Raw genomic sequence first — 57,671 nt, 5'->3', positions numbered from 1 at the left:
TATTTTGAACGATTGATTAAAGTTTCTGGAAAAGAAAATGTTCAATCAATTTTCAAGAATTTACAGTTAATGGTAACTGGAGGTGTAAATTACGAGCCTTATCGCGAAAAAGTAAATCAATTAATTGGACGTAAAATAGATTGTATCCAAACTTATCCAGCTTCAGAGGGATTTATAGCTTATCAGAATACACAGAAAACAGAAGATTTATTGTTATTATTGAACAATGGAATTTTTTATGAATTTATTCCTGTGGATGAGTTTTTTAATGAAAATCCTACAAGAATTTCCTTAAAAGATGTTGAAATTGATAAAGATTATGTTCTAATTTTAAACACAAATGCCGGACTTTGGGGTTACAATATTGGCGATACAGTTCGTTTTACATCGATAAAACCTTATCGTATTGTAGTTTCGGGACGTATAAAACATTATACTTCTGCGTTTGGCGAACATGTTATTGGTCACGAAGTAGAACAAGCTTTGCAGAAAACAATCGAGATATTTCCTGCAAGTGTAAATGAATTTACAGTTGCTCCGCAAGTAAATCCTGTAAAAGGTCTGCCTTATCATGAATGGTTAATAGAATTTGATCAATTACCGCAAGATATTGATGCTTTTGTAAATGAGTTGGATTTACAAATGCGAAAACAAAATACATATTATGATGATTTAGTTACCGGAAATATTTTACAACCTTTGATTGTTACTGTTGTTGTAAAAAATGGATTTCAAGAATATATGAAATCAATTGGTAAACTTGGCGGTCAAAATAAAGTTCCGCGTTTATCAAATAATCGCGAAATTGCAGATGAATTTTATCAATTAAACCTAATCAAGCCTAAAATTGAAAACACACACAACAACTAATAAAATGATTTACAAAACGGTAAAAAGTTCACTTGTAACTTTTTCGCAATTAATGCTACCATCACATTCCAACTTTAGTGGAAAAATTCACGGAGGTTTTATTTTATCACTTTTAGATCAAATTGCATTTGCATGCGCCTCAAAATATTCGGGCAAATATTGTGTTACGGCTTCTGTGGATCGCGTTGATTTTTTAACACCTGTAGAAGTAGGAGAGCTTTTGACACTAAAAGCGTCTGTTAATTATGTCGGACGAACTTCTATTGTAGTTGGTATTCGAGTAGAAAGTCAGAATATACAATCTGGAGAAGTGAAACATTGTAATTCATCGTATTTTACCATGATTTGTAAAGACGAAAATGGTGAAAAATCTGAAGCTCCTAAATTGATTTTGAAAAATCTGAACGAAGTAAGACGTTTTTATAAAGCGCTTCATAGGATAGAAGAGCACAGAAAAGCGAAAGAACAAGTCAAAAATTCAATCGATTATAAATCACAAGAATTAATTGATCATCTGCTAAATAATCATGATGTAAAGATCGAAATTGATTAATTTTAATAAAATATATAGCTTAATTCGGAATTGAATTAAGCTTTTTTTCTTTATAATAAATATATAACTTACTGTTTTACTATTTATTATAAAATGTCCCTTTGTTTGTCTCTTCTAAATGTAGTTGTTTTTACAGAAAAAATTTCTAAATTTAAGATTAGTAGTAAAAGATTAAACATGAAGGTTCATTATAATAAATATATTATTTTGCTTAGTGTCTTTTTTTGTCTTTTAACAAAAGTTAGTGGAACAACTACAACTGAAGTTAAAGAACAACCAGCACAACAAAATAATCCGTCCTATATTAATGGATTTAGTGTAGGAATTTTTCTAGTTTTAGTCACATTTGCTTATAGATTTCGAAAGAAAATTATATAAAAGGTTGATTTTTTAGTTTCTCTAAAGCTAAAAAAGAAGAAAACTCTACCTTTGCATCATGAAATATGCATTTCTTTTAATTATAGTATTGGTAATCTTTGTGATTTGGAGAAAAATCAATTCAAAAAAATCAACAGATCAGTTAATTGATGAGGCAGAAGAACCAAAATTATCTTTTTTATCTATTGATAAAGATGAGTTTATGAATGAAGTTGTTGAAAATGATTCACTATTTGATTTTGAATTATCATCAATAACAAAAAAAGATGATACCTTAGATATTTTAATAACAATTTACAATCATTCCGAAAAAACGGTTAGAATAGATTTAAAAGAAGCAATTTATTCTTCATTTTCTACAAAAAAGCAATTAAAAGCAGATGTAACTTTTTATGGAGAATTAAACATGGGAACAAATGATATTTTACTTAAAAATACCATTTTGCCAGAGTTACAAGTAATCCGAAATATTTATTTTTTTAAGATTGATTTGAATGAGTTTCATCAAAATGATGCATTAACAATTGATTTATTGATTAACAATCAACCATATCAATTGACGAAGTATATTCATCAATCAAAACTTGAATCGATAAAAGTGATTGCTTAATCATTTGTTCGATTTCAATTGGAATCCGTAATTTTACACCTCAGAATTTTTATCATATGAAACATATACAATTGATGCTTGGAACAGCATTACTTTTAGGTTTAACAGCTTGTCAAACTCCAAAAGTAGCGACTGAGCAACAACAAAAACAAACGCAATATCAAAGTTTGCAAGTTGATGGAAAAATCTATGCGGCTTTTTATCAGCAACGTGCAGCAGAATATCAAGCTTTAAGTAGACAAGCTTATAATATTGCAAAAGAGCGTTTGGATGAAGCAATTGCTAAAAAAGGAAATAAACCTTTGGCGATTGTAACTGATATTGATGAAACGTTTTTGGATAATTCATATTACGCTGTAGAAATGGCGAAACAAGGGAAAACGTGGACACAAGATTCTTGGGCAAATTGGACATCAAAAGGTGTTGCAACTCCTTTAGCGGGATCGTTAGATTTTTTCAAATATGCAGCGAGCAAAGGAGTTCAGATTTTCTATATTACCAATCGTTATGAAGTTGAACGACCAGGGACTTTAGCTAATTTAGAGAAGTATAATTATCCAATTCAATCTCCTCAAAATTTAATTTTAAGAAGTAAAGAAAGTAGTAAAGAAACACGTCGTCAAAATGTGGCAAAAGATTACGAAATTGTTATGCTTTTAGGAGATAGTTTGACAGATTTTTCTTCATTATTTGATAATCATAAATCTGAAAAGGAGAGAGCGCAAGCAGTAGAAACATTGAAAGCTGAATTTGGTAAAAAGTTTATTGTATTGCCAAATGTTGGTTATGGAGATTGGGAATCTGCTGTGTTTGATTATAAATATGATTTGACACAAGAGCAAAAAGATTCGATTCTGTATAATGCAGCGAAAGAAATGCCAAATAAATAAAAGTTAAAAGCTCAGAGAAATCTGAGCTTTTCTTTTTTTGCATAGTTTTTGAAAAAGTACTGTTTATATGAATAGAAAAGACTTTATCAAGTTAGCAGCAATGAGTGTAGGAGGGTTTTATTTTGCAAATTCTACATTTTCTTTTGCACAACCACTTCGTAAATTAACATACAATAAAATCGATATTCAACATTATCCAATTATTATAGTTGGATCTGGATATGGTGGAGCAGTTGCAGCTTTGAGATTATGTGAAGCTGGTAAAAAAGTAGTTCTTCTGGAAATGGGATTGGATTGGGGTAAAGCGAAGATTCCATTTTCTTCTATGAAAAAACCTGGTAAGAGTGCAGCTTGGTTAAGAACAAAAACAATTGCACCATTTCTTAATATATTTCCTTTAAAACCACTTACAGGAGCCTTAGATCGATTAGATTATGAGAATATTAAAATTTGGGTAGGAAGAGGTGTTGGCGGTGGTTCTTTGGTTAATGGAGGAATGGCTGTTTTACCTAAAAAAGAATATTTTGAAGAAATGTTACCTAATCTAGATGCTGATTTGTTTTATGAAAAATATTTTCCATTAGTTCAGAAAGAGTTAAAAGTAAATGTAGCAGATGAAGATTTTTTGAACGAATGTGACTTTTATAAATTCAATAGAGTAGGTGAAGAAGAAGCTCATAAAGCAGGTTTTAAGACGATAAGAGTTCCAAATGTGTACGATTTTGACTATATGAAAAAAGAATATGCGAATGAAGTTCCTCGATCTGCTTTAGCTGGAGAAGTTATTTATGGAAACAATTATGGTAAAAACAGTTTAGATAAAACATATTTAAAGAAAGCTTTAGAAACTGGAAATTTAGAGATTCTAGATTTACATCAGGTTGTGGACATTTCAAAAAGAGAAGATGAAATGTATTCTTTAAATATTAATCAAATTAATACTTCTGGTGAGCTTGTAGAAACAAAGGTTTTTACATGTAAAAAACTGATTATGGCTGCTGGAACTATGGGAACTTTAGAAATTTTGTTACGTTCTCAATCCAAAAATAATTTACAATTAACAGATAATGTTGGTCAGAATTGGGGTAACAACGGAAACTTTATGACAGGTAGAAATTGGGTAAAAGCATTTTCTGGTGGTGTAGGTTTTCAGCATTCTACAATTCCCGTTGGTGGAGTTGATAATTGGGACGATCCTCAGCATACATTTTTTACTGAAATTGCACCACTTCCGATGGGACTTAATGTTGCGACAACATTGTATTTGATGATTAATAGAGTTGATAAAAAAGGATCAGTTTATTATGATTCAAATCTAAATGCAATTAAGCTTAATTGGAACGAGAATAATACAGCTAAAATGCGAGATAATGCAAAATATTTTGTTCGTAAAATGAATAAAGCGAATGGAGGGACCAGAAGTCACATGCTTTTTAACAATGGATTTGGAGCTGATGTTTGTTATCATCCCTTAGGTGGAATTGTTTTAGGACAAGCTACCAATCAATTTGGAAAGTTGAATAATCATCAAAATCTATTTGTAATTGATGGCTCTCTTATTCCAGGATCAATTGGAGTTAATCCTTTTTTGACAATTACTGCAATTGCAGAATATTGTATAGAGAATTTGATTAAAGAAAATGAGTTAGAGGTATAAATTAAAAGAGCTTGATAAATTCAAGCTCTTTTAATTATTTATTTTTTTCATATCGTTAGTGGTGTTATTAGCGTTAATATTGAGGTAAAGATTATGATTAACAATACTGTACCAATAAAAGCAAAGGTTTGTTGTATTGTTTTGAGATTAGTCACAGTCTTGAAGCCTATGTACAAATAATAAAACATTACGCAAATAAAAAAGATTGCTACAAAAGCGACTATTAATACAACAATCATTGTAGATGTTTCTTGTAAAACGGCCAGATTATTTGTCGTAACACCTTTCAGTACTTTTTCCATGTTGTTATTGACAATCGGAATAAAATCGGTGATAAACACTATATAATAAGCAATTCTAGAAATTAGTACAACATTTACAATGTCAATAATTCGTGTTCTTTTATTGATGATTTTTCCTAAAATGTAGAGTAAAACAACTGCAATAAGTAGATTACGTGTATTTTGATAAAGTAAATCAATATAAGTGTAATGTATCCCGTTTTTCTTAATACTCAAAAAATCTGGAAAAAATGAGTCGTTTAATTTGGCAATATAAGTAAATACAAAATGAGCTACTATTCCTATTACAAGTAAGATTTTATCGTTGTAGAAAGCGAATGGATTAAGAAGCTTTTTTATCATTTTTGATTGTATTTATTGTGTTAATGAACTCTTCAGGTTGATCACAGCTGATCAAATATTTTACATTTTTTAATTCGATAGCTATAAGCTTTGTTCTATCTTTAATATTACATTTATAGTTGTCCATAGATACTCCGATCAAACCATAAATTCCTCTTGCTCCAATTATCATTAAATTATTTTGTGATTTTCGAGAGATATTTTCGATTTGATTAATAGGAATTACAATTGTTTTAATTTTTGATTGTAAATAAATATTATTTAAATCAACTTTAATTTTATTTAAAGAAATTAAATAATAATATAAAAACAATGGATAAATGATAATTACATAAATAGCTGCAATATATATTTCTGTTTCTTTAAGTAATATTCCACCAATTAAGATTAATAATAAAACCAAAAAAATTGTAGTTACCTTAAAGAAAGGTGACATAGAAACTGTAAATTCTTTACTCATCGGACATAGTTTTAATCTTACTAATCAAGTCATCAACTTTATTTCTCATGGTTGGGTAACTCACTTCAAAATCTTTTGCCATATCTTTTAAGCTGCCAGAGTTTACAAAAAACTGCATAATAAAAGCTTGTTCTTCGTTTGTAAGTTTTAAGAATAAAGGAAGTTCATAATTTCCGACAACTTGTGTTTGACAATTATTACAAGTTAATTTCTCTACAGCTAATTCTCCTTCGCAACTAGGACATAAGACAGGTAATTTTTTAATCATTTTTAAATAAAATTAAAAGTGTTTTAAATAAAATTAAATATTATTTTAATAATATCAAAATTAGAAATCTGATTTTTTCAATTTTATTTTTATTGATACATTTGCAACCTAACAATTTAGAAGAATGAATTTAAAGAAATTAGCCCTTGCCGCGCTTGCGATTGGGACGACTGCATATATCGTAAATCATAATAAGAAGAATGTGAAATACAAACCAGCGCAAAATTTTGATTTGGGTGGATTTGTAGGACGTTGGTACGAAATTGCTCGTTTGGAGAATAAAGTACAAAAAAATCAAACTAACGTTACTCATCGTTTTACGTTGAACGAAGACGGATCCTTAGAAGTAATTGTACGTGGATATGATGCGAAGAAAAAAGCTTGGGACAAAACAGAAGGTATCGCAAATCAAGAGATTGAGAATGTAGGTTTGTTTAAAACTACTTTTTTACCAACTTTTGCACGTAAATTATATGTGATTGATTTTGATAAAGATTATAACAATGCATTAGTTGCAAGTGAAGATTATAAGTTTTTATGGATTTTATCTCGTAAAAAAGAAATTTCAGATAAAGTAAAAGATCGTTTTTTAGATTCGGCTATGAAAGTTGGGTTTGAACCTTCTAAACTAATTTGGCCATCACAAGTGACAATAGCTAAGTAATTATATAAGATAGAATACAAAAAAAACCACTCAATTTTGAGTGGTTTTTTTATTTAGAATTTATTCTAATTATTTCTTTTGTTTTTTCTCCCAATCGATAGGGAAGTTACAACTTTGGTATTCGTTACCGATTTTTACATAAGCATCACCAACCTGACGTTTTACCCAATCTAACAACATTGTACGTTCTTTGTCTTGAATTGCGAATTTCTGGATTCTGTAATAATCATCCTCGTAGTTAATTTTATGTTCAGGATAAAATTTATCTAACTTAATAATACGAACAGATTTTCTATTATCAAAATCATCTTCAAAAACAGAAGAAATATCTCCAGGATTTAAAGCTGTAATCGCTGTAAACATTGGTATAGGTAAAGCCATTTTTTCAAAACGATCATCACCAGAGTTTGGATTCATGATGTTTCCTGAGTTAAATTTCGTGAATTTATCGTCAGAAAATCTTAATGCTGCATCTTTAAAAGTCATTTTACCTTCGTTAATTAAAATTCGGATCGAATCTAATTTATTATTTGCTGCTTTAATTTCTTCTTCAGTAGGTTTTAATGTAACCAAAATATGACGTAAATCTAATTCTTGACCTTTACGTTTCTCTAATTTAATGATATGATATCCAAAATCAGTTTTGAATGGTTCAGAAATTTCACCTTCTTGTAAATTAAATGCAACAGCATCAAATTCTTTTACCATTTTTCCTCGTAATACTTTTTTGATTTCACCACCATTGCTAGCAGAACCTGGATCTTCTGAATATAAAATTGCTTTTGTAGCAAAAGACGCTCCTTCTTCCACTTCTTTTTTGATCTCTTTTAATTGATCAATAATCTTTTGTTGATTTTGAGCAGAAACTTCAGGATAAAGAACAATATGGCTTATAGAAACCTCGTCTTTCATATCTGGTAATTCTCCTTGATGTTTCTCAAAAAATAAACGAACTTCTTCTGGAGTAGCATCTGCACCTTTAGTAACCATTTCTTTTTTGTTACGAGCATAGATATTATCTTCAACAAGATATTTCATTTCATTCTTCATTTCAGCCATTGTGCGGAATCCAAAATAATCTAAAATTTGTTTTTCACCACCAGCTTGAGCAATCCACCCTTCAATTTGACCATTTAACTGACGTGTTACCTCATCTTGTGTAACTTTGATTAAAGTATCTTGTTTTGCACGATCTACTAACATTTTGTCTAACATAATGTCATTTAAGAAATCACATTTGTCCTCAACTTTCATTCCTTGTTGTTGAGTCATTAAATAATCACGATCAACATCAGATTCTAAAACAATTTGATCTCCAACTACAGCCGCAATACCATCTACTTTAGCAAGGCGTTTAGGTGTTGTTTTTGCAGTTTGTGCAAAAGTATTTACCGTAAATAATGTTGCGATTAACAACATCATAGTCGATTTAAATTTCATATACTTTAATTTCATTTTTATATTCTAAGCTGGATAATATAACTTATCGATCAGCAAATTTAACTTTTTTTGTTAAAGTCAAGCATATTTTAATTTCCTTTAACAAAAGAATTGATTTTTTAGTTTATTGTTAAGATTAAACTAAGCCAAATGTACGCAACGAAACATTCCAAGCAGATTCAAAATCAAAAAGATTTAAACCATGATTTTCTTTGTGTTCATTTGCAAAGCTTATCAACTTCTCTGTGGGCATATTTCCTACCATATCACTTTTTGACATAGGACAGCCTCCCAAACCTTTTATTGCACCATCAAAACGTCTACAACCATTGTCATAAGCGGCTTGTATTTTTGAATGCCAATCAGTGTAAATAGTATGAAAATGAGCACCAAATTCGATTTCTGGATAATGTGGAATTAAATTTTGGAATAAATCTACAATCGTTTTTTCATCAGCTACACCAATTGTATCTGACAAATTAATTGATGTAATTCCTAAATCTGCCATTTTTTGAGTCCATTCTTTTACGATTTCTTCATTCCAAATCTCTTCATAAGGATTCCCAAACGCCATCGAAAGGTAAATTAACATATGTTTTCCGTTATCCAAAGCAATTTCATTAATTTCTTTTACCATTTCAAAAGCTTCCTCTCTACTTTTGTTTGTATTAAATTGCTGAAAATTCTCCGAAATCGAAAAAGGAAATCCAATGATATCTACTTTCACATGTTCTGCAGCTTTTATAGCACCACTTTTATTGGCTACAACAACAGATAATTTTGACTTTGTAGTAGAAGTGTCAATATTGTCTAAAACTTCTTTCGTATCAGCCATTTGCGGAATCGCTTTTGGTGATACAAAGCTTCCACAGTCAATCGCTTCAAAACCGACTGTTAATAATCGATTTAAGTAATCTATCTTCGCGTCAGTTGGTATAAACTCTTTTCTACCTTGCATCGCATCGCGTGGGCATTCAATAATTTTAAAAGTTGAATCACTCATTTTTTTGTGTTATTTGCGCATTAAAGGTAGATAATTTACTAATTTTGACAAAAATTAAAACGCAATGCAAACAGAATGGAGAGAAAAGTTGGTAACACGCTTTTTGAAATATGTTAAAACTTATACTGAAAGTGAGGCTTTCTTAGATAAATTTCCTAGTACAGATCGTCAATGGGATTTAGCAAATTATTTGGTTGAAGAGTTAAAACAAATCGGTTTAGAGGATGTTTCAATTGATGAAAACGGATATGTTTTTGGATATGTTCCTTCTACAGTAGATCACGAAGTGCCTACAATTGGGTTTGTTTCTCATATGGATACTTCACCAGATTTTTCTGGAGAAAATGTACAACCTCAAATTTGGGAAAATTATGATGGAGGAGATATTAAATTGAACGAATCAATGATTTTATCGCCAAATGAGTTTCCTGAATTAACACAATATAAAGGACAAACTATCATTACAACTGATGGTACAACATTATTAGGTGCTGATGATAAAGCTGGTGTTGCAGAAATTGTAACAGCTGCAGAATATTTGATCGCTCATCCAGAAATTAAACACGGACGTATCGCGATTGGGTTTACTCCTGACGAAGAAGTTGGTCGTGGTGCAGATTTCTTTAATGTTGAGAAATTTGGAGCCGAATGGGGATACACAATGGATGGTTCTGAAATTGGAGAATTAGAATACGAAAACTTTAACGCTGCTTCTGGAATTGTAACAATCAAAGGTAAATCTGTTCACCCAGGTTATGCAAAAGATAAGATGATTAATGCATCTAATATTGCAATGGAATTTGCAGCTCAATTACCAAATGATGAAGTTCCTGAATTAACTGACGGTCGCGAAGGATTTTTCCATTTAGCTAAAATTACAGGAAATGTATCTGAAGCAAAAATGGTTTACATTATCCGTGATCATGATATGGAGCAATATGAAGCGCGTAAAGCTTTATTTTTACAGATTGCTGCTGATATTCAAGAGCGTTTTGATCATGAAGTAATTACAGCTGAAGTTTCAGATCAATATTTTAATATGATCGAGAAAGTAAAAGAGAAATTCCAATCAGTTGAAATCGCAGAACAAGCTTTAAAAGATTGTGGAGTTACGCCAAATATCAAACCAATTCGTGGTGGTACTGATGGTGCTCGTTTATCTTTTATGGGATTACCTTGTCCTAATATTTTTGCTGGAGGTCATAATTTCCACGGACCTTACGAATATGTACCTGTAGAATCTATGGAAAAAGCAACAGAAATTATTGTTCGTATTGCCGAATTAACAGCAGAAGGAGCAAAATAATAAAATTTTAAATTTTTTAAAATAACATAGGTTTTCTATTTTGGTTTGAATTTTGTGTAAATTCAACATCAAAATAGAAAACTTTTTTTATGAAAAATATCTTAATCACAGCGGTCACTTTATTTAGTGCAACTTTTTCTTTTGCACAAGTAGAACGAAATGTTGGTGAATTTAATAAACTAAAAGTTTATGATAAAATTCCTGTAGAGTTGATTTCATCTCTTAAAAATCTTGTTGTAATTGACGGTGTAAATGCTGAAGATGTACAAGTTGAGAATAATAATGGAGAATTGAAACTGAAAATGACAGGTGTAAAACTAATGCAAGGTGGTGAAGCAACTGTAAAAGTATATTACAAATCGTTGTACGATATACAAGCAAGTCAAGGATCTACTATTTATTCGGATGATGAAGTAAAAGTTCAATCATTAAACTTAACATCAAACGAGGGTTCGTCAATCAAATTACCTGTAGATGTTAATAGATTAGAAGTGAAAATAAACTCTGGAGCAGAAGTTATTTTGAGAGGTAAAGCTGAAACTCAAACCGTAATTTCTAATTCGGGAGGAAAATATTTTTCTAAAACATTAGAAGCTCAAAGTTCATCATTAACTACAAATGCTGGAGGTGTAATAGAAGCAACTTCTACAGATTCTGTTGATGCAAAAACAAGAGCAGGAGGTGTGATTGATATTTATGGAAATCCAGAAAGACGTAATCAGAAAAAGATTGCTGGAGGAAAAATTAATTTTAAATAGTTAATTATTTGAATTATAATAAAAAAACTCAACCAATTTGGTTGAGTTTTTTTATGTAAAGCAATTTCAAAATTTTTAAAAAGGATATCCAATTGCAATATTGAAAATTAGATTGTCTTTTCGCCAAGTTTTATCACTAAAATCTATTTCATCAAAAGCCCAACGATCACCTTTGTCATAATACGGGACGCGTAATGGAGTTGCAACATCTAATCGAAGTACCATAATAGAGAAATCGAAGCGTAATCCAATTCCGGCTCCAACTGCAATTTCGCTCATAAAATCTTTCGAAAATTTTCCTCCTGGGCGAGTTTCGTCTTCATTTACCAACCATATATTTCCCGCATCTGCAAATATTGCAAGATTTAGAAAACTAAAGAGATTTGCGCGATATTCTGCATTCAACTCTAACTTAATATCTCCCGATTGATCAAAGTAGAAACTTGCGTTTTGAGTACGAGGATCGTAGCTTCCGGGTCCTAAAGTACGTGCCCTAAATGCCCTGATACTATTACTTCCTCCTACAAAAAATTGTTTTGAAAACGGAATATATTCTGAGTTACCATAAGGGTAAGCAACACCAGCTATAAAACGAGTTGCGATAGATGATTTTTCACTTAATTTATGATAGAATCTAAAGTCATGTTCCATTTTTGCATATTGACTAAATGGAATTTTGAAAATCTCTTTTTGATCATCTTTTTTAGCGTTTCCGCCTGAAATTAAGCCAGCTATATTACCTGCTAAATCAATTGTTCCGCGATAATAAATTGTATTTGTTCGTGGTAACATTGTTGTGGTATAAGTATAAGCGTAAGTAGAACCGAAAATTAATTGTTTGTCTACAACTCGTTTAAGACTTGGGTTGATCACATTACCTATCGAATCATAAATTTTACTATTGTATTCATCTGTCACTTTCTGCGGAAAAACCAATGTAGCGTCCAAAAGCTTTAATTCATGCTCTTTTCTCGCGTTTTCTTTCCAAACATAACCAAATGAGGTATTAAAATTATGAAGCGTGTATAATTTTGTTCTGTCCTGAAATTCGTAACTAATCGCAATATTAGTTCGTGGTACAAATGCACTTGAAGAATTGAATTTGAAAGGAGCAACAATTCTTGGGATTGATAACTGCGAATTGAAACCTGCTCTAAATATATTGTTTGCATCTTTTGGTCCTCCTAATTGCATATCAAAAGCACCAAATAAAGCCATTTTTAACTGCTCTGCATCTCTGAAAATGTTGCGATGTGTCCAATTCAGATTTAATTCGCCACCACCATAATTTGCGGAATTTGTTCTTCCTAAAACTTCTAATCGTAATGATTGAAATTCTCTTGGAGTCAATAAATAATAAGCATCAAACTTGTTGTTTTCAGGATCTGATAAAATAAATTCATTTTTAACAAATTTAAAAACGCCTAAACTGATTAATCGATTAAGTGATAAATTATGATCTGCACGATTATATAAATCTCCTTTCTGAAAATATAATGCACGATCAAATACTTTAGATTTAAAATTATTCTTGGAGTCAATCATATAAAAATTGTCTTTCGAATATTTCTCTAAACTATCTGTAGGCATGGGAATAGAGTATTTACCATCTCTTACATCACGTAAATTATAATCAGGAAAAACAATCACTTTATCAATTGTATATTGATTTTTAGATTGCTGAGGTGTATTGTTTTTTAACTTGACAAATAACTCAACTTTGTGATTTTTACTAACAGTACTATCAGCTTGTACAATGATATTATCAGGATGAAAGTAATAAAAACCTTTCTCTTTCAGTCTTGTATCGATGCGTTCTCTTTCAGCTTTTATTATATCCAAATCAAAAGGTTGTTCGGCTTTTAATAAAGTTTTGTCTTGTGTTTGCGCTATTTCTCGATTCGCAACAGAGCTTGTGTCTTTCGGAAAATGAATTTGACTGATATAATATCTCGCATTTGGATTTAGCTCGTAATGAACTTCAGTTTTTTTGTTTTTGCTGATAGTATCACTTTTCGCTTTTGCATTGAAATAACCTTTATTCTCCGAATAATTAACGAGAATGTTTTTGTTAAACTCAATGTCAACATCACTCATTAACACCGGTTTTTCGCCAACTTTATATTTTAACCAATATTTTAGTCCCTTTTGTTTCTTAGGTTCGCTTGTAATGTTGTAAATATATAAACGAGGTCGTAAACCAAGAAAACTTGAATTAGGTTTTGGAATAATAGTCGACTGCAACTGATCTTTTAAAGCCGTTTTTTCTTTTTTTGATAATGAATCGCCTTCAACTTTTAGTGTAGAACCAGTATAAAGTTCTTGTCCTTCTTCTAAAAATCGAGTATTACTACAAGACGCTATAAAGGTAATTGCACCAATAGTAATCGTAAGTTTAACAGCTGTTTTATGTAGGTTTTTCATTATTTTGTTTCGGCTTTTTGTGATTGTCTATATGATCTGTTACGTTTTCTTTTTTCGAAAATTTCTTTGAATTTATCGTAATCTAATGTGATAATAAAACCAACTCCAGTTTCTATAATTTGTCCTTGTAATGCAACTTGATATTCGTTTTTGCGATAAGCTCTTAATATATAACGACCATCGCGAGACAAACTGTAATCTACAGTAATATCACCTGCAATATTGGTCATATTTTCGTTTTCTCGTGCATCACCTTCAAGTCCAAAATTACTTCCGATAGATACTTTTAATCTGTCATTTAATAATCGTTTACTAACAGCAACATTCAAATCTGTTCGTGTATTTTTAGATCCAGTAGAATAATCATCTTGTGTATCTAATCCAAAATCAATATCTACACCTTTGATTAAATCTGAGGCTAAATTATTTAGTTGTTGTGATAAAATATTACTAACACTTTGTTTTGCCATTGTTTCTGCCGACATTCCTGATTGACTTTGGAATGGATTTTCGCCAACAAAACGATTTAATAATAATAACGCAAAAACTTGTTTATTCATTTCAGCTTCGTCTGTTTTTAATTGATCTAACTTCGCTTTTGTGTTATCTAAAACGGTAGTTGGAATGGATGGATTATCTTCATTCAGCGAAATATCAAAGGTAATAACTGGTTTTAGTAATTCACCTTTCAACATCAAGTTTGTATTAAAAGGCATGCGTTGTTTGTACATATTCATTTCTGATGAAGAAAGACCAGAAATCTGCTGTTCAACCAAATCAATTGGTGCAGCCTGGGCAACATACACAGCCGTTATATCCAAATTAGCTGTTGTAGGTTCGCCTGTCCACGTAATCGTACTTCCTTTTTGAATTTCGAAACGACGTTTTAGTAAACTAACAGATAATTCGTAAGCACCTTTTTCTACCTGATAAACACCAACAAGAGTTGTTTTACCAGATGGATCCATTCCGCCAGTTAACTGAGCTTCACCTTGTATTTCGACAAAATCTCCATTTGCTTTATCAATAATAAGTGATGTTTTTGCTTCTTTATCAATGTCAATATTTACATTAACATCAAATCCTTTGATTTTTGTATCACTCGAAATTTCGTCAGTTTTGATTGTTTCTTGTAAAGAAACTTGATCTTGATCGATAAATTCTACAATTCCTTCACGCTCTTGTAAAGACGGAGAAGACTGTGGAAGAACAAATGTAAAGTTTGTTTTATCGGTTACTTTCAAACTTCCGTCAACAACAGGTAAATCCATATCACCTGTAATATTTAGGTTCGCGTTAATTGCTAAAACACCATACATTAATGCGTCACTTGATTTCTCTGAATTAACAACTTTGAAATTTCGTGCATTCGCTGTCAGGCCAAAAGCAAAATCTCGGTAAGTTTCTGTTAATACATAGCCATTTAGCGTTAAGGAATTTCCGTCAGCATCGTTAATTTTAAATTTATTTAATTCAATACCATTTGATGTAAAATTAATTGCATCATTTATTTTTCTGAAATTACTTCCTGTTTCAGCAACTGTTAAACCTACTTCATTAAATTGTACTTTACCTAAAATGCTTGGTTTTTCAATTGTTCCATTTAGGTTCAAATTACCTGAAATAAAACCTTCTGTATCTTTTATCGCATTCATAGAAAACCCTTGAATTGTTTTCATTTCAAGTCTATTAATGGCTAAAAGCATATCGAAAGCGCTTTCTTTGGTATTATAATCTCCTGTAATTTTAAGATCATTGTTATTTCCAGTTAGTGCAATATTTGCATTGATAACCGAAGGAGAAGTATTCTGAACTTTGGCAACAAGATTACCAACAGGATTTCCAAACGCTTGTAATTCTGTTACGTTAAGATCTGCATTAAACGTCATTTCTTTATTCAGATCTTTTATTGTTGCTGTTCCATTTATAATACCCGAAGCAGGTAAATCATCTTTTTTGATTAATTCGGTAATGGTTTCGATTTTAAAATCTTTAATCGCAATATTTAATGGACTTGAACCTTTATTTCCGTCAGATTGAACAGAAATTTCACTTCCATTATTCGAAATACTGAAATTATTAGCGACAATTCCATCTTTTTGAATTTGAATTAAATTACCATCTTTTACTTGCCATTGATCATAATTTAATACCAAACCATTCGGGTTTAAGCTAATGTTTGTAATCTCATCAATCAATTTTACATTACCTGCAACCAAAAATTGTGTAGCATCTTTATCATCTTTAGTCGAAACAGAATAGTTGACCGTGTTTTGCGCGATATCTCCATTAAGGTCAATTTTCTTTAACTGAAAACTTTCACTTTTTAAACCTCCAATATTCAACTTATAATTTAGCGCATCAGTAGTATTGTCAATATGTAGTTTACCTGCATCAATCACATTTTTTCTGTAAGTTAAATTCGGAATTTCAGCATCAACTAGTATTTTTTTATCATCTGCATTATAATTTGCATTTAAGGTAATCGTTTCGAAACTACTCAAATCCGGTAAAAACTTTCTGATTAAATCATCATCTTTTACTTTTGCATTTAGTGTAAAATATTGATGAGGATCTATTTTGGTAGCTGTTTTTTTATCCTGAAAATTATAATATTCGTTCACAGTTTCTGCTAATGCACCAAAAATTTGAGTTAGTTTGAATTTTCCATTTAACTCAGCATCCGCAATTTGAGAAGTTAATTTTATTTGATTAGAGTCTACAGTAGAAATAGCGATTAAGCTCATTTCTTGGACAGGGAAAATCTCTTTTGTATCCGAAATAGCAAAATCTTTTAGAAGTAAAGTTCCATTTAATTCATCTGGATTTAAATTAGCAAAATCTGCATTAATAGCTCCTTTAACAATCATTGGAGTTGCATAAAAACCTAATTTATTGATGTCTATTTTACTGATATCTCCATTAATTTTTACATCTGTTAGTTCTTTCTTATAAACTCCAGAAGCAATCAAGTTTAAGTTAGCATTTGGATCATCAGAATTTAAATGCGCAAAAAAAGCTCCATTGTTTATTTTTCCGTCTAAAGCGACGTTTTTATAGTTGTATTTATTGTATGTTGCAGAAGTTATATTGCCATCAAAGGTTGTATTCATCTTTTCTGGATTGAAACTTTCACCTTTCGCATTGATTTTAGCCGTAATTTTTCCTAAATCTTTGTTGCTAATTAATGTACCAACATCTAAGTTTCTTAAATCAGCTTTTATCGAATATTTTTCAGCATCTTTTTTGCGTATGTCTATATTCGCATCAAGATTTGCATCTCCAAGTGTAGAAATTAAATTAAGTTGAGTATTAACAACTGTTGTAGAACCCTTCGCTTTACCATTAACAGACAGTTTTGAAGGTATTCTAATAGTACTTGGAATTGTATTTTTAGGAACAAGGCTATAAATTGTTTTAGCTGAAGTAGAAAAGTTTTTGATTGCTAAATCGTAATACAATTTATCCGGATTCATCGCATTTTTAACACGTCCAGAAGCTGATAATTGTAAATCATCTAATCCAGAAACATTTAAATGATTAATAGCCAAATCATTTACTTTTCCACTAACACGCGTATCAATATTAAGTGTTCCGTTTGGATATTTATCAAACGGTGGTGTGTTTCGAAGTGTCGGAACCAGCATCAAAATATCAGCAAAACCAATTTTTGACTGGCGAATAGTTGCATTAACAATTACATTTTCGGGATGATTTGTTAATTGATTCATTGATTGGTAAGACAAATTAATTTGATCGCGAAGTAAAGTTCGTGGCGTTTGTAAATATAAGTTTTTTAGATAAGCTTGTTTTTCTCCATAGAAAAAATCGGTGTTCAAACGCTGAATATTCAAACCTCTTGCTTCATTAATTTCTCCTTTTTTGATAGAACCAGTAAACGAATTATTTACCATTCTGAAATTCTCTACATCAACGTTTAATTTAGAAAAACGAAGATAATTATAATCCATTCCTTGCTTTGTTGGAGCAACGGCAGTATTGTTATAATTGACTTTTACTTGATCTAAAAGCAATTTTTTCAACTCCAAATTCATTGGTGGAGAAGAGGTATTTGTTTTAGAGCTTGTATTAGTTGAAGCTAAATGCAGATTAGCATTTATATTTCCACCTTTCAAAATAACGTGGTCAATATCGTAAATCGCTTTGTCAAGATCAATTTTATTGATTTTTGATTTCAAATCTTTTAAATCAATTTTAGCAGAAGTTCTTGAAGATTGATCATTATAATCGACTTTTACATTGGTAAGATTTATTTTATTCAAATCTAACAACAAAGCAGGATTTGATGAGGTTGAAGTAGGATTTGTTGCTTTTTTCTGAATTGCTTTTTGATTGTAAACAACATCTAAACCATCCAGATTTATGTCACCAATTTGGTAATTATTCTGCTCAAGATCAAGTTTATGAATTATCGTATTAAAATCATTTAACTTAACTTTTGCATACATTTTTGCGTTATCATCACCATATTCTACATTAATATCGTTCAGATTTATTTTGTTTAAAGCTAATTGTAGGGGAGAAGTTGTCGTTTTTTTATCAACTTGGTCAGTTGATTGCTCTTTTATATTTTGAAGTAATTTTTGATTGAATTGTAAATTTAAACCATTCAGTTTTATATCACCAACATCGTACGAATTCTTCTCTAAATCAATTTTTTTGATTGTTGTTTTAAATTCTTTGAAGTTTAGTTTTGCAAAAAGTTGTGTATTATCGTCACCATAATCAATGTCAAAATTAGTTAATTGAATTCCTTTTAAATCAATCTTCATTGGTTGTTTTTGGTTTAAAGAATCCACTTTTTCTTCAACCTTTTTCGCAACTTCTTTTACTAAATCTTGTTTCAATTTTAACTTTAAACCATCAAGAACTAAATCACCAATTGCGTAATTATTTTTATCTAAATCAAATGTTTTGACACGAGTATCAAATTGATTTAAAGCTATTTTAATGTTATTTCCAGCTTGTTTGTCAGTAAAAGCAATATCAATATCTTTTAGTTTTATTTTGTCTAAAGAGATAATGAATGGTTTTGTATCTTTTTCCTCTTCTTTATCCGTAGTTGCAAAAGCATTTGTGATGTAATCAAAATTAAATGTTCCATCTTGATTTCGAACTACATTAGCTCGTACACCATCTAAATTAATGGAATTGATATCCGCTTTATTCTTAAGTAATTGCCAAATATCTAGCCCAACATCAAAGTTTTTTACATACAACAATGTATCAACATCTTGACCTTGTAGATATAAATTTTTGATTTCTAGATTACTCGGAAAATCGATATAAACTTTTTCTAAAGTAACTTTAGTCTGTATTTTATCTTCGAGATAAGTAATTAAATGACCTTTTACAAAATTTTGAACTGCTGGAATTCTTAAACTAAAAATCGTAATTACCAATAAAATGATGATTGATATTAATGTGTAGAAAAAGTATTTTAGTGTTTTTTTTAGGTTGATTTTCAAAGGATTAACTTTTAGATTAGGTTTTTTTAGTTTTGATTAATATTTAGCCATCAAGGAATATACCAATTCAAAAATATTCGTATGATAGATAAATTATTAACTTCTACTTTCATGAGCTAAAATAACTCAATTATAGGACAAAAAAAATCTCGAAATTGTAAAATTTCGAGATTTTTAATATTAAGAATTATTCTTTTAGATATGAATAGCATGACCATATGCATCTTCCACTGCTTCCATAATAGCTTCTGCCATAGTCGGATGTGCGTGAACAGACTTCATAATTTCATGTGCTGTTGTTTCTAATTTACGTGCAACAACTGCTTCTGCAATCATTTCAGTTACTCCATCACCAATCATGTGACATCCTAACCATTCACCATATTTTGCATCAAAAACAACTTTTACAAAACCATCAGCAGCTCCATTTGCAACAGCTTTTCCGTTTGCAGAGAAAGGGAATTTACCAACTTTAACTTCGTAACCAGCTTCTTTTGCTTTTGCTTCTGTAAGACCAACAGATGCAATTTCTGGTGAACAATATGTACAACCTGGGATATTTCCGTAGTCGATTGGCTCAACTTTTTCACCAGCAATATGCTCAACACATAAAATACCTTGTGCAGATGCTAAGTGTGCTAAATCAGCTCCTTTTACTACATCACCAATTGCGTAGTAACCTTTTACAGATGTTTCGCAGAAATCATTAATAACAATTTTACCTCTTTCTGTTGCAATACCAACTTCTTCAAGACCGATATTTTCTGTATTTGGAACAACCCCAACAGCAGATAAAACAACTTCAGCTTCAATTACTTCTTCACCTTTAGCCGTTTTAATTGTAGCTTTTACTAAATCACCAGTTGTATCAACACCTGTAACTTCAGCATTTGTTAAAATGTTAATTCCAGATTTTTTAAGCGATAATTGTAATTGTTTTGAAATATCTTCGTCCTCAACATTTACAATGCGTGGTAAAAACTCTACAATTGTAACTTCAGTTCCTAAAGTATTGTAGAAGTGAGCAAACTCAACTCCAATTGCACCAGAACCAACAACAATCATAGATTTTGGTTGTTTTTCCATTGCTAAAGCTCCGCGGTAACCAATTACTTTTTTACCATCTTGTGGTAAAGCTGGTAATTCGCGAGAACGTGCACCAGTTGCAATAATTATATTTTCTGAAGATAATTCGCTAACAGAACCATCTGCAGCTGTAACTTTTACTTTTTTACCTGGTAAAACTTTGGCTTCACCTTGAATTACTTCAATTTTGTTCTTTTTCATTAAGAATTGAACACCTTTACTCATACGATCTGCAACGCCTCTACTACGAGAAACTACGTTTCCGAATTCGAATGAAATATCTGAAGGTAAGTTAATTCCGAAATCTTCTGCATGATTTAAGTATTTAAAAACTTGAGCAGATTTTAATAATGCTTTAGTTGGTATACATCCCCAGTTAAGGCAGATTCCTCCTAATTCAGCTTTTTCTACAATTGCTACTTTTTTACCTAATTGTGCTGCTCTAATCGCTGCAACGTATCCACCAGGACCACTTCCAATAACTATAATGTCGTAACTCATTTTTTCCATAATTTGATTGCTAATTTAATAATTATAACCCGAAAAAAAAGGAATTCTTCAAAATACATTAAAATTTCTTACTTTTGCAATGTGAAAATATTCTTTGAAAATTACGCAGATGACCTTTGTGTCGAAACGGAATTACCTTTAGAAGGTAGTTTACAGCAAGCTATCGAGATTTTTCATAATTTACCAGATTATGACGGGAGTTATATTGGTTTTGTAAATCGCGATGGAAATACTGTTCAAATATCAAAGTACGATCGTTTTTTATTCTTAGTTGAGATTCCTATTTATGATGAACAAGGAGCATATTCAACGTTATTTAATTATTTTCAAGTAAAAAATTTGATCGAAAATTTATACAAAGGATTTGATCCATATAATATAAACGGATTAAAATTTGAACACTATTTAAAAGTAAAAGCAACGAAATAATCGTTGCTTTTACTTTTTTATCTTCAATGAAAATAAAATTTCTAATTACTTACATTATATAATTTGAGCGTTTATTGTTTTTATAAACGGTCAAAACTATAATTTTAGAAATCATCTGTTTTATTTCATCAAAAACAAATTCATTCAATTCATTTAAATTATTCTACTGTAATATTTTTCATTTCTTTTTTTACTTTATAACGTAACATTATAGATATAAGAGAGATAATAGTTAGAGAAAAACTAATGTTTAGGATGAAATCGGCGTTGTCCACTTTCAAAACTTTTAAAAATACTGAAGCAGATAGTAAAACACAGCATACGATGAAAAAGTTAATTGAGTTTTTGTAAATCAGTTTATTCATTATTTGTTAAATTTTGGTTAAATAAAAGTAAATAAAAAATCAAATAAACCAAACTTTTTTTCAGAAATCTAATGTTAAGTTTTTCGTGTGTTTTTGTTTTACAGATATTGTAAATGATGCTGTTGTTTTGATAGTTTTAATTAATTTAGTTGTAAGATTAGATGCAATGGATTTATTTAACGATTTATATAACGAAGAACAAAACTTATTACCAAGAGATGGAATTGTTAATTATTTTGGGCAAATAATGAGTGATGAAGAAGCCTTTGTTTATTATAAAAAATTGTTAGATGAAATAGAGTGGAAGAATGATCAGGCAATTATTTTTGGTAAATTAATAGAAACAAAACGTAAAATTGCTTGGTACGGCGATTTACCATTTGCTTATACCTATTCTAAAATTACCAAAACAGCTTTACCATGGACCGACACATTAATTGAACTAAAAAAATTGGCAGAAGCAAAAACAGGAGAAACCTATAATTCATGCCTACTCAATTTATATCACGATGGTTCTGAAGGAATGGCTTGGCATAGTGACGGAGAAAAACAATTGAAGCGTCATGGGGCAATTGCTTCTCTTAGTTTTGGAGCTGAACGAAAATTTGGATTCAAGCATAAAGAAAGCAAAGAAGCTGTTTCGCTTAATTTAGCAAGTGGTAGCTTATTAGTAATGAAAGGCGAAACGCAAGATAATTGGTTGCATCGTTTACCACCGACCAAAAAGGTATCACAACCTCGAGTTAATCTAACATTTAGAACAATAGATTTATCGAAATAGGATTATTTCGCTATTTCGGTTTTATAAAAAGTTAAACTTTGCTGTTCAAATTTCTTTAAATAAGTATCATTAAACTGATTTAGAGAAACATTTTCTAAATCAATTTTTGCTTTTAGAGTAGGTAATGCTATTACTTTATTTGTAGTTTGATCTAAACGATTCCATTTGCCAATAAATTCTTTAGAAACAGTATCAAAACTAGATTCTCCATTTTCTGCAGAATAATCATTTGAAATAATTTTACGTTTAAGAGCAACTAATTCGATGTTATTCTCTTTTTTATTGTATCTAAAAAAAGAAGTAAAAACAGTATTTCCAATATTGTTCTCAAACTTAAAACCATTCTTCGTTTCTTCTAATGCAGCATCTTTTGAAAGCTCATCAAATGGTAAACTTGTTTGTTTTTTATAATCTAATGAAGATAAAAGGTAGATAATTGTTTTAGTTTCTTGGTTGATTGATATTTTATCAAATTTACCATCTCCGTCCAAATCTTTCACAATTGTATCTTTAGCAAAAGCGAACAAACTCATGCTAAAAAACAATGCTATAAAAAATCGAGCGTACATAATATCTAAACTGTTTTCTGATATATAGCTACCACAAAAAAAGCTCCAAACTTGGAGCTTTAACTATTTAATTTCTGGATTTATGTCTAAAATATTTTCTTTTCGGTATTTTTCAATAAAATCGTCAGTGAAATTCTCACTTCCCATTAATTTATTTTCTTGCAAAACTTTTTTTACATCTAACTTTTTGTAAGCTTTTAGCATTGGTTGAGAAATAGCTTTGTACGAAAAATGCCAAGGTTCGTATTTGAAACCTTTTCTTGTTGCATTATCTGTGTACACTAAATAAAAACCATATTTTGAAGCATTTTGATCTAACCAAAGTTTAAAATTGTGCATTATTCCACCTTCATTAAAGTGTTTTTCGTTTAACGGATCTGAAGGAATTCCTTTAGTTGCATCAATAATATCTAAATCTGTACCCCAGTGATGACGAGAAGTTCCTGGAATCGTTGAATATTCTATAATCTTTTCAACGTTTTGTTTTGCTGCAATTTTTTTCGCTTGATTGGCTTTGTATTTACGCTCCCAAATTCCGTTTTGGTAAGTGTAATTTCTATAACTTGAAACGACATGGACTTTGAAGCCTGCTTTTTTAGCATCAGCTTTTAATAATTCGAATTGTTTTGCTACTTCTGGCAATAATTTATATTCCTTTCCAACCATTGTTGGTGTTCCTTTTCCAATCAATTCTGCAGTTGTAAAAGGTTGTATAGTATCATTTTCTACTGGAGTTTGTTCGCTGTTCCCGAAGGCGCAACCTGCATTAAGAACAAAAACAAGTAACATTAAATAAGAAAATTTCATAATATTAATTTGTGACATTATGATAGGTATATATTTTGGTTTATTTTTATCAAAATTATAAAATAAAAGTGGAGATTCTTATAATAATTATCTTGATTTTGTTGAACGGAATTTTTTCGATGTCAGAAATGGCATTGGTTTCGTCAAGAAAATTTAAACTAGAAAATGAAATGAAAAAAGGAAGTTCTGGAGCAAAAACTGCACTTGAACTTGCTGAAAATCCGAACAGATTTCTTTCTACTGTACAAATAGGTATTACCCTTATTGGTATCTTGTTGGGGGTGTTTTCGGGAGATAAATTGACAGCAGATTTAACACAATTTTTAACACAGTTTAGTTTTATAGCACCGTATGCTAAGACCTCAGCATCTATCATAATGGTGGTTATTATTACTTATTTTTCGATTGTTTTTGGCGAATTATTACCGAAACGTTTGGGTATGAAATTTCCGGAAGCTGTTTCTACGATTTTTTCTAAACCAATGAAATTATTGTCTGTAATAGCTTCGCCGTTTGTTTGGATGCTAACAGCGACAAATGATTTTTTTCTGCGATTATTTGGAATAAAAGACGAAGGAGGAGAAGTTGTAACAGAAGAAGAAATAAAAAATATCATCAAAGAAAGTACAGAAGGAGGTGAGATTCAGGAGAAAGAACACGAGATTTTGGAGCGTGTTTTTGAATTAGGTGATCGTCGCGTAAATACTTTGGCGACGCATCGATCGGAAATTACATATTTGGATATTTCTGACGATTATGAACAAGCGAGAGCAAAGGTAAAAAAGAACAAATTTTCTGCTTATCCAGTTACGAAGAACAATAATTTAGACGAAATCGTTGGTATTTTAAAATTGAAAGATATGTTTGGTGTAAGCAAAGATGATTTTAGCTTAAAAAAATATATTCACAAACCTGTTTTTGTTAACGAAAATTCGTTCAGTTATCCTTTGTTAGAAATGTTGCAAAATTCGCAAGCGCATTTTGCTGTTATTTTAGACGAATACGGGACTACAGCTGGAGTTGTGACGATAAACGATATTTTGGACGAATTGGTTGGAGATACGCCTGAGAACCAAAACGAAGATTATGAAATCGTAGAACGCGAAGACGGAACTTGGTTGATAGATGGACAATACTCGATTTATGAGTTTGAGAAATTCTTTGATATCGAGATTGAAGAAGATATCGAAAATAGATACGTTACAGTTGCCGGAATTTTCTTAGATAAATACGAAACAATCCCAAATGTTGGTGATAAAGTTGAAGTAGACGATTTAACCCTTGAAATTATTGATAAAGATGGAAATCGCATTGACAAAATTTTAGCTTCTAGGAAATAAAAAAAACTCAACCATTTGGTTGAGTTTTTTTTATTTTAAGCTTATTGAATTCTCATAGCTGTAATAACATTTTCACCATTGCCAGCAGATGAAAGATTAATAAATTGATATGTCGTTTCAGTTGTATTACTCTCAGAACTCCACCACATTAACCCATACATTTTATTTGCACCTGAAGTGTTATTGATTACAACCTGTCCTGATAACATTGAATATACATATGTTGGTCTCTGTCCATTAGAACTAGGAGTAGGTGGAGAGAAAAAAGAACCACTTATAAGAGTACTACCAACAAAATCTCCCGTTTGTGTTGTATTTGTCTGTATGTTAGCTAGGGTAGTACCATCATTAAAAGTTAATCTTGCCCAAATCCAAGGAGATGTTGTTGCATTTCTTAAAGCAGTATTAGCAAATAATAATATATTTACCGATAATAACCATTTTCCAGGTCCAAGAGTAATGTATGAATTCAACGGTGTAGCACTTGTTCCAATAGGATTTATATTTTTAGCACCTCCTGTGGTAGAACTTGCCATTGTTCCATAAATAATAGGAATAGCAATAGATTTAGGATCATATAACGATACCCAACGTCCATTTGGGGAAACCGTATCATCAAAATAGTAATATCCTTTTCCTAAAATATCAGTAACTTGAGATTCACTCGCAGTTCCTGTGAATGTACCTGAAATATCAGAAACATAAACCAATGCACTTTTTTGGGGAGCACTATAAGTACCAGTTGTTTTATTTGCCAACTCTAACTTTGTCATATTTGGAGGAATTACTCCGTCTACAGATGTTGTAGGAGTTGTAGAAGATTTTTTAACTTCTAAAGTTGCATTTGGTGTAGGTGTTTTAATACCAAATCTACCAGTATCAGTTGCAACAACTTCAGTACCTGCTGTTCTTGCAGCTCCTGCAGATGTTGTTCCTAATTCTACACGTGTGTTGGCGGCATTGTTAACCCAAGCATCATTTGTAGTATCACCTCCTGCAGTAGAAGACATTTTTTGCCATATACTACCATCAAAAAAATAATATCCTGTTACATTGATATTTGCTACTTGCGCAACACTTGTACCTGTAGTACCTCCAGTGTTATCATTTACATATATAATAGTTCCGGCTTGCGATACGCCATAAGTAGTAGCAGCTTTGTTTGCTAGTTCAGTTTTAGTCATATTAGGAGGTCTAATACCATCAGCAACTGTTGTTGGGTTGGTAGTAGATTTTCTCACTTCTAATGTAGTTGTAGGAGACTCAGTTCCTATACCAACTTGGGCGTATGAAATTATACCTAAAGTTAAAATACTAAGACTAAGTAAAGTTTTTTTCATAATTAAATTGTTTCTAATTGGTTATGGTAGCAATAAGAAATATTGGGCAAATATAATAATATTATGAATATATTTTACTAAATAATACAATTTCAGATTTTTGTCCTATTATTTTATTAAAAACTGCATAAAAAAAATCTCAACCCATAGGTTGAGATTTTTTAAGATTATTTTAATCAACTAGATTATTGGATTCTAATAGCAGATATATTATTTTCTGCAGCACCGTTATTACTTACATTGTCAAATGTACAAGCTGCTGTAATACCTCCGTTGTAAAACATTTGAACATAAACTAAGTCGTATATTTTGTCTGCTCCAGATGTGTTATTAATAACTAAATCACCAGTCACCATAGAATATGACCAACCACTTGTTCCTGTCACAGTTCCACCTGGCGAATAGTATGATCCACTCACTTGTGTTGCACCGACTAAGTCTGATGTTGAAGTTGTTGTACCAGCGTTTGCTAATGTAAATTTATGCCAAGCCCAAGCGCCAGCTGTCGTACATGTATTTGTCGACATTAGGATGTTAGTTGTTACTTTCCATTTTCCATTTGGTAAAGTGATTTTGGCATTAGTTCTTGTGTTGGTTGTTGCTCTAGTTACATTAGGAGAACTAGTTGCAGTACTACCAGGAGGAGGCATAACACCCAAAATAACTGGCAATGCCCCAGATATTGGCTGCCATGTTATTCCATCAAAATTATAGTAACCAGGAGCATTAACATAAGGTACTTGTGCTATGCTTGGTCCAGTAATAGTCCCAGTGACATTAGTTACATATACCATAGCACCTGTTTGTGCTGATCCATATGTATTTGCGACTTTACTTGCTAATTCTAATTTTGTCATATTTGGAGGAATTACTCCGTCTACAGATGTTGTAGGAGTTGTAGAAGATTTTTTAACTTCTAAAGTTGCATTTGGTGTAGGTGTTTTAATACCAAATCTACCAGTATCAGTTGCAACAACTTCAGTACCTACTGTTCTTGCAGCTCCCGCAGATGTTGTTCCTAATTCTACAAGTGTGTTGGCGGCATTGTTAACCCAAGCATCTGGTGAAGTGTCAGCAGTTGATGCTGCAAATCCAGATTTTGGAACCGTTTTTAAGACACCATTACCGTCAACTACGACAACATTAGCAGCTGTTGCGTCAGTAACTAAACCTTCAAATTTTACTGGATCAGCAGACGTTTTTACATGTAGGGCGTTAGTAGGAGCAATTGTACCAATACCGACGTTATCTTGTGGGTTGGTCGTTGGTAGACCATTATTGTCAATCATAGAATTTGGAAGCCTTCCTAAGACAATAGAATTACTTGCACCAACTGTAGCTTGTGCCCCAATTGCTGTCCCGAAGACTATACTTGTTCCTGTGTAGGAAGGGGCTACGGTAGAATTTGTTCCAAAAAAACTTGACTGGTTAATAGCTCTTAATGTCGTTGGTAGCCTATTTAAAGAGATTGCTCCCAATGCTGATACTCCATCATATTTGACATCAAAACCAGGTGAAGTATCAGAGGAACTTTGTGTAACTTGTGATCCGACAAATGTATTTTCATTATGACTAATACTTGATTTAAGATATGTCGCAGTTGAGGCTCCGATATAGGTGTTCGAAGTACCTGTTATCATTGAGGCTCCTGCTCGATATCCGAAAGAAGAGTTGGCATCGCCAGTTGCAGCTAGTAAAGAATTTGCTCCAACTGCTGTATTCCAACTATTGTTATTTACGGCTAAGGCACTATTTCCAATTGCCACAGAATAATTTCCTCCGTTACTTGCATTTCCTAAAGCGTTATATCCGATAGCGGTCATATAAACTCCTGATGTCAAGTTTTGCAATGCATTGTTTCCTATTGCAATTGGTGATGATGCACCATTTAGCCCATTAGCAGACTTTAGTGCGTTTGATCCAATTCCAATTGCACTAGATCCAGTTGTATTTGAACTTAAAACATTGCTACCTATTGCAATGTTATTACTCCCTGACCCAAGAGATGTGCCGTTGCTCCCAACACCAGCATCCTGTGTCACGTGATTGTTAGAGCCTAAAAAACGTAAGTCTTGTATAACTGGTGTAGGTGTTAGTTTTATCCATTTAGTACCATCAAAATAGTAGTATCCTATGGCAGTTACATCAACAGCTTTTCCGCCAGCAGCATCAGCTGTCCCTGCTATATCTGTAACATATACAATGGCACCAGTTTGAGCAGTAGTATAAATAGTGTTTTTTGCAATAAGTTCCGTTCGTTTTATACGAGGTGCAATTACCCCATCAGGAGCAGTAGTATCTGTAGGTTTTCCTACAATATCTAAAGTTGCCTTAGGATCGTTAGTGCCAACACCTACTTGGGCGTATGAAATTATACCTAAAGATAAAATACTAAGACTAAGTAAAGTTTTTTTCATAATTAAATTGTTTCTAATTGGTTATGGTAGCAATAAGAAATATTGGGCAAATATAATAATATTATGAATATATTTTACTAAGTAATACAATTTCAGATTTTTGTTCTATTATTTTATTAAAAAGTGCATAAAAAAATCTCAACTATTTGGTTGAGATTTTTCACGGAATATAACATTTTTAGATATTTGTATTATATTTTTTGAATAGTAATATTGGTTACATTTCCATTTCCTGTACCACCTGATTCATTTTTAAGTACAGTTCCTCCTCCTGTAGCAATTACTGCACTAAAATACACTTGCTGACCTGGTGTAACCTGTAGCATTGTAGTATAAGTCATAAGCTCACCAATTGTTGCTCCTGTAGCTACAGCATTATAGTGACTGGCTCTTCCTAAATACGCTGTAGTAGCCATAGGTAAAGATCTTATTCCTAAAACTAATTGTACGCCAGCTTGTAATGATCCAAATCCCGCTTGCATAGTGACTAGATAATTCCCTGCTTGTGTGAATGTTAAATAACCAGTTGAAGTATTGTATGTATAATATGGAGAGTTTGTCAGAGGGGTATCAAAAACAAGGGTGGTAACTGTATTAGCGGTAATTGGTTGATCTGCTTTTAATCTTGAGTGAAATACAGTGTAGTTTCCAAAATCAATTGTTTTTAATACTCCGTTTGAATCTGCAACAACTTGTCTATCAACTCCAGAAGCCCCAACATTAGCGTTAATTGTGTTAATTCTAACATTTCCCGTTACTTCTAAAGCTTCTGATGGTGTAGTAGTACCTATTCCAACTTTATTTCCCGTTGGCGAACTTGAAGAATTAATAAAAGATAATGTATTTGTACCCTGTGTAACTACTCTTGTTCCTGCTAATGTACCATCAGCAGTATATAAATTTGTACTAACGCCTGAGCCACCTCCTAATGATGATTTAGCAACAGTTTTCAAAACGCCTGTTCCATCAACGACTACTACATTAGGAGCAGTAGCGTCTGGTTGTAAACCTTCAAATTTTACAGGATCTGCTGTTGTTTTTACATGTAACGCATTTGTTGGAGCAATTATACCGATACCTACGTTATCTTGCGCAGCTCCAGATAAAGGAGGTCTACCAAGTACAATAGAGTTGCTTTTTCCTACAACTGCATTAGTACCAATTGCAGTTGCATGATCTACAACACCTACTAAAGTTGGATCTACCGTTGTGTTTTTTCCTAAAAATAAACTATTAGTAATATCCGTTATCGTGTTTCCAAGATTATTTAAACTCAAGTGCCCTAAAGCAGTTGTTCCTCTATAGGTAACATTTACACCGGTACCTGAACTATTGGGAGTTGTAATTTCAGCTCCTACAAAAGTATTTTCATTATGTTGTGCTCCTCCCCCTTTTAAGAAAACAGCACTATTACCACCTAAAAAAGTGTTTCTATAACCAATTGACATTTGTGAGGCAGTTCTGTAACCCACACTTGTATTTATTTCTCCTTGACCTAAGCTTGAAAAGGCACCACTACCAACAGCAGTATTTAATCCATCTCCTTTAGTGTTACCTAAAGCAGAAACTCCAACAGCAGTATTGAAACTAGATGTAGCAAAAGAAAGAGCTCCTGAACCAATAGCGGTATTCCCCAACTGTGTTGTCAATTCGCCTAATGCACCGTTTCCAATAGCAACGGCATCATTATTGGAAATGCTTGTAAGCTTAGATAAAGCATTTTGTCCAATAGCAATTATATTGGAGCTTGTAGTAATTGCATTTAAAGCTCCCTTACCGATTGCTATATTATTGGAGCCAGTTCCTGCAGATGTACCGTTGCTCCCAGCACCAGCATCTTGTGTTATATGGTTGTTAGTGCCTACAAAACGTAAATCTTGAACAGTAGCAGCAGCAGTTGGTGTAAATTTCACCCATTTAGTACCATCAAAATAGTAGTATCCTATGGCAGTTACATCTACTGCTTTACCTCCAGTGGTATCAGCTGTCCCTGCTATATCTGTAACATATACAATGGCACCAGTTTGAGCAGTAGTATAAATAGTGTTTTTTGCAATAAGTTCCGTTCGTTTTATACGAGGCGCAATTACCCCATCTGGAGTAGTAGCATCTGTAGGTTTTCCTACAACATCTAAAGTTGCATTAGGGGTATTTGTACCCACACCAACTTGAGCATATGAAATTATCCCTAGAGATAAAATACTAAGACTAAGTAAAGTTTTTTTCATAACTAATTAATTATATAGTTTGGTTATTGAATTTTAATTCAAAATGATTGACATAACAAAATTACGTATAATCTATTGAAAATGTAGACGTTTTAAAAACGCTTAATACGTTTATGTATTGATATTCAGTTAATTAAATATTTGATGTAGACAAAATGTAGACTCTACGTGTATTAAGTTTAGGAATTGCTTATAATTATTTTAATGTGTTTTTAATTGTTAGTTTAAATTAATGTAATGCATTTATTAAGTGTTAATTAAATGATTAGGTTGTAATTGTAAGAGTTTTCGGTAAGATATATTTTCGTGATATAATTTAAAATTTTATTTATGAAAAAAATCTATTCTTTATTGGCTATTGCAGCTTTATCTACTTTATCTTTTGCTCAAACAAATGTCTTAATAGAAGATTTTAATGTGCTTAATTTAGGAGGAAATACAACATCTTCAGGAGCAACATCACCTGATGCAACAGATCTTTATGGAGGTAAATCAACATTAAATTTAGTTAATTTTCCGAAAGGTTCTAAAGCATATAGTGCTGGAGGAATGGTGAAATTAGGAAGTGGTTCTGCTATTGGGAACATAGATTCTAAACCATTAGATTTATCAACGGATAAGGGAAATGTAAAAGTTGTAGTTGATGTAAAAGGTTGGACAATTACTCCAGCCAAGTTTGATATTAATTTGATTGATTCTTCAGGAAAAATATATGCAACAAAATCGGTTGATTATAAAGCTGTAATGAGCGGAGCTACAGAAAAGTTTACAATTAATTTTACAGGAGGTTTGGCAAATACCACAGTACAAATCATTACAAATACTGATGCTTTCAGAGTTTTTGTTGATAATCTGGTAATTACGACAGAGCCAGCACTTGCAACTGCTGATTATAATAAAGAGGTAAAAGCTGTAACAAATACGTTATGGACAAATACGGCAACTTTTAGTGTGAAAGAGAAATCAATTGTAGAGATTTATAATCTTAATGGACAATTGGTAAAATCATTTGAGATAAATGGTATTCAGAATGTTGATGTTTCTGATTTGGTAAAAGGAACTTATGTTGTGAAAACATCTTCGAATGGAAAATCGTCTACTCAGAAAGTAATTAAGAAATAATTCTAATAAAAGTAAATCTCAATAAAAAGCGATTCAAAATTTAAGTTTGAATCGCTTTCTTAGTTAATCTTCTAATTTCTGTATCTCAAAACCTGCATCAGTTACAGCTTCTACAACTTCTTCCGCGTCTTCAGTAGTTTGTACTGTTAAGACTTTTTTTTCGTCCGAAGTATCTACTTTCCAATTGTTTTCTCCAACAGCTTCGTCCAAAAATGGTTTAACAGATTTGATACAGCTATCACAATTTATATTTGTTTTGAATTTTAATTCGCTCATAATTTACAATTTAGACTCAAATTTATAAAGATTTCATAAGATTTACGCAACATTCAAGTAATATTTGATTCGGAAATTTAAATAAAAATCAATGAAACGTAATCTTGATGTAGTTATTATTTCTGATGTTCATTTAGGAACTTTTGGTTGTAAAGCCCAAGAACTTTTGGCTTATTTGCAATCTATCAATCCAAAGAAAATAATTCTGAACGGTGATATTATTGATATTTGGAATTTCAAGAAAAGTTATTTTCCGGAAACTCATCTTCAGGTAATTAGTTATTTATTAAACCTTTCTGAGCAAGGTATTCCGATTGTTTACATTACTGGGAATCACGACGAATTGCTTCGCAAGTTTACGACTATGAATTTTGGAAACATAACATTGACGGATAAGTTTATGTTAAAACAAAATAACGAAGTCGCTTGGATTTTTCATGGAGACGTATTTGATGCTTCAATTCAACACTCAAAATGGGTTGCAAAACTAGGAGGTTGGGGATATGATAAATTAATACAAATTAATTATTTGATTAATAAATGTTTAGAGTTTTTTGGTAGAGAACGTTACTCTTTATCTCAGAAAATTAAGAATTCTGTTAAAAAAGCAGTTAAACATATCAATGATTTTGAGCAGACTGCAGCAGAATTAGCAATAGAAAATCAGTATGATTATGTGATTTGTGGACATATTCATCAACCACAATTACGTAAAATTAAAAGCGAAAAAGGGGAGTGTACTTACATGAATTCTGGTGATTGGATTGAAAATCTTTCTTCTTTGGAATTTGTGGATGATAAATGGTCAATCTTTTATTTTGATGAACACAAGGCAGAATTAATGCAAAATCTAGAAGAAATTGAGTTTAATTATTCATTAGACGAGTTAATCGGATCTATACTTAATCAAAAATAAGATGAAGATATTGTATGCGTTGCAAGGAACGGGAAATGGACATTTAGCTCGTGCTCAAAAAATGTTGCCAATCCTAGAAAATTATGGTGAATTGGATGTTTTTATCAGTGGATCAAACTCTCAATTAAAGCTCGAAAATTATCAGTTTAAACATCACAAAGGTTTGTCATTATTTTACAATCAGATGGGGAAAGTTTCGTATAAACGTATTTTTAAGGAGAATAGTTTCAAATCGTTTTGGAACGAAGTTAATCAGTTTCCGATTGAAGATTATGATATTATTTTGAATGATTTTGAGCCAATTACAGCACATTCAGCACGAAAGAAAAAGAAAGAAATAATAGGACTAAGTCATCAAGCTTCACTTTTATTTGACGAAACACCGAAAGTGAAAAATAAAACAGGAGAAACGATTCTGAAATATTATGCACCAACAAAACAGTACTATGGTTTTCATTTCGAGCAGTACAATGAGTCTATTTTTTTACCAATAATTAGAGATAAAATTAGAGCGCTAAACCCTTCAAAAGAAGAGTATTATTTGGTGTATTTGCCAAGTTTTCATCCTAATGAAATAATTGATTGCTTATCATCAATTAAAGATTCAAGATGGAAAGTGTTTTCTCCTTTTGTTCAAGAAGTTACAAGTCAGTTTAATGTTGATGTTTTTCCAGTTGATGAACGTTTATTTACCAGATCTCTAGAGAATTGTACTGGCGTTTTATGTGGTGCTGGGTTTGAATTGCCAGCAGAAAGTTTGTATCTTAAAAAGAAACTTTTTGTTATTCCGATAAAAGGGCAATATGAGCAACTTTGTAATTGCGAGGCGCTTAAAAATGTTGGTGTTGATTATGCGTTTGAATTAGATAAAGATAAAATTCAAAAATGGGTTGATCAAACCAAAATAATTGAAGTTGATTTTCCTGATCAAACCGAAGAAATCATTCAAAAAGTTATTTTAGAAGCCGATATTTAATTGTTTTTCCAGAAAGCTGGTGTAAATAGAATTAGAATGGTAAAAAGCTCTAAACGTCCCAAAATCATTAAAAAACAGCACAAAAGTTTTGCGCTATCTGTTAAACTATTCATGGAAGTTCCTGGTCCGTATTCGCCCAAACCTGGTCCAACATTACCTAATGTAGAAGCCGTAATTGTAAGTGAAGTTAGGATGTTTTGGAAACTCATCGTTACGCCATAGTTTAATAAGCCAAATAAAATGGAACTGGCAATCCATGTAAACATAAACATTACGAAGAACGCCATAACGTGGAAAACAATGGTTTGATTAAGCGATCTGTTATTGTAACGAACAGGAATAATTGCGTTTGGATGAAGAATTCTTTTAAACTCTACCCAACTATTTTTTAATAAAATAACGTGACGAATTACTGTAATTCCACCTGATGTTGATCCGGCTGATCCTCCGATAAAAAATAAAGCAAAGAAGATTAAAGTTGTGACACTTAACCAATTAGAGTAATCTTCGACCGATAAAGCAGTTGTAGATGCAATAGAAACGACATGGAATAATGCGCTACGAAACGAATGTTCGAAGTTGAACCACGAATAAGTTTCGGTAGAATAATTAGGATAAATGATGAAGAAAAGGGCAAGGAAAACAATTGAAGTTGTAACAGCTAATAAACCAACCCACCAACGAAACTCTTCGTTGCTCCATATTTTTTTGAACTGTCCTTTGATCATTAAATAAATCAAAGCAAAATTTGTTCCTCCTAAAAACATCATAGCAATTAGTACATATTGGATAAATACATTGTTGTTCCAATACATAATGCCTTCATTTTTTGTAGAAAAACCAGCTGTAGCAATCACACTCATTGAGTGATTTGCAGCGTCAAATAAATTCATTCCACCAAAATATAAAAGCGCTGCAAAAAAAGCCGTTAAACCAAGGTAAACTAACCAAAGATTTTTAGCCGTTTCTGTGATACGGGGATGAATTTTATCGGTGTAAATACCTGGCGCCTCTGCCATAAATAGCTGACGGCCTCCAATTCCCAAAAAAGGAAGAATTGCAATGGTTAAAACAATAATTCCCATACCACCAATCCAATTGGTTGTACTTCGCCAAAATAATATACTTTTAGGTAAACTTTCTACATCATCATAAATAGAAGTTCCTGTTGCAGTATATCCCGAAACGGTTTCATAAATAATATTAACAACACTAAAATTTTCTGTAATAATATGGTCATTAGGTAAGAAAATAAGTGAAGTTACATAAGGCATACAGCCCGAAAGTATCAGGAAAAGCCAACCAACACAAACTACAATATAACCTTCGCGTTTATTGATATGTTTTCGTCTATCACGTGTAAAATACATCATTGCAGTTCCTGCTAATCCAACTAAACTACCAGAAAGGAGGAAGGAATAGATTAAATGGTCATTAAAATAAATGCTGACACATGTCGCAATAAACATGAATAAAGCATTTAACAATAATAAAACTCCAGAAAGGTTGAGAATAACTTTGATGTTAAGCGATTTCATTATTTAAAATATTTGGTCACTTTCGGAATTAAATTCGCTTGGCTAAATACAACAACATGATCTTTTGGCTCGATAATAAAATCATTAGTCGGAATAAATCCGTCATTTCTTCTTGTAATTCCGGCAATGATAGCGCCTTCTTTAAAAGGGAAATCGTTTACTTTTTTGAATGCAATTTCAGAATCTTCATGTATTCTAAATTCTAAAACTTCGGCATCCAAATCTGAAATTCCAGTTACATCCATCACAGAGCCTTGTCTTATATAACGGAAAATACTATCAGCAGTCAATAATTTTTTATTGATAAAAGCATTAATTCCAACTTCTTGAGAAAGATGTATATAATCGATATTCTCTACTAATGCAATGGTTTTCTTAACACCACGAGATTTTGCCAATAGACAAGACATGATATTGGTTTCGGAACTTCCTGTAACGGCAATAAAAGCATCAGAATCTGAGATACCTTCTTCTATCAGCAACTCGCCATCTCGTCCGTCACCATTTATAATCAGAATATTGTTTAACTCATCGGCAAGATCAAAAGCTTTGTTTCGATCAATTTCAATTAGTTTTACATTGTGTTTATTTTCTTTCAGTAATTTAGCTGTTTTTACACCAATGCTTCCGCCTCCTAAAACAATCACATTTTTGAAATATTCTTGCTTTTTACCTAGCATTTTATAAATTTCTAAAATACCAGATTTCTTTACAATAAAGTAGACATGATCATCAATTCTGAATTCAGTTTCAGCTTCAGGAATAATTGTTTTATATTCTCCGCGATCGTTGCTACGAATTATTGCAATAGGAGTAAATAAATTTTCTTCACCACCTTTTGTCGTCAAATACATGTCTTTGTATGGTTTATCTAAGATTTTACAGTCTTTGTCCAAAACTGTTCCGACCATAAATAATTGACCATTTGCAAAAGGGTGCATTGCATTAAAAGCAGATTGTTGTACCAACGAATATATTTCGTCAGCAGCTAATTTTTCGGGACTAATTAAAGCATCAATTCCCATTCCTTGCACCCAAAATTGATTTTCTTTGTACAAAAATTCAGGGTTAGAAATTCGGGCAAGTGTTCTTGTTGCGCCTAATTCTTTTGCAATAGAAGCACTTGTAAGATTGGTGTTTTGTAAGTGAGTAACAGAGATAAACATATCTGCATCTTTTACACCAACATCGCGCAAAGCTTTGAATGAAGTAATATCACCACGAAAAGCCATTACATCTAACGAATTTTCGATCATAGATAATTTGTCTTTGTCCATATCGACAATGACAATATCATTCATTTCATTAGATAATAATTTGGCTAAGTGAAAACCAACTTCGCCAGCGCCACCAATAATAATTTTCATGCAAGAAAGATTAAGTCAATACTTATTTAGAAGTTTCTTTTTGTCCCATTAACATCAAGAATGATTTCAAGAAATCATCTATATCTCCGTTCATCACTGCATCTACATTTCCTGTTTCTGTTCCAGTTCTGACGTCTTTTACCAATTTGTAAGGATGCATTACGTAATTACGAATTTGAGAACCCCATTCGATCTTCATCTTATTAGCTTCAATTTCGTTTCGAGCAGCCATTTTTTTGTCTAACTCTATTTTGTATAATTCAGATTTCAACATTTCCATTGCGCGCTCACGATTGGCTAATTGCGAACGTTCAATTTGACAAACCACCACAATACCTGTTGGTTTGTGCGTTAACTGAACTTTAGTTTCTACTTTGTTGACATTTTGTCCACCAGCACCTCCCGAGCGAGAAGTTTGCAACTCGATGTCTGCAGGATTTATATCAATTTCGATAGTATCATCTACAATTGGTGATACATAAACCGAAACAAAACTTGTGTGACGTTTTGCATTACTATCAAAAGGTGATATACGGACCAAACGATGCACACCATTTTCACCTTTTAAATAACCAAAAGCAAATTCACCTTCTATTTCTAATGTCACAGTTTTTACGCCTGCAACATCACCTGCTTGATAGTTTAACTCTTTTACTTTATAACCATGTTTTTCTGCCCACATCAAATACATACGCATCAGCATAGAAGCCCAATCACAAGACTCAGTTCCACCAGCGCCAGCTGTAATTTGTAGAATTGCTCCAAGATTATCACCTTCTTCAGAAAGCATATTTTTGAATTCTACATCTTCCAAAAGTTTTGCTACAACATTATATTGTTCTTGTACTTCTTCATCTGTTACTTCGCCTTCGCGGTTAAATTCTACTAAAACTTCGACATCGTTTACAGCATTTGCAATTGTTTGGTATTCATCGATCCATTTCTTTTTACCACGCAAAACTTTCATAAAAGCTTCTGCTTCTTTCGGGTTGTTCCAAAATTCAGGAGAAGCAGCGTGTTCTTCTTCATTTTGAACTTCGATTTCTTTTTGTTCGATTTCCAAATATTCGTGTAAATCTTGTGTACGTTTTTGGATGTCTTTTAGTAATTCGTTGTTAAACATAAGTGCAAATGTATAAAAATAGGAGATTAGATAAATATGAGTTTTTTATGCTTCGATGATTTTATCATCTTTTCCGTTCCATGAAAGAATTTTATAAGTAAAACCTTCTTCAGTTTTAATTTCTTGCTCTTTCAAGATAAGAAAAGTATCGTCCCAATCGTTGTCTTCATAACTTACAACCCAAAATAATTCATTAAAAATCAAACCTTCCAAAATATAAAACAATTCTTCTGGCGAATCAATATGATATGTTGTGTAAGGAAAAGTAGCACGTAACCATATTTTGTCATCGTCATCGGTCTGAATATAAAGATCTCCTAAAGCAGATTTATATTCGTTTTCTATATGAAACTCTAAAAGCTCGATCCCTTGTTTGTTTTGACCTTCTAAATCAGGAAAAGCCTCTATAATTAGATTATATATTTTTGTTGAATATTCATTCATCTTTGTAAAATTGAGCTGCAAAAATAGTTGATATTATCTAATTCTAACACGATATTTCTGTTCTATAAAACGAAAGAAGTTAAATAGTTTGTATTCAAATTCATAACCATAATCTACAGTGTGATCTAGATCAATACTCACAGCGTATAAATCTGGATTATACGTCATTGGTTGCATGTGACGCTGATTCCAAATCATTGCATATTGACGATTTTTTTGCTCGTAATATGCTTTCGAATAATACTCTTTTGGTAATGCAACAGATTTTAGATAAGTATCATATTGAGGATCAAAAACTACAATATCGTATTCGCCATCTTCATTTGGCTCAAACTTCATCGAGTTTTCATCTTTGTTTATCGAAGTGTTTTGTGAAGTTTGATTGGTTGTGCAAGCCAAAAACAAAACCGGAAGGCTGATAAGAAGGATTAACTTTTTCATCGTTTTAATTTTGATTAAATTTACTAAAAATTACAGATATGTACACGATTTTGCATAATTCGCGTTGCGGAAAGAGTAGAGATGCTATGAAAGTATTGGAAGAATCAGGTAAAGATTTTAAAGTAAGAGAATATTTAAAAGAGACTTTGACAAAAGATGAGTTGAAGGCTATTTTGAAGAAATTGAATCTGAAACCGATAGATATCGTCCGAACAAATGAGGAAGAATGGAAAGTTAATTTTAAAGGTAAAGAGCTTTCTGATGATGAGGTTTTGGATGCTATGGTAGATTATCCAAAGTTAATTCAGCGTCCAATTGTAGTTGACGAAAAAGGTGGAGTAGTAGGACGTCCGAAAGAATTGTTAGAAGATTTTATCAAGTAAATATAGAAGAAAAAAAATCATCAAACATTTTGCTTGATGATTTTTTGTTTTTTATTGTTAGTTCAAGGTTACAACATACATAGTTCCTTTGTCTACTTTACCTGTTTTAGGTAATATTTTTGCTTTTGGGTTTCCGTTTCCGTCGTCAACAACGCCAAAATCATCATCATTGAAAACAGCGATTTTGTTGTTTCCTAAATAAACTAAACCTTCAAATTTATCGTGTTCATAGCCTAATTTAGCAACTAAATCTACAGCCAAAGTTTTTGTAACTGGTTTTATCCCTGCTGCAGAAATCTCTGCCCAAGTACTTTGCTCTAAAGCTTTATTATTAATTTTTAAACCATCAACTGCTGTTAAATCTGATCCATTAACATCTGTTGCATTGGCTAAATTAATTTTATATACTTTTTTGATTCCACCTTGCGAACCGTAATTTCCATCACGCTCAATTACTAAAAATTCTGTAGAACTAATTGCCGTAATATCGCAAACAGAATCAGAATTTCCTCCATCTTGTTCGTACAAAAATTGTTTTGTAGCACCAGTCGCGATGTCAAACGTAACGATGCGAATCAATGTTTTATTTGTTGCAGAATTTTTATTTGGCACATACATCATAGATTGCATTGCACCAACCAAAGTTTTACCATCTGGTGTCATACAAAGAGATTCCATACCACGATTAGCTCTACGCTTTGCTAAAACTGCTGGTAATTTTCGGTTTCCTGTATTTACACCAATTGGACTAATTCTTTCCAATTCTACACCTTCTCCACTATAATGAACAATGTGAGGTCCATATTCGTCAGATACCCAAAAAGTACCATCTTTAGCAGCTACAATACTTTCGCTGTCTAAACCATAAGGATCAGTCCCTAAAATGGCTCCATTTGCATCGTAAGCAATTTCGCCTGTACTTCCTTTGCCTTCTGGGTTTGGTAAGCCTGTAATTGGTTGCCCTGAAGGATTTTTAAGTTTGATGTATTTAATTACTTCGATATTTCCTTGCGCATTTATTTTGAAATGCATAATAGTTGGAGTAAAGTTAGGCGCTAAGAATTTTTTACCATTTAAATAATCTGTGTTAGGACCGCGATCTGTAATCACGTAAAATTCTCCTTTACGAGTTGGGTGAGCAGCTGCTCCAGAGCCAAAACCTCCATTTATAACATCTACACCATTTAGTGTTGTTAATTTTGTAAAAGGAAACTCTTGAGGAAGTTTCGAATAATTTTCAGTTTGATTTTGATCTAATTCTGGATTTTCATCATCATTACAAGCAATTAAGCTCATTAACGCTATAGCTGTAAATAGTACTTTTTTCATATTGATTAATTTCGCTCAAAAGTAATTCCTCAATATAAAGTTAAGATTAATGGAAAGATAAATTAAGATTAATAATTTATTGGTTTCTTGATTTGAAAGAAACATTTAGAATAGTTTGTTGTATAATATTTTTGGTTTAATAATTGTTAGTATTTGAGGAAATATCCAAACTATGAAAATACTAGATGCATTATCAAAAAGCCAACGCGAAAAGGGAACTAAATTAGGATTGTTAACTACTGCAGCTACTACTGGTGTAACAGTGGCAAAATTTTTAGGAAAACGATCTATTTATGGTATAATTGGTGGAATTGCAGTTTCTCTTGCTGCTGATTATATTATGAAAAAGTATGAAAAGAAATTAGAAAACCAAGAGCCGGAAAGTGATTTGGCTGTTGAGCAAAAGAAATAATTTGATAAACAAAAAACCACTCGTTAGAGTGGTCTTATGTTTATAATCCTACATGAATATCTTTTGTTGTTGCTTCTTTTTGAGATGTTTTATATTTGGGATCGTAGTTCCAAATGATTTTATCTTGGGCTAATTTTCCATTCACATTTGTTTCAGCAATTACAATGTTTTCTCCTTTTTGTAACTGTACATTATCAGCGACAAAATGTATTTTATTATATCCATTTTTTACATTTTCTATCTTTTTACCATTTACAGTCAAAGTTGGTGTTCCTTGATTAGAGAAGATTGTAATGGTTGTAAATTCGTTTCCTCTGTTTATCATTCTACGTTGAGTAAGATATACAACAGGCTCTTTGCTCCAATTTGCTTTGTACCAATAAAAAGGATCTTTTTTGATTTTTCGGTCAAAAGAAATCAATCCTTTGTAATTTCTCGGATTAACGTTAAGTCGAGTAATTGGTGTTGCGAAATCGAAGGTATTCCATACATAAGAACCCAGGAAAATTGGATGTTTTTCTATTGTAGCCCAATGCACAATATGAAATTTTGTTGCAAATTCTTCAGGAAAAAATGCTGGGTCACTCCATTGATTACCATAATTTCCAGTAATTTCTACTTGATCTTCTGGTTTTGCTTCAGCTCCATATTCCGAGAAAATAATTTTAAAGTCTTTAAATTTTTTCGAAATTTCATTCGCCCAAGTTTCCACATCTTCTTTATCTGTTAAGTTCTCTACTTCGCCATTGTACCATCCAAAATAATGATTAATTCCTTGTATATCAGCATTATTATTTACAGGATGATCAACCACATTATAGCCACTTACTTGTACTGTATAACGATCAGGATCTTCTGTTTTAGCTAAATCATGTAATTTCGTTGTCAATTCGATTGTGTAGTTATTTGGCGAATAAACCTCGTTATGCAATCCCCAAGTGTAAATTGATGGATGATTGTAATTTTGACGAATTAATTCTCTTAATTGTTGTAAAGCATTATTTTCTTCTAAAGTTGTAACTTGATTCACAAACGGAATTTCTGCCCAAACAATCAATCCTAAACTATCACATTTCGAATAAAAATAATCTGATTGCTGATAATGTGCTAAACGTATAGATGTTGCACCCATTTCTTTGATAATTGCTAAATCTTCGTCGTGATCTTCATTTGATAAAGCCGAACCTTTTCCCCAACGATCTTGATGTCTTGTAACACCATACAATGGATATTTTTTGTCGTTTAAGAAGAAGCCTTTATTTGCTTTTAGCTCAAATTTACGAATACCCAAAGTTTGAGTCACTTCATCAATAATTTGACTATTAGCTTTTATTTGTGTTACGACTTTGTATAAATACGGATCGTCTAAACCATTCCATAAATGTGGATTTGTAAGTTTAGCTTCTTGAAAAATCTCTTGTTGTCCTTGTGGAAGAGCGGTATATGGTGTTTGAATTGTTTTTACAGTTTTACCAGAATGATCGATAATAGACGAAACAATTTCAATCTTTTTTGTTTGTAAAGATTTATTGTCTAATTTAACTTTAAGCTTTATATCAGCTGATTTTTTACTGACATTTTTCTGAGAAATATAAACTCCAGCAGAAGCAAAATCATTGACAGCAATATTAATAGGATCTGTAACAATTAAACTTACAGGGCGATAAATTCCGCCATATACAGGGAATAAAACATGGTTTGTCGGAATTATAGCCGGATTTTCTTCATTATTAGCTTTAACTAAAATTTCATTTTCTTGATCAAATTTTAGCATTCCTGTTAATTCCAAAACAAAAGCAGAATAACCACCTTGGTGGCGCCCAACAAAGTTGTACGTTCCGTTATTTGCATCACTCTGAAAACTAACATTGTTTTTGTTAATGGTAGATTTTAGTGGATTTGTATTGATATAAACTTCTGCATTTGCACCAACTCCTTCAAATTTGATAAAAACGCGTTTATTTTTCCATTCAGCTTTCGGTGTAAAGGTTTTTCTATAGTATGAATCGCCTACATAAAAACGTTCATTTGTACTATAAAAACCTGCATTTATTTGGTTAGATTGCATGTCTATCGCATTCCAAGTATGAGGAATTTGAACTAATTGCCAGCTTCCCTTAAAGAGTGAAGAGTAGTTGAGTTCTGATGTTTTGAAAGGACCTTTTTTGAATGCCCAATCTTGATTAAATGGAATATTTTGGCGCGCAAAAATGAATTGACTTGTTATGAAAACAAGAAGTAGCAAAGCAATTTTTTTCATGTGATGATTTGATATAGAAGTATAAAAGTAATTATTTTTAAATCTATTACAAAACAAAAAATCCACTCAATTGAGTGGATTTTAAATTATAGTTGATTAGATTATTTATCTAAAACTTCCATATCAAAGTATAAAGTTGCGTTTGGTGGAACAACACCTCCAGCTCCTCTGTCACCATATCCTAATTGAGCAGGAATGATTAAAAATACTTTAGTTCCTTTGTTGAACATTGTTAATGCTTCCATCCAACCTTGGATTAATCCTGTAACACCAACTGTAACATCTAATGGTTGATTTCTGTCGTAAGAAGAATCTAATTTTTCACCATCGTTTAAACGTAAAGTGTAGTGCGTCTGAATTGCATCTCCTTGAACAGGTTTTGCACCTTTTCCTTCTTCTAAAATAACATATTTTAATCCAGAAGGAGTTGTTTGAGCTTTTGCTTCTAATTCTTTTTGACGTGCAATTTCAGCATCTTTTTCAGCTTTTACTTTTGCTTCAGCTTCAGCTTGTTTTTTTGCGTGATTTGCTTTAGCAGCTTCAAAAGCTTCAGCTCCATTGTATTTTGCGTATTTATCACCTTTACGAGCGATTTCTACTTTCTCTATAACAACTGGTACAACTGGTTTGTCATTTGGTGTTTTTTCTACATTTGCAATAGAATCTACAACCTCTAAACCTTCAACAACTTGTCCGAAGATTGTGTGACGTCCATCTAACCAAGGAGTAGGAACTTCTGTAATAAAGAATTGAGAACCATTAGTTGCTGGACCTGAATTTGCCATAGATAAAACTCCTTTTTTGTCGTGTTTTAATGTAGCATCAAATTCATCTTCAAAATCATAACCAGGACCACCAGTTCCGATTCCGTCTGGATCACCACCTTGAATCATGAAATCTTTGATCACACGGTGAAAAACGATTCCGTCGTAGAAAGGAGCTCCTTTCGCTTTTGCTTTATTTTCTTTTGTACCTTCAGCTAAACCAACAAAGTTAGCAACCGTCATAGGCGCTTGGTCTTCGTATAATTTGATTGTCATTGCACCATGATTTGTTGTCATTTTTGCATACAATCCGTCTTCTAAACTTTTAAATTCTTCTTTACTCATCGTTTTTGGAATTTTAACGCCACAACTAACTAAGGTAGTAATGACAGTTAAGATTAATAATAATTTTTTCATTTATTTTACAGTCTTGACTATTCAAAATTAGTGTTTTTTGATTGTAATGATCTTTACATCCATAATAATTGGTGTATCTGGAGCAATTTTTTGAGTATCTCCATAACCACCGTATGCTAAGAATGAAGGTAGTAATAGTTTTGCAGATTCGCCTTCAGGAATTAATTGTAAGGCTGCGTGTAATCCTCTTACAATGTCAGCTTTACCAATAATTATTTTCTGAATTTTGTTATCGTTGTAAGAATATAAAATATTGTTTTCTAGATCAGATACTTGATATTCAAATTCGATATAATCTCCAACGTTGGCTGTTTTATCAGTTCTTTGACCTGAATTTGAAATCCAAAATCCAGAATTTGTTTTGACAAATTTTAGATCAGATGTTTTCATGTAATCATCAAACCATTGCAATTCTTCTTGATGCAATAATTTTCCTCGTTCTTGTGAACGTTTCATAAAATCATCATTTGAATAAGAAACAGGATATTGTGTAACTTTTTGATCACAAGAAGTAAGTCCGATAAGAGCTAAACCAACTAAAACTATTTTTTTCATTAGATCACAACTTTTTCTAATTGTTCTTTATATGCGGGTAAAAGTGATTGTAAATAAGCAATCGTTTCTTCCATATTAAGATCAGATCTTCCTCCAGCTGCATTCATATGTCCGCCACCATTAAAGTGTTTGCGAGAAAACTCATTCACATCAAAATCTCCTTTAGAACGTAACGAAATTTTAATGAAATTATGATGTGTATCTTCAATAAAAATAACAGAAAAGATGTAATTCTCTACACTTAGTCCGTAATTTACAAAACCTTCTGTGTCACCTTTCTGAAAACCATTTTTTACTAAATCTTCGCGCGTTAGAAACATAAAAGCTGTGCGATATTCTTGTAAAAAAGTTAGATTTTGTAAGGTTAATGATAATAATTTTAAACGTCCTTGTGTTTGAGAATCGTTAACATAAGAGGTTACTTTATCTACTTCTACACCTTTGTCTATTAATTCTGCAACAATTCTGTGTGTATCTGCTGATGTATTTCGGAAACGGAATCCGCCTGTATCAGTCATTATTCCTGTATAAATACATTCTGCAATACCTTTATCAATTTTATCTAAATCATTCATTGCTTCGATAAAATTGTAAACCATTTGACAGGTTGCAGGCATCTCGATATCCGAATACATAAAATCAAATGTATCTGGTTCGCGGTGATGATCAATTAATATTTTTGGTGCTTTTGAGCGTTCAACCCAAAATCCTAAATCATCAATTCGTTTTACAGTATTGAAATCTAAAATAAAGATTAGTTCGGCTTGATGAATAATTGCTTCTGCTACCTTAGGCTTATAGTCCGCAATTACGATCTCTTTTGCAGATGGCATCCATTTTAAAAATTTAGGAAAATCATTTGGCGCTACAATATTACATGTGTGACCTAATTTTCTTAAATAATGAAACATAGCTAATGTAGAACCTATCGCATCTCCGTCAGGATTTTTGTGTGGTAGAATAGCTATTTTTTTTGGTGCCGATTTTAAAAGAGTTTTTAACTCTTCGAAATTTGTCATTTGCATAAACGCAAAGATAGAAAAACAACTGAAATGGTAAACTGCTTTGAGGAAGAAAAATTAGTGGTTCAGTCTTTAGTTTAGTTCTTCTAGATTGTTTACTGATTCTAAGATTAAATTTAATTTGAGTTAAAATGGCTAAGTGTGTTATTGATTTGATAAAAAAATAATTCATTTATTTTTATATGCCAAATAATTATTCACTATCTATATAAATAATTCAAGATTAAAACTTGTTTAACAAAATATTAACATTAGAAAAAGTTTCAAACAATTTTCTATCACATCTTCAAAATAGTGAATATAATTCAGTTGTTATAAGTTACTGTTAACTAACGCTTATTAGTTAAAATTTTGGCTGAATATTATCATTTTGTTAAAATTTACTAAATTATATTCATAAAATAATATTCTATAAAATTATTTATTATTAGAAAATTTTTAATTAAAATTTAAAATAATACGAAAATTAATAATTAAATATTTCTTAAATCAGATAATTGATTTTTTATTCTAAATGAAGTTTATATTTTAGCAATTCAATTTTTATAACATTTATTTAACACTAAAATTAACACATGAAAAAACAATTATTGTCTTTAAGTGTTGTTTCGTTTTTCTTTTTTTCTTCTGTAGTCGCTGCACAGATTACAGGAGAAGTAAGAGATTCGTATAACATACCTGAGGCAGATGTAGAAGTTAAAATTAAGGGTAAAAACGAAGCTTTTTATACAGATGAGAATGGAATGTTTGATATCGATGCAAAGATAGGTGACATTTTATTGATTAATGGAAAAGAGTATAAAGTAACTACGATTAATTTAGGTATAATAAAATTAGTCGATACTAGTGAAAAAGTAAATTTAGATGAAGTTGTTGTTTCTACGGGATACGAAAAATTGTCTAAACGTACGTTTACAGGTGCAGCAAGCAAAATTTCTGCCGAAGATCTTAAAGTAGAAGGGGTAGCTGATGTAAGTAGAATGATAGAAGGTAAGGCTGCAGGGGTTAATGTACAGAATGTTACAGGTACTTTTGGTACAGCGCCAAAGATTACAGTTCGTGGATCTTCTTCAATCTTTGGAGATACTAAACCATTATGGGTTATTGATGGAATTGTACAAGAAGATGTTGTAAATGTCTCTTTTGAAGATTTAGCTTCAGGAAATTCAAGTACATTGTTAAGTTCTGCTGTTGCTGGTTTAAACAGTGATGATGTAGAAAGTATTGAGATTTTGAAAGATGCTTCGGCTACATCTATTTATGGTTCTAGAGCGATGAATGGTGTTGTTGTAATTACGACAAAAAGTGGTGGAAGAGAATCTGCATTAAAAATCAACTATTCGCAAGAACAAACAATGCGTATGGTTCCTTCATATTCTCAATATGATATTTTAAATTCTCAAGAAACAATGGGTATTTTGCAAGAAATGCGTTCAAAAGGATTCTTATCATTACCATCAGTTTCTCAGGGACGTTACGGAGGAGTTTATAATTTGTTGTCAAAAGCTATTTATGATTTTGATCCAAATACTGAGACTTTCCGTGTTAAGAATAATCCGGTTGATCGTAATGCTTTTTTAAGAAAGTATGAAATGGCTAATACAGATTGGTTCAAATTACTTTTCAAACCATCTATTACACAAAATCACTCAATTAGTTTTTCTGGAGGAGGTAAAAACAATGCATTCTTTGCTTCGACAGGATTGTACTACGATCCAGGATGGTCTATTGCGGATAAAGTAACACGATTAACATCAAATATTAAGAATACATTTTTTATCAATGATAAATTAAATGTAACCTTGTCTACTATTGCTTCTGTGCGTAAGCAAAAAGCGCCGGGAACGTATAATAGTATCAAAGATGCTTATTTTGGTAGTACAACCAGAGATTTTGATATCAATCCATTCAACTATGCTTTAAATACGAGTAGAGCTTTACGTGCTTACAACGATTTGGGTGAATATGAGTATTTTAGAAACAACTGGGCAGATTTTAACATTTTGAATGAATTACAAAATAATAAAATTGAGTTAGATGTAAAAGATATTCGTTTTCAATTAGAAGGTGAGTACAAAATTTTGCCAGAATTAAGATATAATTTCAATGCTTCTGCTCGTTATGCGGTTACAAAGACTGTACACGATATGTACGAAGGGTCTAACGTAATCAAAGCATATAATGCTGACGAAACGACAATTGTTAGAGATGCAAACATTTATTTGTATCAAGATCCAAACGATCCAACTGCACCAAAAGTAAGAGTACTTCCGAATGGAGGAATTAGACGATCATTAACAAATGATTTGACTTCTTTTATTGTAAGAAACAGTTTAGGATATAACAAAACATTTGGTTCTTTACACGAGTTAGATGCTTTTGTAGGACAAGAAATGCGTTCTGTAGATCGTACATCGGATAATTTTACTGCATTCGGATTACAATATGATAAAGGAATGGTTCCTTTTACTGATCCAAGACTTTTAGAAAAAATTATTAACGATGGAGATTCTTACTTCAGTTTTGGTGAAGAAAAGGAAAGAACTGTCAGCTTCTTTGGTAAAGTAGGATATACTTATGATCGTAAATATACTGTTGCATTAACAGGTCGATACGATGCATCAAACAGACAAGGTCGCAGCACAGATTCTCGTTGGTTACCAACGTATACGGTGAGTGGTAAATGGAATTTGAAGAATGAAGAGTTCTTGAAATCGAGTTCTACTATTTCTGGTTTAAGTTTAAGAGGATCTTACGGATTAACAGCTACTTCTGGTCCAGCAACAAACTCATTGGCAATTTACAGAAATGCCATTTCGTTAAGACAATACACGAAAGATAGAGAGAGTTCTTTGTACATTGACGCTTTACAGAACGCTGATTTAACATGGGAAAAACAATACGAAGCGAATATCGGAATTGATTTAGCAATGTTCAAAAACAGAATTCAGTTTGTAGCTGATATTTACCAAAGAAATGCATTTGATTTGATTGATTATGTTATTACTTCTGGTATTGGAGGCGAGCGTTTGAAACAAGGAAATAATGCTGATATGACGACAAGAGGTATCGAATTCTCTTTAACTCATCAAAATATTGCAACTCCAAATTTCAAATGGTCTACAACATGGAATGCATCTTTCTATGATCAAGAAATTAAAAAATTAGAAAATAAAGCAAGAGTAATTGATTTGGTTGGAGCAACTGGTGGTAACATGGTTGGTCGCCCAAGAAATAGTATTTATTCGTTCCAATTTCAAGGATTGTCAGATCAAGGTTTACCAATTTTGTTAACGAACGAAGGTACAATGAATATGTCTGCAATTAATTTTCAGGATAATGAAGACATTGCAAAATATTTAAAATATGAAGGATCTGTAGAGCCAAATAAAACGATAAGTGTTTCGAATACATTGAAATACAAAAACTGGTCGTTCGGATTCTTGATTGTGGCTTCTGGAGGAAATAAAATTAGGTTAAATCCTATTTACTCAAGTTCTTACGATGATTTAACAGTATTTACAAAAGATTTTGTAAATCGTTGGATGAGACCTGGAGACGAAAAATTAACAAGTACACCTGTAATTGCAGATCAACGATTAATCAATCAATATGGATCGTCAAACATGCAAAAATTGTATAATGCATACAACTATTCGGACGAACGCATTGCAGACGGAGGTTTTGTAAGATTAAAAGATATTTCTTTAGGATTTGAATTTCCACAAAGTTTGAAGAATAAATTTGATTTGAAATCTTTCGGATTAAAATTTAATGCTACAAACCCATGGTTGATTTATTCTGATAAAAAATTAAGAGGACAAGATCCAGAGTTCTTCAGATCAGGAGGAGTTTCAACTCCAATTACAAGTCAATACACATTAACACTTAACCTTGGTTTCTAATTTCTGATAAAATGAAAAAAATAAATATTTTAATTGCAATAGCTGCAACATTATGTTTTTCTAGCTGTGATGATTATTTATCTGAAATGCCAGATAATCGTACAGTTTTAAATTCGCCAGAAAAAATTTCTGAAATATTAGTTAACGCATATCCAGACTATTCGTATGCTGTTTTCGCAGAAACAATGTCTGATAATGTATTTGATACACAAAATATACCTGCTACTAATGAGAACAACACACGTTCTTATAAGTGGGAAACAGTTACAGATGACGGAGGAGATACACCTTCTGCATTTTGGGATGCTAGTTACAAAGCGATTGCTCATGCTAACCAAGCGTTAGAAGCGATTGAAGAGTTAGGAAACAAAAGCTCTTTGAATCCTCAGAAAGGTGAAGCTTTAATGGCAAGAGCATACAACCATTTTATGTTGTTGCAATTTTTTAGTTTAGCTTATAATCCTTCAACTGCAGATAAAACATTGGGAATTCCTTATGTAAAAGAAGTTGAAAAATCGTTAAACAAAAAATACACAAGACAATCTGTAAAAGAAGTAATGACTTCTATTGAACATGATTTAGAAGAAGGATTGAAACTTGTTGGTAACGATTACGCTCAAAAGAAATATCATTTTACTAAAAATGCGGCTCAAGCATTTGCAACACGTTTTTATTTAGTAAAAGGAGATTGGAATAAAGTTATAGAAAATGCCGGATATTTAGGATCATCTCCAATTAATTTGAGAGATTATCAAGCGTGGTCAAAATTAGGAATTTACGAGAGATTAGCTAATTATTCGTCAAGTTCTTTAGAAACCAATTTATTATTGTCAACGCAATATTCTACTTACAGAAGAAAAATAACACGCGATCGTTTCGCATTTCCTAGTGAAAAAGCAGTTTCTACTTTTACAGCAGCTTCAAATCCTACAGGGAAAGCATGGTATTATTCAACAGTATCTACAAACGGAATTAATGACTTTCTTCCGAAATTCGATGAGTATTTTAAATATACAAATCAAACTGCTGGAATTGGTTATCCATACATCAATTACACATTATTATCAAATGATGAAGCTTACCTTAATAGGTTAGAAGCGCTTGTTATGTTAAATAGAATGGATGAGGCTTTGACAGGCTACAATTATTTTATTTCTACAAGAACAAATGGATATGATGCTGCGAAAGACAAAGTGACTTTTGATAAACTAAAAAGTTTTTACACTGTAAAATCGGACGAGTTTACACCTTATTATGCTTTAAACGCAGATCAAAGAGTAATGTTGAAAGCAATTCTTGAAGCGAAAAGGTTAGATTTCTATCACGAAGGTTTACGTTGGTTAGATATCAAAAGACACAATATTGTTGTAACACACGCTATTTTAGGAGAACCAGCACAAGTTCTGAAGAAAGACGATTTAAGAAGAGCTGTAGCGCTACCAGCACACGTAGTTGCAGCAGGTATAGAACAAAATCCAAGATAAAATGAGATTAATTAGTTTAGTAAAATATACAATGGTAGCAGCTTCGTTCGCAATGGTAACAAGCTGTGATCAAGACGATGATAAATTAGGCGCAAGTATTCTGAAAGATACTTTACCATATGCCCCAAGTCAAACAGATTTTTGGTTGAAAGATAATTTCGAGTTACCATATAATATCGAAGTATTATATAGATGGGACGCGCAATTTGTAGATTATAACAAATATTTATTTCCACCAGATGCAGCTAATGTACAGCCAGCAATGGAAATCGTAAAAAAGCTTTGGATTGATACATATTCTACAGTAGGAGGTAAGAATTTCATTAAGCAATTAGCTCCACGAGAAATTGTAATGATTGGTGGTGTAAACAAAAACACAACAGGAACAACAACTCTTGGATATGCAGAGGCAGGAACACGTATTACACTTTTCGAAACGGATAATTTAGTATCATATATTCAGAATCCTGCTCGTACAGCAGAAGAGAAAAAAGCAAAAACGAGAGTGTTTATTCAAACAATTCAGCACGAGTACATTCACATTCTTAATCAAACAAAACCTTATGACAGAAAAACATTTGAGGCTATTGTAAAGAATGGAGGATTAGGACAATATAAGTCTGATTGGTACAGTGATACAGATGCAGTTGCGAGAGAAAAAGGATACATTACAAATTATTCTCAATCTAATGTTGACGAAGATTTTGCAGAAATGGCTTCTTTCATGTTAGTGTTCTCTAAACCAGAATATGATGCAATTGTTGCGGCAATCAAAAACGAAAAGGCAAGACAATTAATCAAAGCGAAAGAGCAAATTGTTGTTGCTTATTACAAAGAGCAATTTAATATTGATTTTTATGCTTTGGTTGAGGAAGCAAACAAAAATTCTCAGTTAGTTTTTAACTCATTTAATAAGAAATAAGATGATAACGAAATATATAAAATTATCCCTTGTTCCTATGTTAGTGTTTTCTACATTATTTATAGGTTGTAGTGACGATGATATTAATAATTTTGACAAAACACCAACTGAACGATTAGAAGAAGCTAAATCTGAAATGAGTAAAGCTCTTTTAAGTGCAAAAGATGGTTGGAAAATGATCTATTTTACTGATAATAACCAGTTTGGTGGTTATACACATATCATGAAGTTTGAAGCTGATGGTAAAGTAAAAATGATTTCAGATTTTGATCAAACTTCAATCACTCCATCAATTAGTGATTTTGAATTGAAATCAAGTTATGCTCCGGCGTTAGTTTTTACAACAAAAAATAAAATTCATTTATTATCAGATTCTAATAATTCACCTGGAGCTCAGCAAGGAGCTGGTTACAAAGGAGATTTTGAATTTGTTTTTGATAAAATTGATGAAAATGGTGACATCCATTTCAGAACGTCAAGAAATAACGTCAAAATTGTTTTCCAAAAAGCAAAAGCTGAAGATTGGACATCTATAGAAAATAACTTTAAGACAGAAGATGCTGCTTTGGTTGGAACAGAAAATGATCCATTTTTTAGTGTAATGGAAATTAAAGAAGGTTCTAAAGTAAAATCTTACATGTTTAGTTACAATAAACAAAGACGTTTTATGGATCTTTCTTTACCAGATCCTATGGATACATTCAACGATGGATACGGAATTGGATTGAAAAATAATAGTATTGTTTTGAATCCTGCTGTAAAAGTTGGTAACGAAGAATTGAGCGAGTTTTTCTTTGATGCTGCTTCAAAAGCGTATGTAGCGAAAGGAAGCCAAGGTCAAGTTTCCCTTAAATTTACAGATGAAGTAAGTGATGGATCTGCATTTGAGTTAGGAAATACAATTCTGCAAGGTGAAAAATTAGTCACAACTCACATCAAATTATTCAGCGGGTTAGATGGTAAAGGAAATACACCATATGGTAAGAAAATGGTTGCAGATGCAAGAAGTGCGACTAATGGTACAATTACTCGTATTTTCCTAATGTTTAACCTTACAGAAGGAGGTGAGGTTGTGAATAAAATTGATTATTATTTTTCAGGAAACGTGATTATTTCTCATTATGTGGATATTGTTCGTGGAGAGAATAACGCTGTTATTCTGAAACACAAAAAATGGAGTACATCTTCACTTTTAATTACAGAATCCTTAAGAAAATTAGATAATCATTTATTAGATCCTAAAGGTTTACTATTCAAGCGAGAAAATTATAACGTCGTTTATCCTTTTCCAATAGTTACTCTGAAAGCGGTTTCGTCATTGTCAAGTAGAAAGACTGCATTCGCACTTTCTAACTATGATTCAACTGCTCAGAATTAATTTTTAAAACATGGAGGATGTTATTTTTAACATCCTCTTTTTTTTGCTCTATTTTTGTTTGCAAAATAAGGTTATTGAAAATGAGTATAAATAAATTGTTATTCATAAATAGATTTGTTTTATATTAATACAAATCCTTATTATTGTAAAGTAAATGTTAGGTAAACCAAAAAATGTTGAGTTAATATTCAATTGAAATTTTACTTCCTGAAAATAATTAACTTCTACTTTTTTAAATAGATTAAGTCACTTCCTCTTTATTTAAAAAGTTTTTAGATATTATTAATAAACATAATAGCTTTTTATCTATTTTACAACATACTACAAACCTATCACATTGTAGTTTCATCTATTTATATTTTCCGATTTTCTAAAGTGTTACATCTTGATAATTAATCATTTGTGATTATTGTTATTTGTGTGATATGCTGATATACTGATTTATATAAATTCTCTAAATAATTTTGCTCCAACTCTTTAACTAGCTTAAATCTATAGCATTTTAATGATAGAAGCTTTGATAAACCTAATCAAAGCTTTTATCCTTTTATTTTGAAAAATTATGAAGAAGAGAATTACATTAGCATTAACTTTTATTGGTACTTTAAGTTTTGCGCAAGTAGGAATTAATACTGAAAATCCACACGAAAGCTCGTTATTAGATGTATTAGCAAATGATAGAGGAGTTTTAATACCAAGATTAACGTTACAAGAAAGAAATACAATCAATAAACCAGCAAACGGATTGTTGATTTATGACAAAGAAAATAAATGTTTAAGTCAAAATATTGGAAACGAAACTGCTCCAGAATGGATTTGTTTAGGAACTACAGTTCGCTCTTTTTATATGCCATCTATGGTAGTTGATACTAATACAATTGGTAGTGCAAAGCAAATTGATTTGTTTAATGTTTATAAAAATCAATTTGAAAACCCGATGGTAAAAAGTGCAAATGCAAAACCATCTATTCCATATTATGCAGATGCTAAAAAATTGTATTATTACATCACATATTATGATAACAATGTAATTGATAATATTACAATTTCTGAAGAAGGATTAATGAAATATGTTGTGAAAGGTACTCCATCTGATGTTTCTTTTATGAATGTTGTTTTTGTTGTAAAGTAAGTAAGAGATGAGAATATTTATATGTTTTACTCTTATTGTTAATCTTTTTGTTAGTCAAATTTCATTTGCTCAAGTTAGTCCAGTTACAATTGTAAATGAACAACCAAGTTTGTACGAAATCTTAAATCACATTCAAGCAAATGGTGTTAAATTGTCTAATCCAAGATTAATTAATGGAAACATTAATAAACAAGTATTAACATTTGAGAAAGGTTACCAAGCTAATTTTGAGATCGATAAAGGAATAGTTGTTTCTACAGGAAATGCGAAAGAAGATGTTTTAAGTCGTAATTTATCAGCAAATAAATCCAGACCAAATGGAGGAAGTTATAACGATAGCGATTTAACAGCTATTGATAATCAAGCGCTTTATAATTCGTTTATTTTAGAGTTTGATGTAGTGTTAGATCCTGGATTAACTGCACTTCGTGTAGCTTTTCAATTTGGATCTGAAGAGTATCCAGATTATGTTGGTGGACAATACAATGATGTTTTTGGATTTTTTGTAAAAGGACCTGGTATTACGGGAACTAAAAACATGGCAAAACTTCCGACAAATAGTCAGCCTATAACAATTAACAACATTAACTATGGTAAGTACGGAGGAAGTTCTGGTGCGTGGAGTAAACCTATGAAACCTACTGATTTATCGCAAAGCAATTTGTATATTAATAATGGTCATACAACCAAAATATTTAGAAATGATTATCCAAATATGTTAATGAGGAATACTGATGATCCTGATTTACAAACGTATAACCGCGATGTTTATATTGAATGGAATGGTTTGACGAAACTTATTACATATGATTTGAAAAACTTAGTTCCTGGTCAGAAATATACTTTTAAAATTGCAATTGCAGACGTCTCTGATACAACAATGGAGTCTGGAGTTATTATCGAAAAACTACAAGGTGTTGATGGAAGTGATCTGGCTGTCGAAAAAAGTTTAGTTGAAGATAAAGAATACAAAGCTGGAGATATTATTGAATTTAAAATCAGACCAAAAAATTTAGGACCATATATAAATAATGATGCTGTTATTGAGGATATTTTACCTTCTGGTTACGAGTATATTTCTCATACTATAACACCCAATTTCGGAACATATGTTAATGGAATTTGGACGATAGGTACATTAAGAGTAGCTATAGATGAGCCAGAATTGATTGTAAAAGCAAAAGTTTTACCTACTGGACAATATAAAAACACAGCAATTATTAAATCAACAAAGTTTGATCCTGATATGAGTAATAACTCATCTTCAGTTTCGCCAGAAATAAAAAGTGCAAAGAAAAATAGAATGATCTCTAATCCTATGATATTCATTAAATAGTACTATAAATTTTATTTATACATATTAAGTATATTTATACATTTTATAAAATATATTTGCACCCCAAAACTTATCAAATTCTATTTGATAAGTTTTTTCATATATTATTTTTTTAACCACAAGATGAAATTTATTATATTATTTTTCTACTTTACTACTACTATTTATGCCCAGACAAAAAAAGAAATTGATGATAATTTTGTAACTGCTTATAACTATTATAATAATAATGATTGGGTAGAAGCATTAAAATTGACTGATAAAAACCTCGAAGATTCAAAAAAGCTTAATTATATAGAAGGAATTAAAAAAGGATATCTTAATAAAGCTAAGGCATTGAATAGTTTAGGATATCATAAAAAAGCAATTTCGAGTTTAGAAACTTTAAAAAACGATTATTTAAATAATGATGATTATTTTGTTTTATGCGAGTTGCATAGAGTAAATGGTAACATTTATGAAAATATAAATTCGTATAATGTAGCATTAGATAATTATTACAAACAATTAAAATACTCTTATAAATTTTCAGAGGAAGAAAGTAAGGATAATATAGACAAATTTCAAAGGATTTGGGCTTATGATAATTTGATTTCCGTTTATAGTACTCAATTAAAAACAGATTCTATTTGGAAGTATATCAATCAAAAAAGTATTGAACTAAACAAACTTGATGATAAAAACTTGGACAGAGAATATGGTTATTTGTATAGTGATTATGCTTCTCTCTATTTAAAACTAAAACGTTACGACGAATCGTTATGTAATCTTCCCCTTGTTAGGAACATTTAAAAGTATAGTTTTTATTTAATATTATTGTATTATTATTTTGATTAATTTGAAATGTAGGAAAATCATTAGGATTTTTGACCTTACCATATTT

The 57,671-nt window shown here is 31.5% G+C and carries 47 protein-coding genes (1 of these 47 running past the window's edge); 23 read left to right on the top strand and 24 right to left on the bottom strand.

Going from position 1 to position 57,671, the window contains the following annotated elements:
* The 5 genes from QHG34_RS04060 to QHG34_RS04040 all read left to right on the top strand — a co-directional run.
* Nucleotides 1–870 carry the 3' portion of a GH3 auxin-responsive promoter family protein gene (locus tag QHG34_RS04060; protein WP_282628901.1) on the top strand. The gene continues 654 nt to the left of window position 1, outside the view, so only the last 870 of its 1,524 coding nucleotides appear in the window; its start codon lies beyond the left edge, outside the window; the stop codon is at nt 868–870.
* Between the two features lie 4 nt (nt 871–874).
* On the top strand, nt 875–1,423 hold the full coding sequence (locus QHG34_RS04055) for an acyl-CoA thioesterase (RefSeq protein ID WP_282628900.1): 549 nt from the start codon (nt 875–877) through the stop codon (nt 1,421–1,423).
* 436 nt (nt 1,424–1,859) lie between these two features.
* On the top strand, nt 1,860–2,411 hold the full coding sequence (locus tag QHG34_RS04050; RefSeq protein WP_282628899.1) for a hypothetical protein: 552 nt from the start codon (nt 1,860–1,862) through the stop codon (nt 2,409–2,411).
* 56 nt (nt 2,412–2,467) lie between these two features.
* Nucleotides 2,468–3,301, top strand: a complete 834-nt coding sequence (locus QHG34_RS04045; protein WP_282628898.1) for a 5'-nucleotidase, lipoprotein e(P4) family — start codon at nt 2,468–2,470, stop codon at nt 3,299–3,301.
* Between the two features lie 67 nt (nt 3,302–3,368).
* Nucleotides 3,369–4,958 carry a GMC family oxidoreductase N-terminal domain-containing protein gene (locus QHG34_RS04040; protein WP_282628897.1) on the top strand — a complete coding sequence of 530 codons (1,590 nt, stop codon included), beginning with the start codon at nt 3,369–3,371 and terminating at the stop codon, nt 4,956–4,958.
* Nucleotides 4,959–5,005: 47 nt separating this feature from the next.
* Here the strand turns inward: QHG34_RS04040 and QHG34_RS04035 are convergent, their stop codons facing one another.
* Genes QHG34_RS04035 through QHG34_RS04025 form a run of 3 tightly spaced genes read right to left on the bottom strand, consistent with a single transcriptional unit; the run spans nt 5,006 to nt 6,330 of the window.
* Nucleotides 5,006–5,602: a hypothetical protein gene (locus tag QHG34_RS04035; protein ID WP_282628896.1), complete on the bottom strand. Its 597-nt coding sequence runs from the start codon at nt 5,600–5,602 to the stop codon at nt 5,006–5,008.
* A complete protein-coding gene (locus tag QHG34_RS04030; protein ID WP_282628895.1) occupies nt 5,583–6,062 on the bottom strand; it encodes a PH domain-containing protein in 480 nt (159 codons plus the stop codon). Before QHG34_RS04030 ends, QHG34_RS04035 begins: the two co-directional genes overlap by 20 nt.
* Nucleotides 6,055–6,330, bottom strand: coding sequence for a DUF2089 family protein (locus QHG34_RS04025; protein WP_282628894.1), 276 nt, complete (start codon nt 6,328–6,330; stop codon nt 6,055–6,057). The genes QHG34_RS04030 and QHG34_RS04025 overlap by 8 nt, the downstream gene beginning before the upstream one ends.
* A gap of 124 nt (nt 6,331–6,454) precedes the next feature.
* On the opposite strand from QHG34_RS04025, the gene QHG34_RS04020 reads away from it, so the two are divergent.
* Nucleotides 6,455–6,994, top strand: a complete 540-nt coding sequence (locus QHG34_RS04020) for a lipocalin family protein (RefSeq protein WP_282628893.1) — start codon at nt 6,455–6,457, stop codon at nt 6,992–6,994.
* A gap of 69 nt (nt 6,995–7,063) precedes the next feature.
* Here the strand turns inward: QHG34_RS04020 and QHG34_RS04015 are convergent, their stop codons facing one another.
* Nucleotides 7,064–8,434: a peptidylprolyl isomerase gene (locus QHG34_RS04015; protein WP_282628891.1), complete on the bottom strand. Its 1,371-nt coding sequence runs from the start codon at nt 8,432–8,434 to the stop codon at nt 7,064–7,066.
* Between the two features lie 136 nt (nt 8,435–8,570).
* Complete coding sequence (locus tag QHG34_RS04010; RefSeq protein ID WP_282628890.1) at nt 8,571–9,437, bottom strand: hydroxymethylglutaryl-CoA lyase; 867 nt, start codon at nt 9,435–9,437, stop codon at nt 8,571–8,573.
* 64 nt (nt 9,438–9,501) lie between these two features.
* Here QHG34_RS04010 and pepT point away from each other — a divergent pair, with 64 nt between their 5' ends.
* Both pepT and QHG34_RS04000 read left to right on the top strand, forming a co-directional pair.
* Nucleotides 9,502–10,743, top strand: coding sequence for a peptidase T (gene pepT / locus QHG34_RS04005; protein WP_282628889.1), 1,242 nt, complete (start codon nt 9,502–9,504; stop codon nt 10,741–10,743).
* 89 nt (nt 10,744–10,832) lie between these two features.
* Nucleotides 10,833–11,501, top strand: coding sequence for a head GIN domain-containing protein (locus QHG34_RS04000; RefSeq protein ID WP_282628887.1), 669 nt, complete (start codon nt 10,833–10,835; stop codon nt 11,499–11,501).
* Between the two features lie 75 nt (nt 11,502–11,576).
* Here QHG34_RS04000 and tamL read toward each other — a convergent pair whose 3' ends face one another.
* The 3 genes from tamL to lpdA all read right to left on the bottom strand — a co-directional run bounded on the left by tamL (nt 11,577) and on the right by lpdA (nt 21,001).
* Entirely contained in the window at nt 11,577–13,925 is a 2,349-nt protein-coding gene (gene tamL / locus QHG34_RS03995) for a translocation and assembly module lipoprotein TamL (protein ID WP_282628886.1), read from the bottom strand.
* Entirely contained in the window at nt 13,925–19,408 is a 5,484-nt protein-coding gene (locus QHG34_RS03990; RefSeq protein ID WP_407080900.1) for a translocation/assembly module TamB domain-containing protein, read from the bottom strand. The genes tamL and QHG34_RS03990 overlap by 1 nt, the downstream gene beginning before the upstream one ends.
* A gap of 201 nt (nt 19,409–19,609) precedes the next feature.
* Nucleotides 19,610–21,001, bottom strand: coding sequence for a dihydrolipoyl dehydrogenase (lpdA, locus tag QHG34_RS03985; RefSeq protein ID WP_282628884.1), 1,392 nt, complete (start codon nt 20,999–21,001; stop codon nt 19,610–19,612).
* 90 nt (nt 21,002–21,091) lie between these two features.
* On the opposite strand from lpdA, the gene QHG34_RS03980 reads away from it, so the two are divergent.
* A complete protein-coding gene (locus QHG34_RS03980; RefSeq protein ID WP_282628883.1) occupies nt 21,092–21,439 on the top strand; it encodes a hypothetical protein in 348 nt (115 codons plus the stop codon).
* Nucleotides 21,440–21,970: 531 nt separating this feature from the next.
* On the top strand, nt 21,971–22,585 hold the full coding sequence (locus QHG34_RS03975) for an alpha-ketoglutarate-dependent dioxygenase AlkB family protein (RefSeq protein ID WP_282629125.1): 615 nt from the start codon (nt 21,971–21,973) through the stop codon (nt 22,583–22,585).
* A gap of 2 nt (nt 22,586–22,587) precedes the next feature.
* On the opposite strand, the gene QHG34_RS03970 is transcribed toward QHG34_RS03975, so the two are convergent.
* Both QHG34_RS03970 and QHG34_RS03965 read right to left on the bottom strand, forming a co-directional pair.
* Nucleotides 22,588–23,118: a hypothetical protein gene (locus QHG34_RS03970; RefSeq protein WP_282628881.1), complete on the bottom strand. Its 531-nt coding sequence runs from the start codon at nt 23,116–23,118 to the stop codon at nt 22,588–22,590.
* Nucleotides 23,119–23,217: 99 nt separating this feature from the next.
* Nucleotides 23,218–23,961, bottom strand: a complete 744-nt coding sequence (locus QHG34_RS03965; RefSeq protein WP_282628880.1) for a M15 family metallopeptidase — start codon at nt 23,959–23,961, stop codon at nt 23,218–23,220.
* A 68-nt stretch (nt 23,962–24,029) separates the two neighbouring features.
* Here QHG34_RS03965 and QHG34_RS03960 point away from each other — a divergent pair, with 68 nt between their 5' ends.
* Nucleotides 24,030–25,301 carry a hemolysin family protein gene (locus tag QHG34_RS03960; RefSeq protein WP_282628879.1) on the top strand — a complete coding sequence of 424 codons (1,272 nt, stop codon included), beginning with the start codon at nt 24,030–24,032 and terminating at the stop codon, nt 25,299–25,301.
* Nucleotides 25,302–25,342: 41 nt separating this feature from the next.
* On the opposite strand, the gene QHG34_RS03955 is transcribed toward QHG34_RS03960, so the two are convergent.
* The 3 genes from QHG34_RS03955 to QHG34_RS03945 all read right to left on the bottom strand — a co-directional run bounded on the left by QHG34_RS03955 (nt 25,343) and on the right by QHG34_RS03945 (nt 31,286).
* Complete coding sequence (locus QHG34_RS03955; RefSeq protein WP_282628878.1) at nt 25,343–26,641, bottom strand: hypothetical protein; 1,299 nt, start codon at nt 26,639–26,641, stop codon at nt 25,343–25,345.
* A gap of 185 nt (nt 26,642–26,826) precedes the next feature.
* On the bottom strand, nt 26,827–29,058 hold the full coding sequence (locus QHG34_RS03950) for a beta strand repeat-containing protein (protein WP_282628877.1): 2,232 nt from the start codon (nt 29,056–29,058) through the stop codon (nt 26,827–26,829).
* A gap of 191 nt (nt 29,059–29,249) precedes the next feature.
* Entirely contained in the window at nt 29,250–31,286 is a 2,037-nt protein-coding gene (locus QHG34_RS03945) for a beta strand repeat-containing protein (protein WP_282628876.1), read from the bottom strand.
* A 330-nt stretch (nt 31,287–31,616) separates the two neighbouring features.
* Here QHG34_RS03945 and QHG34_RS03940 point away from each other — a divergent pair, with 330 nt between their 5' ends.
* Entirely contained in the window at nt 31,617–32,408 is a 792-nt protein-coding gene (locus QHG34_RS03940) for a T9SS type A sorting domain-containing protein (RefSeq protein WP_282628875.1), read from the top strand.
* Between the two features lie 63 nt (nt 32,409–32,471).
* Here the strand turns inward: QHG34_RS03940 and QHG34_RS03935 are convergent, their stop codons facing one another.
* The gene (locus tag QHG34_RS03935; RefSeq protein ID WP_282628874.1) at nt 32,472–32,684 is read right to left on the bottom strand and encodes a heavy-metal-associated domain-containing protein; all 213 of its coding nucleotides are present in this window, start codon (nt 32,682–32,684) and stop codon (nt 32,472–32,474) included.
* Nucleotides 32,685–32,775: 91 nt separating this feature from the next.
* On the opposite strand from QHG34_RS03935, the gene QHG34_RS03930 reads away from it, so the two are divergent.
* Together QHG34_RS03930 and QHG34_RS03925 are read left to right on the top strand one after the other, a co-directional pair.
* Complete coding sequence (locus QHG34_RS03930; RefSeq protein WP_282628873.1) at nt 32,776–33,600, top strand: UDP-2,3-diacylglucosamine diphosphatase; 825 nt, start codon at nt 32,776–32,778, stop codon at nt 33,598–33,600.
* A 1-nt stretch (nt 33,601) separates the two neighbouring features.
* Nucleotides 33,602–34,576, top strand: a complete 975-nt coding sequence (locus tag QHG34_RS03925; protein ID WP_282628872.1) for a glycosyltransferase family protein — start codon at nt 33,602–33,604, stop codon at nt 34,574–34,576.
* On the opposite strand, the gene QHG34_RS03920 is transcribed toward QHG34_RS03925, so the two are convergent.
* Genes QHG34_RS03920 through QHG34_RS03900 form a run of 5 tightly spaced genes read right to left on the bottom strand, consistent with a single transcriptional unit; the run spans nt 34,573 to nt 39,489 of the window.
* On the bottom strand, nt 34,573–36,114 hold the full coding sequence (locus QHG34_RS03920) for a TrkH family potassium uptake protein (protein ID WP_282628871.1): 1,542 nt from the start codon (nt 36,112–36,114) through the stop codon (nt 34,573–34,575). The genes QHG34_RS03925 and QHG34_RS03920 overlap by 4 nt on opposite strands.
* Nucleotides 36,114–37,481 carry a Trk system potassium transporter TrkA gene (trkA, locus tag QHG34_RS03915; protein WP_282628870.1) on the bottom strand — a complete coding sequence of 456 codons (1,368 nt, stop codon included), beginning with the start codon at nt 37,479–37,481 and terminating at the stop codon, nt 36,114–36,116. The genes QHG34_RS03920 and trkA overlap by 1 nt, the downstream gene beginning before the upstream one ends.
* 22 nt (nt 37,482–37,503) lie before the next feature.
* Entirely contained in the window at nt 37,504–38,604 is a 1,101-nt protein-coding gene (gene prfB / locus QHG34_RS03910; RefSeq protein WP_282628869.1) for a peptide chain release factor 2, read from the bottom strand.
* A gap of 45 nt (nt 38,605–38,649) precedes the next feature.
* Nucleotides 38,650–39,048, bottom strand: a complete 399-nt coding sequence (locus QHG34_RS03905; protein ID WP_282628868.1) for a hypothetical protein — start codon at nt 39,046–39,048, stop codon at nt 38,650–38,652.
* Nucleotides 39,049–39,081: 33 nt separating this feature from the next.
* Nucleotides 39,082–39,489 carry a DUF6146 family protein gene (locus QHG34_RS03900; protein ID WP_282628867.1) on the bottom strand — a complete coding sequence of 136 codons (408 nt, stop codon included), beginning with the start codon at nt 39,487–39,489 and terminating at the stop codon, nt 39,082–39,084.
* A 38-nt stretch (nt 39,490–39,527) separates the two neighbouring features.
* Here QHG34_RS03900 and arsC point away from each other — a divergent pair, with 38 nt between their 5' ends.
* Nucleotides 39,528–39,872 (top strand): arsenate reductase (glutaredoxin), encoded by a 345-nt coding sequence (gene arsC / locus QHG34_RS03895; RefSeq protein ID WP_282628866.1) that lies wholly within the window; start codon nt 39,528–39,530, stop codon nt 39,870–39,872.
* 57 nt (nt 39,873–39,929) lie between these two features.
* On the opposite strand, the gene QHG34_RS03890 is transcribed toward arsC, so the two are convergent.
* Nucleotides 39,930–41,201 carry an esterase-like activity of phytase family protein gene (locus QHG34_RS03890; RefSeq protein ID WP_282628865.1) on the bottom strand — a complete coding sequence of 424 codons (1,272 nt, stop codon included), beginning with the start codon at nt 41,199–41,201 and terminating at the stop codon, nt 39,930–39,932.
* A gap of 172 nt (nt 41,202–41,373) precedes the next feature.
* Here QHG34_RS03890 and QHG34_RS03885 point away from each other — a divergent pair, with 172 nt between their 5' ends.
* On the top strand, nt 41,374–41,613 hold the full coding sequence (locus tag QHG34_RS03885; protein ID WP_282628864.1) for a hypothetical protein: 240 nt from the start codon (nt 41,374–41,376) through the stop codon (nt 41,611–41,613).
* 40 nt (nt 41,614–41,653) lie between these two features.
* Here QHG34_RS03885 and QHG34_RS03880 read toward each other — a convergent pair whose 3' ends face one another.
* The 4 genes from QHG34_RS03880 to QHG34_RS03865 all read right to left on the bottom strand — a co-directional run bounded on the left by QHG34_RS03880 (nt 41,654) and on the right by QHG34_RS03865 (nt 46,634).
* Nucleotides 41,654–43,873, bottom strand: a complete 2,220-nt coding sequence (locus QHG34_RS03880) for a glycoside hydrolase family 2 protein (RefSeq protein ID WP_282628862.1) — start codon at nt 43,871–43,873, stop codon at nt 41,654–41,656.
* A gap of 101 nt (nt 43,874–43,974) precedes the next feature.
* Nucleotides 43,975–45,054 carry a peptidylprolyl isomerase gene (locus tag QHG34_RS03875; protein ID WP_282628861.1) on the bottom strand — a complete coding sequence of 360 codons (1,080 nt, stop codon included), beginning with the start codon at nt 45,052–45,054 and terminating at the stop codon, nt 43,975–43,977.
* A gap of 27 nt (nt 45,055–45,081) precedes the next feature.
* Nucleotides 45,082–45,609 (bottom strand): FKBP-type peptidyl-prolyl cis-trans isomerase, encoded by a 528-nt coding sequence (locus tag QHG34_RS03870; RefSeq protein WP_282628860.1) that lies wholly within the window; start codon nt 45,607–45,609, stop codon nt 45,082–45,084.
* Nucleotides 45,609–46,634: a DHH family phosphoesterase gene (locus tag QHG34_RS03865; protein ID WP_282628859.1), complete on the bottom strand. Its 1,026-nt coding sequence runs from the start codon at nt 46,632–46,634 to the stop codon at nt 45,609–45,611. The genes QHG34_RS03870 and QHG34_RS03865 overlap by 1 nt, the downstream gene beginning before the upstream one ends.
* 572 nt (nt 46,635–47,206) lie before the next feature.
* On the opposite strand from QHG34_RS03865, the gene QHG34_RS03860 reads away from it, so the two are divergent.
* The 7 genes from QHG34_RS03860 to QHG34_RS03830 all read left to right on the top strand — a co-directional run bounded on the left by QHG34_RS03860 (nt 47,207) and on the right by QHG34_RS03830 (nt 57,580).
* Entirely contained in the window at nt 47,207–50,536 is a 3,330-nt protein-coding gene (locus tag QHG34_RS03860; protein ID WP_282628858.1) for a SusC/RagA family TonB-linked outer membrane protein, read from the top strand.
* A gap of 11 nt (nt 50,537–50,547) precedes the next feature.
* Nucleotides 50,548–52,020 carry a RagB/SusD family nutrient uptake outer membrane protein gene (locus QHG34_RS03855; RefSeq protein ID WP_282628857.1) on the top strand — a complete coding sequence of 491 codons (1,473 nt, stop codon included), beginning with the start codon at nt 50,548–50,550 and terminating at the stop codon, nt 52,018–52,020.
* Between the two features lies 1 nt (nt 52,021).
* Nucleotides 52,022–52,942 carry a substrate import-associated zinc metallohydrolase lipoprotein gene (locus QHG34_RS03850; protein WP_282628856.1) on the top strand — a complete coding sequence of 307 codons (921 nt, stop codon included), beginning with the start codon at nt 52,022–52,024 and terminating at the stop codon, nt 52,940–52,942.
* Between the two features lies 1 nt (nt 52,943).
* Entirely contained in the window at nt 52,944–54,320 is a 1,377-nt protein-coding gene (locus QHG34_RS03845) for a DUF4302 domain-containing protein (protein WP_282628855.1), read from the top strand.
* Nucleotides 54,321–54,882: 562 nt separating this feature from the next.
* Nucleotides 54,883–55,452, top strand: a complete 570-nt coding sequence (locus QHG34_RS03840) for a hypothetical protein (RefSeq protein WP_282628854.1) — start codon at nt 54,883–54,885, stop codon at nt 55,450–55,452.
* Nucleotides 55,453–55,459: 7 nt separating this feature from the next.
* Nucleotides 55,460–56,788, top strand: a complete 1,329-nt coding sequence (locus QHG34_RS03835; protein WP_282628853.1) for a DUF11 domain-containing protein — start codon at nt 55,460–55,462, stop codon at nt 56,786–56,788.
* A 123-nt stretch (nt 56,789–56,911) separates the two neighbouring features.
* Nucleotides 56,912–57,580 (top strand): hypothetical protein, encoded by a 669-nt coding sequence (locus QHG34_RS03830; RefSeq protein ID WP_282628852.1) that lies wholly within the window; start codon nt 56,912–56,914, stop codon nt 57,578–57,580.
* The last annotated feature ends 91 nt before the right edge of the window (nt 57,581–57,671 follow it).

This window comes from Empedobacter sedimenti, from assembly GCF_030005555.1.
GTDB classification, from domain to species: Bacteria; Bacteroidota; Bacteroidia; order Flavobacteriales; family Weeksellaceae; genus Empedobacter; species Empedobacter sedimenti.
Note: the sequence above shows the minus strand (reverse complement) of the source record. Positions and strands in the feature narration are given on the sequence as shown.

Bases quoted from the DNA above. Each gene is read 5' to 3' on its own strand.
- QHG34_RS03920 (WP_282628871.1), bottom strand. From the start codon at position 36,114: ATGAAATCGCTTAACATCAAAGTTATTCTCAACCTTTCTGGAGTTTTA.
- QHG34_RS03890 (WP_282628865.1), bottom strand. From the start codon at position 41,201: ATGAAAAAAGTACTATTTACAGCTATAGCGTTAATGAGCTTAATTGCT.
- QHG34_RS03865 (WP_282628859.1), bottom strand. From the start codon at position 46,634: ATGCAAATGACAAATTTCGAAGAGTTAAAAACTCTTTTAAAATCGGCA.
- QHG34_RS04045 (WP_282628898.1), top strand. From the start codon at position 2,468: ATGAAACATATACAATTGATGCTTGGAACAGCATTACTTTTAGGTTTA.
- QHG34_RS04015 (WP_282628891.1), bottom strand. From the start codon at position 8,434: ATGAAATTTAAATCGACTATGATGTTGTTAATCGCAACATTATTTACG.
- QHG34_RS03830 (WP_282628852.1), top strand. From the start codon at position 56,912: ATGAAATTTATTATATTATTTTTCTACTTTACTACTACTATTTATGCC.
- QHG34_RS03965 (WP_282628880.1), bottom strand. From the start codon at position 23,961: ATGAAATTTTCTTATTTAATGTTACTTGTTTTTGTTCTTAATGCAGGT.
- QHG34_RS03930 (WP_282628873.1), top strand. From the start codon at position 32,776: ATGAAACGTAATCTTGATGTAGTTATTATTTCTGATGTTCATTTAGGA.
- QHG34_RS04030 (WP_282628895.1), bottom strand. From the start codon at position 6,062: ATGAGTAAAGAATTTACAGTTTCTATGTCACCTTTCTTTAAGGTAACT.
- QHG34_RS04050 (WP_282628899.1), top strand. From the start codon at position 1,860: ATGAAATATGCATTTCTTTTAATTATAGTATTGGTAATCTTTGTGATT.
- QHG34_RS04040 (WP_282628897.1), top strand. From the start codon at position 3,369: ATGAATAGAAAAGACTTTATCAAGTTAGCAGCAATGAGTGTAGGAGGG.
- QHG34_RS03880 (WP_282628862.1), bottom strand. From the start codon at position 43,873: ATGAAAAAAATTGCTTTGCTACTTCTTGTTTTCATAACAAGTCAATTC.
- tamL (WP_282628886.1), bottom strand. From the start codon at position 13,925: ATGAAAAACCTACATAAAACAGCTGTTAAACTTACGATTACTATTGGT.
- QHG34_RS04020 (WP_282628893.1), top strand. From the start codon at position 6,455: ATGAATTTAAAGAAATTAGCCCTTGCCGCGCTTGCGATTGGGACGACT.
- QHG34_RS04025 (WP_282628894.1), bottom strand. From the start codon at position 6,330: ATGATTAAAAAATTACCTGTCTTATGTCCTAGTTGCGAAGGAGAATTA.
- QHG34_RS03840 (WP_282628854.1), top strand. From the start codon at position 54,883: ATGAAGAAGAGAATTACATTAGCATTAACTTTTATTGGTACTTTAAGT.
- QHG34_RS03970 (WP_282628881.1), bottom strand. From the start codon at position 23,118: ATGAGTTTGTTCGCTTTTGCTAAAGATACAATTGTGAAAGATTTGGAC.
- QHG34_RS03855 (WP_282628857.1), top strand. From the start codon at position 50,548: ATGAAAAAAATAAATATTTTAATTGCAATAGCTGCAACATTATGTTTT.
- QHG34_RS03860 (WP_282628858.1), top strand. From the start codon at position 47,207: ATGAAAAAACAATTATTGTCTTTAAGTGTTGTTTCGTTTTTCTTTTTT.
- QHG34_RS03885 (WP_282628864.1), top strand. From the start codon at position 41,374: ATGAAAATACTAGATGCATTATCAAAAAGCCAACGCGAAAAGGGAACT.
- QHG34_RS03835 (WP_282628853.1), top strand. From the start codon at position 55,460: ATGAGAATATTTATATGTTTTACTCTTATTGTTAATCTTTTTGTTAGT.
- prfB (WP_282628869.1), bottom strand. From the start codon at position 38,604: ATGTTTAACAACGAATTACTAAAAGACATCCAAAAACGTACACAAGAT.
- lpdA (WP_282628884.1), bottom strand. From the start codon at position 21,001: ATGAGTTACGACATTATAGTTATTGGAAGTGGTCCTGGTGGATACGTT.
- QHG34_RS03905 (WP_282628868.1), bottom strand. From the start codon at position 39,048: ATGAATGAATATTCAACAAAAATATATAATCTAATTATAGAGGCTTTT.
- QHG34_RS03845 (WP_282628855.1), top strand. From the start codon at position 52,944: ATGATAACGAAATATATAAAATTATCCCTTGTTCCTATGTTAGTGTTT.
- QHG34_RS04000 (WP_282628887.1), top strand. From the start codon at position 10,833: ATGAAAAATATCTTAATCACAGCGGTCACTTTATTTAGTGCAACTTTT.
- QHG34_RS04055 (WP_282628900.1), top strand. From the start codon at position 875: ATGATTTACAAAACGGTAAAAAGTTCACTTGTAACTTTTTCGCAATTA.
- QHG34_RS03955 (WP_282628878.1), bottom strand. From the start codon at position 26,641: ATGAAAAAAACTTTACTTAGTCTTAGTATTTTAACTTTAGGTATAATT.
- QHG34_RS03850 (WP_282628856.1), top strand. From the start codon at position 52,022: ATGAGATTAATTAGTTTAGTAAAATATACAATGGTAGCAGCTTCGTTC.
- QHG34_RS03950 (WP_282628877.1), bottom strand. From the start codon at position 29,058: ATGAAAAAAACTTTACTTAGTCTTAGTATTTTATCTTTAGGTATAATT.
- QHG34_RS03900 (WP_282628867.1), bottom strand. From the start codon at position 39,489: ATGAAAAAGTTAATCCTTCTTATCAGCCTTCCGGTTTTGTTTTTGGCT.
- QHG34_RS04010 (WP_282628890.1), bottom strand. From the start codon at position 9,437: ATGAGTGATTCAACTTTTAAAATTATTGAATGCCCACGCGATGCGATG.
- QHG34_RS03925 (WP_282628872.1), top strand. From the start codon at position 33,602: ATGAAGATATTGTATGCGTTGCAAGGAACGGGAAATGGACATTTAGCT.
- QHG34_RS04035 (WP_282628896.1), bottom strand. From the start codon at position 5,602: ATGATAAAAAAGCTTCTTAATCCATTCGCTTTCTACAACGATAAAATC.
- QHG34_RS03870 (WP_282628860.1), bottom strand. From the start codon at position 45,609: ATGAAAAAAATAGTTTTAGTTGGTTTAGCTCTTATCGGACTTACTTCT.
- QHG34_RS03935 (WP_282628874.1), bottom strand. From the start codon at position 32,684: ATGAGCGAATTAAAATTCAAAACAAATATAAATTGTGATAGCTGTATC.
- QHG34_RS03945 (WP_282628876.1), bottom strand. From the start codon at position 31,286: ATGAAAAAAACTTTACTTAGTCTTAGTATTTTATCTCTAGGGATAATT.
- QHG34_RS03940 (WP_282628875.1), top strand. From the start codon at position 31,617: ATGAAAAAAATCTATTCTTTATTGGCTATTGCAGCTTTATCTACTTTA.
- QHG34_RS03975 (WP_282629125.1), top strand. From the start codon at position 21,971: ATGGATTTATTTAACGATTTATATAACGAAGAACAAAACTTATTACCA.
- arsC (WP_282628866.1), top strand. From the start codon at position 39,528: ATGTACACGATTTTGCATAATTCGCGTTGCGGAAAGAGTAGAGATGCT.
- trkA (WP_282628870.1), bottom strand. From the start codon at position 37,481: ATGAAAATTATTATTGGTGGCGCTGGCGAAGTTGGTTTTCACTTAGCC.
- pepT (WP_282628889.1), top strand. From the start codon at position 9,502: ATGCAAACAGAATGGAGAGAAAAGTTGGTAACACGCTTTTTGAAATAT.
- QHG34_RS03875 (WP_282628861.1), bottom strand. From the start codon at position 45,054: ATGAAAAAATTATTATTAATCTTAACTGTCATTACTACCTTAGTTAGT.